General features: G+C 68.0%; 47 protein-coding genes and 1 pseudogene (2 of these 48 only partly in view). 23 read left to right on the top strand and 25 right to left on the bottom strand.

The features are described 5' to 3' along the window. On the top strand, nt 1-408 hold the 3' portion of the coding sequence (locus BS329_RS09430; RefSeq protein ID WP_076158060.1) for an ATP-grasp domain-containing protein. 891 nt of this gene lie to the left of the window's left edge; 408 of the gene's 1,299 nt are visible here — the last part of the coding sequence; the start codon falls outside the window, past its left edge; it ends in the stop codon at nt 406-408. 3 nt (nt 409-411) lie between these two features. Then, a complete protein-coding gene (locus BS329_RS09425; RefSeq protein ID WP_076158058.1) occupies nt 412-2,436 on the top strand; it encodes a CocE/NonD family hydrolase in 2,025 nt (674 codons plus the stop codon). Nucleotides 2,437-2,719: 283 nt separating this feature from the next. Here BS329_RS09425 and BS329_RS09420 read toward each other — a convergent pair whose 3' ends face one another. Next, nucleotides 2,720-3,190: a DUF6292 family protein gene (locus tag BS329_RS09420; RefSeq protein ID WP_143252935.1), complete on the bottom strand. Its 471-nt coding sequence runs from the start codon at nt 3,188-3,190 to the stop codon at nt 2,720-2,722. 209 nt (nt 3,191-3,399) lie between these two features. Between BS329_RS09420 and BS329_RS09415 the strand changes: the two genes are divergently transcribed. Then, on the top strand, nt 3,400-7,755 hold the full coding sequence (locus BS329_RS09415; protein ID WP_076158052.1) for a cation-translocating P-type ATPase: 4,356 nt from the start codon (nt 3,400-3,402) through the stop codon (nt 7,753-7,755). Between the two features lie 366 nt (nt 7,756-8,121). After that, nucleotides 8,122-8,426: pseudogene (locus tag BS329_RS09410) on the top strand (hypothetical protein). Between the two features lie 668 nt (nt 8,427-9,094). Here the strand turns inward: BS329_RS09410 and BS329_RS09405 are convergent. Then, entirely contained in the window at nt 9,095-10,063 is a 969-nt protein-coding gene (locus BS329_RS09405; protein WP_244197081.1) for a lysyl oxidase family protein, read from the bottom strand. A gap of 140 nt (nt 10,064-10,203) precedes the next feature. Here BS329_RS09405 and wecB point away from each other — a divergent pair, with 140 nt between their 5' ends. Beyond that, nucleotides 10,204-11,358, top strand: a complete 1,155-nt coding sequence (gene wecB, locus BS329_RS09400) for a non-hydrolyzing UDP-N-acetylglucosamine 2-epimerase (RefSeq protein WP_084749513.1) — start codon at nt 10,204-10,206, stop codon at nt 11,356-11,358. 434 nt (nt 11,359-11,792) lie between these two features. Here the strand turns inward: wecB and BS329_RS09395 are convergent, their stop codons facing one another. Both BS329_RS09395 and BS329_RS09390 read right to left on the bottom strand, forming a co-directional pair. Next, complete coding sequence (locus BS329_RS09395) at nt 11,793-13,115, bottom strand: NAD(P)/FAD-dependent oxidoreductase (protein ID WP_076158247.1); 1,323 nt, start codon at nt 13,113-13,115, stop codon at nt 11,793-11,795. A 5-nt stretch (nt 13,116-13,120) separates the two neighbouring features. Continuing rightward, nucleotides 13,121-13,933: a glycosyltransferase gene (locus BS329_RS09390; RefSeq protein ID WP_076158047.1), complete on the bottom strand. Its 813-nt coding sequence runs from the start codon at nt 13,931-13,933 to the stop codon at nt 13,121-13,123. Between the two features lie 348 nt (nt 13,934-14,281). Between BS329_RS09390 and BS329_RS09385 the strand changes: the two genes are divergently transcribed. Both BS329_RS09385 and BS329_RS09380 read left to right on the top strand, forming a co-directional pair. Continuing rightward, nucleotides 14,282-15,697: an exopolysaccharide biosynthesis polyprenyl glycosylphosphotransferase gene (locus tag BS329_RS09385; protein WP_076158242.1), complete on the top strand. Its 1,416-nt coding sequence runs from the start codon at nt 14,282-14,284 to the stop codon at nt 15,695-15,697. Beyond that, nucleotides 15,679-17,010, top strand: a complete 1,332-nt coding sequence (locus tag BS329_RS09380) for a putative glycoside hydrolase family 15 protein (protein ID WP_076158244.1) — start codon at nt 15,679-15,681, stop codon at nt 17,008-17,010. Before BS329_RS09385 ends, BS329_RS09380 begins: the two co-directional genes overlap by 19 nt. Here BS329_RS09380 and BS329_RS09375 read toward each other — a convergent pair. From BS329_RS09375 to BS329_RS09335, 9 genes are read right to left on the bottom strand one after another with little or no spacing between them, the layout of a single operon-like run. Continuing rightward, nucleotides 16,939-18,090, bottom strand: coding sequence for a glycosyltransferase family 4 protein (locus tag BS329_RS09375; protein WP_076158044.1), 1,152 nt, complete (start codon nt 18,088-18,090; stop codon nt 16,939-16,941). The genes BS329_RS09380 and BS329_RS09375 overlap by 72 nt on opposite strands. Then, complete coding sequence (locus tag BS329_RS09370) at nt 18,087-19,196, bottom strand: glycosyltransferase (RefSeq protein WP_076158042.1); 1,110 nt, start codon at nt 19,194-19,196, stop codon at nt 18,087-18,089. The genes BS329_RS09375 and BS329_RS09370 overlap by 4 nt, the downstream gene beginning before the upstream one ends. Further along, nucleotides 19,193-20,629 carry an oligosaccharide flippase family protein gene (locus BS329_RS09365; RefSeq protein ID WP_076158039.1) on the bottom strand — a complete coding sequence of 479 codons (1,437 nt, stop codon included), beginning with the start codon at nt 20,627-20,629 and terminating at the stop codon, nt 19,193-19,195. The genes BS329_RS09370 and BS329_RS09365 overlap by 4 nt, the downstream gene beginning before the upstream one ends. After that, a complete protein-coding gene (locus BS329_RS09360; RefSeq protein ID WP_167479995.1) occupies nt 20,626-21,894 on the bottom strand; it encodes a glycosyltransferase 87 family protein in 1,269 nt (422 codons plus the stop codon). The genes BS329_RS09365 and BS329_RS09360 overlap by 4 nt, the downstream gene beginning before the upstream one ends. After that, entirely contained in the window at nt 21,891-22,766 is an 876-nt protein-coding gene (locus BS329_RS09355; protein ID WP_076158036.1) for a YveK family protein, read from the bottom strand. The genes BS329_RS09360 and BS329_RS09355 overlap by 4 nt, the downstream gene beginning before the upstream one ends. Then, the gene (locus tag BS329_RS09350) at nt 22,763-23,833 is read right to left on the bottom strand and encodes a glycosyltransferase (protein ID WP_076158033.1); all 1,071 of its coding nucleotides are present in this window, start codon (nt 23,831-23,833) and stop codon (nt 22,763-22,765) included. Before BS329_RS09350 ends, BS329_RS09355 begins: the two co-directional genes overlap by 4 nt. Continuing rightward, nucleotides 23,815-25,008: an O-antigen ligase family protein gene (locus tag BS329_RS09345; protein WP_244197080.1), complete on the bottom strand. Its 1,194-nt coding sequence runs from the start codon at nt 25,006-25,008 to the stop codon at nt 23,815-23,817. The genes BS329_RS09350 and BS329_RS09345 overlap by 19 nt, the downstream gene beginning before the upstream one ends. After that, nucleotides 25,005-25,973 carry a polysaccharide deacetylase family protein gene (locus tag BS329_RS09340; RefSeq protein WP_076158030.1) on the bottom strand — a complete coding sequence of 323 codons (969 nt, stop codon included), beginning with the start codon at nt 25,971-25,973 and terminating at the stop codon, nt 25,005-25,007. The genes BS329_RS09345 and BS329_RS09340 overlap by 4 nt, the downstream gene beginning before the upstream one ends. Further along, nucleotides 25,970-26,809, bottom strand: a complete 840-nt coding sequence (locus BS329_RS09335; RefSeq protein ID WP_076158027.1) for a hypothetical protein — start codon at nt 26,807-26,809, stop codon at nt 25,970-25,972. Before BS329_RS09335 ends, BS329_RS09340 begins: the two co-directional genes overlap by 4 nt. A gap of 441 nt (nt 26,810-27,250) precedes the next feature. Here BS329_RS09335 and BS329_RS09330 point away from each other — a divergent pair, with 441 nt between their 5' ends. Then, nucleotides 27,251-27,610, top strand: a complete 360-nt coding sequence (locus BS329_RS09330; protein WP_076158024.1) for a hypothetical protein — start codon at nt 27,251-27,253, stop codon at nt 27,608-27,610. A gap of 156 nt (nt 27,611-27,766) precedes the next feature. Beyond that, nucleotides 27,767-28,120 carry a hypothetical protein gene (locus BS329_RS09325; protein ID WP_076158021.1) on the top strand — a complete coding sequence of 118 codons (354 nt, stop codon included), beginning with the start codon at nt 27,767-27,769 and terminating at the stop codon, nt 28,118-28,120. 271 nt (nt 28,121-28,391) lie between these two features. On the opposite strand, the gene BS329_RS09320 is transcribed toward BS329_RS09325, so the two are convergent. After that, nucleotides 28,392-29,153, bottom strand: a complete 762-nt coding sequence (locus tag BS329_RS09320) for a hypothetical protein (RefSeq protein ID WP_076158018.1) — start codon at nt 29,151-29,153, stop codon at nt 28,392-28,394. A 985-nt stretch (nt 29,154-30,138) separates the two neighbouring features. On the opposite strand from BS329_RS09320, the gene BS329_RS09315 reads away from it, so the two are divergent. Further along, nucleotides 30,139-30,609: a hypothetical protein gene (locus BS329_RS09315; RefSeq protein WP_076158015.1), complete on the top strand. Its 471-nt coding sequence runs from the start codon at nt 30,139-30,141 to the stop codon at nt 30,607-30,609. 88 nt (nt 30,610-30,697) lie between these two features. On the opposite strand, the gene BS329_RS09310 is transcribed toward BS329_RS09315, so the two are convergent. The 3 genes from BS329_RS09310 to BS329_RS09300 all read right to left on the bottom strand — a co-directional run bounded on the left by BS329_RS09310 (nt 30,698) and on the right by BS329_RS09300 (nt 33,072). After that, complete coding sequence (locus tag BS329_RS09310; RefSeq protein WP_076158012.1) at nt 30,698-31,639, bottom strand: glycoside hydrolase family 43 protein; 942 nt, start codon at nt 31,637-31,639, stop codon at nt 30,698-30,700. A gap of 453 nt (nt 31,640-32,092) precedes the next feature. Then, on the bottom strand, nt 32,093-32,446 hold the full coding sequence (locus tag BS329_RS09305; RefSeq protein WP_076158010.1) for a hypothetical protein: 354 nt from the start codon (nt 32,444-32,446) through the stop codon (nt 32,093-32,095). Between the two features lie 299 nt (nt 32,447-32,745). Then, complete coding sequence (locus BS329_RS09300) at nt 32,746-33,072, bottom strand: hypothetical protein (RefSeq protein ID WP_244197079.1); 327 nt, start codon at nt 33,070-33,072, stop codon at nt 32,746-32,748. A 297-nt stretch (nt 33,073-33,369) separates the two neighbouring features. Between BS329_RS09300 and BS329_RS09295 the strand changes: the two genes are divergently transcribed. Further along, nucleotides 33,370-33,717, top strand: coding sequence for a WGxxGxxG family protein (locus BS329_RS09295; RefSeq protein WP_076158004.1), 348 nt, complete (start codon nt 33,370-33,372; stop codon nt 33,715-33,717). A 453-nt stretch (nt 33,718-34,170) separates the two neighbouring features. Here the strand turns inward: BS329_RS09295 and BS329_RS09290 are convergent, their stop codons facing one another. Continuing rightward, the gene (locus tag BS329_RS09290) at nt 34,171-35,088 is read right to left on the bottom strand and encodes a hypothetical protein (protein WP_076158001.1); all 918 of its coding nucleotides are present in this window, start codon (nt 35,086-35,088) and stop codon (nt 34,171-34,173) included. Between the two features lie 232 nt (nt 35,089-35,320). Here BS329_RS09290 and BS329_RS09285 point away from each other — a divergent pair, with 232 nt between their 5' ends. From BS329_RS09285 to BS329_RS09275, 3 genes are all read left to right on the top strand, one after another. Beyond that, the gene (locus BS329_RS09285) at nt 35,321-36,319 is read left to right on the top strand and encodes a polysaccharide deacetylase family protein (protein ID WP_076157998.1); all 999 of its coding nucleotides are present in this window, start codon (nt 35,321-35,323) and stop codon (nt 36,317-36,319) included. Nucleotides 36,320-36,536: 217 nt separating this feature from the next. Beyond that, complete coding sequence (locus tag BS329_RS09280; RefSeq protein WP_279628135.1) at nt 36,537-37,325, top strand: DUF3152 domain-containing protein; 789 nt, start codon at nt 36,537-36,539, stop codon at nt 37,323-37,325. Continuing rightward, nucleotides 37,322-37,660: an ANTAR domain-containing protein gene (locus BS329_RS09275; protein ID WP_076157995.1), complete on the top strand. Its 339-nt coding sequence runs from the start codon at nt 37,322-37,324 to the stop codon at nt 37,658-37,660. Before BS329_RS09280 ends, BS329_RS09275 begins: the two co-directional genes overlap by 4 nt. Here the strand turns inward: BS329_RS09275 and BS329_RS09270 are convergent. Together BS329_RS09270 and BS329_RS09265 are read right to left on the bottom strand one after the other, a co-directional pair. Further along, on the bottom strand, nt 37,644-40,016 hold the full coding sequence (locus BS329_RS09270) for a SpoIIE family protein phosphatase (protein ID WP_076157992.1): 2,373 nt from the start codon (nt 40,014-40,016) through the stop codon (nt 37,644-37,646). The genes BS329_RS09275 and BS329_RS09270 overlap by 17 nt on opposite strands. 13 nt (nt 40,017-40,029) lie before the next feature. Continuing rightward, nucleotides 40,030-44,526 (bottom strand): HAMP domain-containing protein, encoded by a 4,497-nt coding sequence (locus BS329_RS09265; RefSeq protein WP_208619182.1) that lies wholly within the window; start codon nt 44,524-44,526, stop codon nt 40,030-40,032. Nucleotides 44,527-44,997: 471 nt separating this feature from the next. Between BS329_RS09265 and BS329_RS09260 the strand changes: the two genes are divergently transcribed. Next, entirely contained in the window at nt 44,998-45,780 is a 783-nt protein-coding gene (locus BS329_RS09260) for a SigB/SigF/SigG family RNA polymerase sigma factor (RefSeq protein ID WP_208619189.1), read from the top strand. A gap of 156 nt (nt 45,781-45,936) precedes the next feature. Here the strand turns inward: BS329_RS09260 and BS329_RS42415 are convergent, their stop codons facing one another. Then, nucleotides 45,937-46,479 (bottom strand): hypothetical protein, encoded by a 543-nt coding sequence (locus BS329_RS42415; protein ID WP_143252933.1) that lies wholly within the window; start codon nt 46,477-46,479, stop codon nt 45,937-45,939. A gap of 476 nt (nt 46,480-46,955) precedes the next feature. Between BS329_RS42415 and BS329_RS09250 the strand changes: the two genes are divergently transcribed. Together BS329_RS09250 and BS329_RS09245 are read left to right on the top strand one after the other, a co-directional pair. Next, entirely contained in the window at nt 46,956-47,552 is a 597-nt protein-coding gene (locus BS329_RS09250) for a hypothetical protein (protein ID WP_143252932.1), read from the top strand. 99 nt (nt 47,553-47,651) lie between these two features. Continuing rightward, nucleotides 47,652-48,248: a response regulator transcription factor gene (locus BS329_RS09245; RefSeq protein ID WP_076157980.1), complete on the top strand. Its 597-nt coding sequence runs from the start codon at nt 47,652-47,654 to the stop codon at nt 48,246-48,248. Between the two features lie 416 nt (nt 48,249-48,664). On the opposite strand, the gene BS329_RS09240 is transcribed toward BS329_RS09245, so the two are convergent. The 3 genes from BS329_RS09240 to BS329_RS09230 all read right to left on the bottom strand — a co-directional run bounded on the left by BS329_RS09240 (nt 48,665) and on the right by BS329_RS09230 (nt 52,201). Continuing rightward, nucleotides 48,665-49,006 carry a PIG-L deacetylase family protein gene (locus BS329_RS09240; RefSeq protein ID WP_244197078.1) on the bottom strand — a complete coding sequence of 114 codons (342 nt, stop codon included), beginning with the start codon at nt 49,004-49,006 and terminating at the stop codon, nt 48,665-48,667. Between the two features lie 109 nt (nt 49,007-49,115). Continuing rightward, a complete protein-coding gene (locus tag BS329_RS09235; protein ID WP_244197077.1) occupies nt 49,116-50,114 on the bottom strand; it encodes an acyl-CoA dehydrogenase family protein in 999 nt (332 codons plus the stop codon). A gap of 11 nt (nt 50,115-50,125) precedes the next feature. After that, the gene (locus BS329_RS09230; protein WP_143252931.1) at nt 50,126-52,201 is read right to left on the bottom strand and encodes a catalase; all 2,076 of its coding nucleotides are present in this window, start codon (nt 52,199-52,201) and stop codon (nt 50,126-50,128) included. 174 nt (nt 52,202-52,375) lie between these two features. On the opposite strand from BS329_RS09230, the gene BS329_RS09225 reads away from it, so the two are divergent. Genes BS329_RS09225 through BS329_RS09215 form a run of 3 tightly spaced genes read left to right on the top strand, consistent with a single transcriptional unit; the run spans nt 52,376 to nt 54,748 of the window. Then, nucleotides 52,376-52,585 (top strand): hypothetical protein, encoded by a 210-nt coding sequence (locus tag BS329_RS09225; protein ID WP_076158230.1) that lies wholly within the window; start codon nt 52,376-52,378, stop codon nt 52,583-52,585. Further along, complete coding sequence (locus BS329_RS09220; RefSeq protein WP_084749506.1) at nt 52,572-53,852, top strand: cupin domain-containing protein; 1,281 nt, start codon at nt 52,572-52,574, stop codon at nt 53,850-53,852. The genes BS329_RS09225 and BS329_RS09220 overlap by 14 nt, the downstream gene beginning before the upstream one ends. Next, nucleotides 53,849-54,748: a sucrase ferredoxin gene (locus BS329_RS09215; protein WP_076157973.1), complete on the top strand. Its 900-nt coding sequence runs from the start codon at nt 53,849-53,851 to the stop codon at nt 54,746-54,748. Before BS329_RS09220 ends, BS329_RS09215 begins: the two co-directional genes overlap by 4 nt. A gap of 170 nt (nt 54,749-54,918) precedes the next feature. On the opposite strand, the gene BS329_RS09210 is transcribed toward BS329_RS09215, so the two are convergent. Continuing rightward, on the bottom strand, nt 54,919-55,176 hold the full coding sequence (locus tag BS329_RS09210; RefSeq protein ID WP_076157971.1) for a hypothetical protein: 258 nt from the start codon (nt 55,174-55,176) through the stop codon (nt 54,919-54,921). 456 nt (nt 55,177-55,632) lie between these two features. Between BS329_RS09210 and BS329_RS09205 the strand changes: the two genes are divergently transcribed. The 3 genes in view from BS329_RS09205 to BS329_RS09195 are tightly spaced (at most 23 nt apart) and all read left to right on the top strand, a layout consistent with a single transcriptional unit that may run on beyond the window. Further along, nucleotides 55,633-56,295 (top strand): ATP-binding cassette domain-containing protein, encoded by a 663-nt coding sequence (locus BS329_RS09205; RefSeq protein WP_076157968.1) that lies wholly within the window; start codon nt 55,633-55,635, stop codon nt 56,293-56,295. Then, nucleotides 56,292-57,338 carry an ABC transporter permease gene (locus BS329_RS09200; protein WP_076157965.1) on the top strand — a complete coding sequence of 349 codons (1,047 nt, stop codon included), beginning with the start codon at nt 56,292-56,294 and terminating at the stop codon, nt 57,336-57,338. The genes BS329_RS09205 and BS329_RS09200 overlap by 4 nt, the downstream gene beginning before the upstream one ends. A 23-nt stretch (nt 57,339-57,361) precedes the next feature. Beyond that, nucleotides 57,362-57,671: the beginning of a geranylgeranyl reductase family protein gene (locus BS329_RS09195; protein WP_208619181.1), read on the top strand. The gene runs 860 nt beyond the window's last position; 310 of the gene's 1,170 nt are visible here — the first part of the coding sequence; its start codon is at nt 57,362-57,364; its stop codon lies off the right edge, out of view.

The following is a 57,671-nucleotide window of genomic DNA, read 5'->3' as shown; positions in this document are numbered from 1 at the left end:
GAGATCAACCCGCGGCATTCGCAGTCCCACGCCGAACTGTTCGAGTACGTCGACGGGGTGGCGAACCATCACATCATGGTCCAGCTGGGACTCGGCCGGGATCCCGCCGGACGGCGCCACCAGGGTGACTATCGGATCGCGGGCAAGTGGTACCACCGGCGGTTCCGTGACGGCCTGGTCACCCGCGTGCCCACCCGTGGCGAGATCGCGGACCTGGAGGCGGAGATCCCCGGGGTGAAGATCGAAGTGATCCCGGAGAAGGGAATGCGGCTCTCGGACATGCCGGCGCAGGACAGCTACAGCTACGAACTCGCGCATGTCTTCGTCGCCGCGCAGACCCAGCGGGAGATGGAGAACAAATACCGCCGGTGCACCGAAGCGCTGCGGTTCGACTTCGAGGAGGGATAGCCCATGCGGACGGTGGCTTCGCTGCCGTACGGGATCACGGAGTCCGACCACGTCTGGATCCCGGTCTCCGACGGGGTCCGCCTGTCGGCCAGGATCTGGCGGCCGGTCGCTTCGGACGACACGCCGGTCCCGGCGATCCTGGAGTACATCCCGTACCGGCACCGCGACCTCACCTCGGTGCGGGACTCCGTGCACCACCCCTACCTCGCGGGGCACGGCTACGCCTGTGTCCGGGTGGACATCCGCGGCTCGGGAGAGTCGGAGGGCGTACTGGCGGACGAGTACCTGGAACGAGAACAACAGGACGCGGAAGAGGTGCTCGAGTGGATCGCGGCGCAGCCGTGGTGCACCGGCCGCACGGGGATGATGGGGATCTCCTGGGGCGGGTTCGCCGCCTTGCAGGTGGCCGCGCGCAAACCACCGAGCCTGACCGCGATCGCGATCTCCTCGTTCACCGACGACCGGTACGCCGACGACATGCACTACATGGGCGGCTGCCTGCTTTCGGACAACGTCGCCGAGGCGTCCACGATGTTCGCCTACGCCACGTTGCCGCCCGATCCGGCGCTGGCGGGGGAGCAGTGGCGCGACCGGTGGTTCGAACGGCTGGAGAACTGCGGCCTCTGGATCGGCGAATGGCTGGGGCACCAGCGCCGCGACGACTACTGGCGGCACGCGTCGGTCTGCGAGAACTACACCGACATCCAGGTGCCCGTCCTCGCCTCCAGCGGGTGGGCGGACGGCTATTCGAACGCCGTCTCCCGGCTGCTGGCCCATCTCGACGTGCCGCGCCGGGGGCTGATCGGGCCGTGGTCGCACAAGTATCCGCATCTGGGGCAGCCCGGCCCGGCTATCGGCTACTTGCAGGAGCTGGTCCGCTGGTGGGACCACTGGCTGAAGGACGCCGAGAACGGGGTCATGGACGGGCCGATGCTGCGGACGTGGATGCAGGACAGCGTGCCACCGTCGACGTCGTACGAGGACCGGCCCGGCCGCTGGGTCGGCGAGCCGTCCTGGCCGTCGCCGCACGTCCATCCTTCGGTGCACCGGCTCGCGCGGCACCGGATCGCCAGGCCGGACGAGGAGGTCCGGGAAGAGCGGCTTTCGGTGGAGTCACCGCTTTCGGTCGGCCAGTTCGCGGGCAAGTGGGCCTCCTACAGCGCACCGCCCGACCTGCCGTACGACCAGCGGGAGGAGGACGGCGGGTCACTCGTCTTCGACACCGACGAACTCACCGAGCCGTGCGAGATCCTCGGTTCGCCGGTGGTGGATCTGGAGGTTTCGGCGGACAAGCCGGTGGCGCAGGTCGCCGTCCGGCTGTCCGATGTCGCCCCGGACGGCCGGGCGACGCGGGTGACCTACGGACTGCTGAACCTGACCCACCGGGACGGGCACGACGAACCGGAGCCGCTGGAACCGGGCAAGCCGTATCGGGTGCGCGTCGAACTCAACGCCGTCGCGCAGGCCTTCCCCGCCGGGCACCGGATCCGTTTGTCGATCTCGTCGTCGTACTGGCCGCTGGCATGGCCGCCGCCGGAACCGGCGATGGTGACCATCCACACTGGACAGAGCACGCTCACGCTGCCGGTGCGCCCGATGGCGGAGGCGGACGAGGTGCCCGCCCGGCCGTTCGACGAACCCGAGGGTACGGAACCCTTGCCCGCCACTCAGATCGAACCCGGCGAGCAGCGCTGGACGGTCTCGCGTGACCTGATCGACTACCGCTCCGCGCTCGAGATCGTGAAGAACGCAGGCAAGGTCCGGTTCGAAGACATCGCACTCGACGTCACCAGGAACGTGTTCGAGCGCTATTCGTGGGTGGCGGACGACTTCTGTTCCCCAGTGGCGGAAACCGCGTGGTCGATGACGTTCGCCCGGGAAGGCTGGGAAGCCAGGAGCGAGACCCGCACCCGGGTGTCGTGCACGTCCACGGAATTCGTCATCGACGCCCGATTGGATGGCTACGAAGGCGAGCGACGGGTCTTCTCCCGAAACTGGCATCGGAGGATCCCCCGTGATCAGGTTTAGGACCAGCCTCCGTGCCAAGGCGCTGCTCGCTGAGCCCGATCACCGGTGACCTCTCCGGCGCCGGAAGACTGAGCGCCTTCGGCGGAACCCGTGACGTCCTGCTCGCCGACGCGCGGCGGCTGCACACGGCTCTGCGCCGAACAAGGTGTGCCGCTCGGATACCGGCAATTCCACGGCATCGAACGGCCGTGACCACGCGGCTCACCGCGAACGGGGCGGGACCCGGGTAGGGTGCCCGCCCCGTTCGGGGTTCGTCCACGGTGTGCATTCAGGATGCCGGGTGTCACGCCGAAGGTGAACGCGAACCACGCGGTCCAGCGGCCTCGTGCGGGCTTATGACCATGACCGGCCGTAAGTACCCGGTCAGGCGTTCAGCGAGAGTCACGTCGTTTTCCCTGATCCCGGCCGGAGCCGCGCTGGAGCGGCTGGCGTTCTCAGTCGCCCATACCTCACGCGTGAAAGCGGCGACCGCCGCCGGCGAGGGAAGAATTTCAAGCCCGTGGTAGGCCACCATGACCAGATCTTCGCTGCTGTTCGTCTCAAGTGCCACGGACCAGCCATACCGCTCGTCCCAGACCAGCGCGACATCTTGGTCGGGATGATCAGGCAGTCTCCGGTCAAGGGCGATGTACGCACCGGCCGTCGGTTCGAGTTGAGCGTAGAAGGCGTCACCGCGTATCCCGAGCTCGTTGATCACCGACCGCACGTAACGATGAAGTCCACGGATGACCGCTTCGCCGAATCCCGATTCCATCGTGAAAGCCACCTCGCAAATAAGCACTCTGCGGGCGCCGGCTGCTTGACGCGGAACGCGGGGAAGTCCCCTCGACGCACAGAATGACCATTGGGTGACCACTTCAAACCTCCTGGGGCACGCCTCTTCCGGGTACCCCGCGATTCGATGCCGAAATACGCGGGTACCCGCGAAGATCTTCCAGCTACCCGACACGAGGAGTGGACCGCATGGGGCGGACTGGCCAGAAGACCGTCGAAGTGCTCGGTGTCCCTTTTCCGGAGCCGGTGCGGGCGCTGGGGAGGGTCGCCCGTGGCTTGGCGGGGCTGGCACTCGTGCCATGGGAAGGAATGCCAGGTCGAGGACCTCGGCGCGCGGTCTGGTCGTGTCCCGGCAGGCTGTACATCGAGACGCACGGGGTCAAAGGGCCGGACGGCGCGCGCGTGGCCCGGCGCGTCGAACAGGCGCTGAAAGGCATTCCGGGAGTCCAGTGGGCGGAGGTGAACGCCCCGACGTCCCGGGTGGTCGTCGCCGTCGGGGATCCGGCGCCGCTGCGGCTGGATCTGGTTCGCGCGGTCGAACGGGCCGAGTCGGAGCCGTCCTGCGAGGCCGAACGGATCGAGGAGGACGAACTCCACCATCCCGCCGACGGTGCGGCGGCGACCAGGCTTCCGTCCACGTTGGCCGCCGACGCCGCTGGTCTGGCCCTGTCGGTCGCTTCGAAACTCCTGCCTTGGGCGCCCTTGCCGACCGAGATCGCCGCGCTGGCGTCCCTGGTCGACCTGCATCCGCGGTTGCGCGCGGTGGCGAACCGGAAGCTTCGCGGGCACGAGCGGGCGGATTCGGCCACGTCGATCGGAGCGGCACTGGCCCACGGACTGGCGGCCCGGAGTGAAGGCACCGTGCTCGACATCATGGTGCGCGGCACGCAGTGGCGAGAGGCCAAAGCCCACAAACGGGCGTGGTGCGAGGCCGAGTCCCGGCTGGTCCGACAGCGTGATCACGCCGGTGCGGAGTCGGTGGTGAGCGAACGTCCTCGGGCACTGCCCGAAGGCGCCGCGGATCGGCACGCACGGCGTTCCCTCACGGTCGGGGCCGCGGCAGCGGCGGCGGCGCTGCCGTTCGCCGGGCCGAGACGTGCCGCCGCTGTCGGGATTTCCGCGCTGCCCAAGGCGCCGTCGAACGGCGTTGCCGCCTTTTCCGCACAGCTGGGCCAGGTACTCGCGAGGCGCGGCGCGCTGGTGATGGACCGGGCCGTGCTGCGGAAGCTGGACCTTGTCGACACGCTCGTCATCGACACGTCCGCACTGGGCGCGGGGGCCCACGTGCTCAGTGATCTGGTCCCTCTGCCGGGTGGCGATGCGGCGAGCATGGCCGCGGTCGCCTTCGACTTGTTCGATCCGGACGAACCCACGGCGGTCCGGCGCGACGGCGACTGGATGCTCGGGCCCGTGGACGATCTCGACCTCAGCGACGGTAAGGGAGCGCACGAACGGAAACGGCTCGTGGACCGCGGCGCGTACGTCGTCCTCGGTCTGGCGCACGCGGGGCATCTGGAAGGTCTGCTCGCCATCTCGGAGGAGCTTTCCCCCGATGTCGACGCTCTTTCCTCCGCGGCCGTGTCGGCCGGGGTGCGCGTGGTGCGGTCCGACAGTGACGCCGGAGCACTCGATCTCGTCCGCGAACTCCAAGGCGACGGCAAGGTCGTCATGCTCGTCTCCGGGGACCGTCGAGCGCTGGGAGCCGCTGACTGCGGAATCGGGGTGCATGACGAGGGTGCCCCGCCGCCGTGGGGAGCGCATCTGCTGATCGAACGCGATATCGACACGGCCGTCCTGCTCGTCGAGGCGATCACCGCCGCCAGGACCGTCGTGCGCGACTCCACCATGTTCGCGACGGTGGCCAGCGGAGTCGGCGGCGTGACCGCGCTCAGCGCCCGGCGCAGGCCCGCCGCGAGCAGCCTCCGAGCGGTGAACGCCGGTGCGCTCATGGCCTTCAGCGACGGGATCTGGCGGGCCCGCACGCTCTCCAGCACGCGGAAAACCGCTCCTGTGGGCCGCGTCGCACCCCCGTGGCATCTGATGCCCGCGGAACTCGTTCTGGACCGCCTTGACTCGAACCCGCGTGGACTGGATGACGCGGAGGCACGGCGGCGTGCTTCCCACGGCCACGCCGGCGGAGCGGGCGGCGCTGGTACGAGTTTCGCGAAGGCGTTCCTTTCCGAACTGGCCAATCCGTTGACTCCGGTCCTGGCGGGTGGGGCGGCGGTCTCGGCCGCGGTGGGCTCCCCGGTCGACGCCGTGCTGGTCGCCGGGATCGTCGGGGTGTCGGCGTTGATCGGCAGCGCGCAGCAGGTGCATACCGAACGCGCCCTGGCCGGACTCCTCGAGCGGTCGGCGACGGTGACCACCGTCGTGCGGGGCGGCAAGGAGCAGCAGGTCGTGGCCGACGCGCTGGTCCGCGGAGACATCGTTTCGTTGCGCTCCGGCGACGTCGTCCCCGCGGACTGCCGGGTGCTCGACGCGACCGGTGCGGAACTCGACGAATCGTCGCTGACCGGTGAGTCGCTGCCGGTGGCCAAGGGGCAGGCGCCGGTGGTGGCCGCGGACCTCGCCGAGCGGGCCTCGATGCTGTACGAGGGCACCACGGTCGCCGCCGGGAAGGTGACGGCGGTGGTGGTCGCGACCGGCGATCAAACCGAGGTCGGACGGGGGATGGCGGCGGCACGGGGCGCCGCTCCCGAGACCGGCGTCGAAGCACGGCTCGCGTCGCTCACCAAACAAGCCCTGCCCCTCGCGGCCGGTTCGGCCGCGGCCGTCACGGGTGCGGGACTGCTCCGAGGGGTTCCGTTGCGGCAGAGCCTGGGCGCTGCGGTGAATCTCGCCGTGGCGTCGGTGCCGGAAGGCCTGCCGTTCCTGGTCAACGCCGCACAGCTGGCCGCCGCTCGCCGGCTCGCCGACCACGGAGCGCTCGTCCGCAATCCACGCACGATCGAGGCGCTCGGCCGGGTGGACGTCCTCTGTTTCGACAAGACCGGCACGCTCACCGAAGGCAGGCTCACCGTCACCCGGATCGACGACGGGCACAGCAGTTCCGCCGTCTCGCAGATGCGGAAGAGTCATCGTGCCGTGCTGACCGCCGCCACCCGGGCGACGCCTCGCGCGGAGAAACCGGAAGAACTCCCGCATCACACGGATCAGGCGGTCCTCGAGGGCAGCCGCGCGGTGGGCGTGGGCGCCGACGGCTGGGAGAAGACCGGGGCCGTGCCGTTCGAGCCGTCGAGGGGTTTCCACGCCACCAACGGGAAGCTCGGCGAGCGAAACCTCATGTGCGTCAAGGGAGCGCCGGAGACCGTGCTGCCCCGCTGCACCAGCCATGGTGACCGGCCTCTCGGCACCGGTACTCGCAAACGGTTGCAAAAACGGATGGAACGGCTGGCCGCCTCCGGCCACCGCGTACTTGCCGTCGCCGAGCGTCCAGTGTCCACAAAGGACATTTGCGAGGACGACGTCACCGATCTCCACTTGCTCGGATTCGTGGCACTGGCGGATCCCGTGCGCGACAGCGCCGCGCCCGCCGCGGAAAGACTGCGCGAGGCAGGGGTGCGCACGGTGATGATCACCGGCGATCACCCCGCCACCGGCGAAGCGGTGTCGGAGGAGATCACCGGCCGCAACGGTGACACGAAGGTGCTCACCGGCGCCAGGATCGACGAACTCGGCGACGAGGAACTCGCCCGCGAACTCGCCGACGTCGATGTGATCGCCCGGTGCAGTCCGGCACAGAAGGTCCGGATCATCCAGGCGTACCAGCGCGACGGCCGCGTCGTCGCGATGACCGGTGACGGCGCGAACGACGCGCCCGCGATCCGGCTGGCCGACGTGGGGATCGCACTCGGGCAACGGGGAACGCCTGCGGCGAAAGCGGCCGCGGACCTTGTCGTGACCGACGATCGGCTGGAGACGATCGTCGCCGCCTTGGTCGAAGGGCGGGCGATGTGGGCATCGGTCCGGGAAGCACTCGGCATCCTGCTCGGCGGGAACCTCGGGGAGATCGCCTTCACCGTGCTCGGTTCCGCTGTCACCGGGCGGTCACCTCTCACCGCCAGGCAGCTGCTGCTGATGAACCTGCTCACGGATCTGGCGCCCGCCCTCGCGATCGCGTTGAGCAGGCCGGACAGCCAGGCTGTGCCGGACCTGCTCCGTGAGGGGCCGAGCGCCTCGCTCGGCGGCGCTTTGCGGCGTGACGTCACCACTCGTGCGGTGACGACGACACTCGGGGCCTCCACCGCCTGGACCCTCGCTCGCCTGACCGGTAGGCAACGGCGAGCGAGCACTGTCGCGCTCGCTTCCCTGATCGGAACACAACTCGGGCAGACAATCCTCGTGGGCCGACGTGACGCCACCGTGCTGGCGGCGGGCCTGGGCTCCGCCGCCCTCCTGGCGGTGGTGATCCAGACGCCCGGGGTCAGCCAGTTCTTCGGCTGCACACCACTCGGTCCCATCGGGTGGGGGATCGCACTCGGCAGCGCCGGCACTGCCAGCGTCGGCGGCTTGCTGCTCGGACGGCGAGGAGTGGCCGAGTAGCGAGTTCGACGCGGCATCTCCGGCAAAGCGGTACGCGATGGAGTGCGGGCCGAGTGCTATCCGGAGCGTGACGCCTTTGGCGGCAGCTTGATCGACGGCGCACCCGATGTCAGTCTCTTGGGTGTCCGGCGATCCTTGTGCCACAAGAAAGAGCCATGCTCGTGCTCGCGGCGAAGTCCTCTGGCGGGCGGGGGAAGGCGTAACCCGATTGGACCACCGGTTGCGCGGTCAGGGGGCCGCTGTGCCCACACGATAGTGGATCGGCGTGGAAAAGAGTGGTTGGCCTCAGTACGTTTCCGTGACACAGGACGAAAACACACTTTCATCGCCGTCCTGTTCGATGCAATCGCCTTTCAAGGAGAATCCATGCTGAAGAAGATCGGCTTCGTCGCGGCCGCCATGGCCGCCGGCGCCTTCGTCGGCGGTGGAGTCGCGTCCGCCGACACCACCGACGACTACTACGACTACGGCCACGACGTGAGCGACCAGGTCGGTCTGGTCAACCTGCAGAACCTCGACTTGCTGCACAACGTCAACGCCGTGGTCGGTGTGTGCGACAACAACNNGGCGTGCCGATCCTGTCGCCGGGCGAGCACGAGGCCAGCGGCGAGTCCCCGGACAACTGCGCCGCCGGTGGTGTCACCGACGGCGGAACGTCCCAAGGTAACTAGTAGCCCCTCTGCCGAGGCTGCCCGTTGTGTGTGCGGAAGCCGGCCGAGGCAGGGGATCCGGCGAGGCGCATCGGAGTCGTAAGACGTGCCCGGAACACGGAGAAGAGATGCACTCTCCGCTGCGTGTGCCGGGCCCGTCGCGACGCGAAGCGACGCCGGCACGGATGGGGCCGGTTCATCCTGCCCAGGAGTCGACCGGCCCCATCCAGCGTGAAAAGCACGATAGTCGATATCCCAGGGTGCGGCGAATCGAAGTTCGCCGCCCGGGTTCCCTCTCCCCGGGTTTGTCCGGTGGGTTTCTTTAGGAGTTTTTTGTGATCAAGCAGCTTGGGTTTGTGGCTACCGCTTTGGCGNNGGTGCCAACCCGGACAACTGTGCCGGTGGTGGCATCGTCGACGGTGGGACCATTCAGGAAAACTGACCGATCCCGCGAAACAGCCGCCGCACGGACGCCCCTCCGCGCGGCGGCTTTCTCGTGCGGTGGAAACCGGCTGCCCGTGCGGTGTACCGCGGATGAGGTCAGGCTCCCGGCACGGCCCGGGCCGCCTGACCTCACCGCTTCCGCCGCCCCGAACAGCGACTGAGCGAAATTCTGCCCAGAGGTCACCGTCGTCGCGACTCGAGTCATCCGATCCGGGACGGCGTCGTTCCCCGAGTTGCCGAACGGGTCAGCCGCAGCGTTTCCGACCAGGGCAACCGCGTAGGAACTTGACGACAGGGCCTCGCGGGAGGACCTCGTGCAGACCCGGTGCCCCGTCCGGCCATTCGATGGACAGGGCGATGGACGAGGAGTTGTTGTCGTAGTTCGTCTCCGCCAGGGTCCGGTCGTCGTTCACCGTGTTCACCAGGTCGTAGGTTCCCGACGGCACATCGGTGATGTCCAGCCACTGGAAGTCGACGTCGTACTTGTAGTCGTCACCGGATCCGACGGAGATTCCTTCGACCACGTCGAGCGCGTCCGGTTCGTGATGGCGGCATTTGTTCGCTCGCAGCCGTTGGGCGAGTTCCGCGTCAGGGCCGAATTCGCCTGGGACCCGGCCGAGCTTGTCGATGTCCGCGACACGAAAGCGATCGCCGAGGCAGAAGCCGTTCTTGCGGTCGGTGACGACGGTTTTCCCCTGCTTCGAGACGAGTGAGAAACGCTCGAAGTTCATCAGGTGCCAATGCTGGTGGTCCATGGCCGGTTCGTAGTAGGTGAAGGTGCGGGTGGGGCGTTGCGCTTCGTCGTAATTCGGCGGTATCGACCCGTCCGCGGCGTTGCGCAGTGCTTGCCGGACGGACATGCGGTTCTGCGCCGTGTCACCGCGGCGACCATAGAGCAGCAGGGGTCCGTCACCGATGTTCTCTTCTGAGCTGGTGAATCTCAGTCTGACGGCTCGCGCTGCGGCGGGGAGGACGCAGCGGCCGTTCGGAGCCGCCGGGTCGATCACCATGCACACGTCCCAGTCGACGCATTTCAGGACGTCCCCGGAGAACCCTCCGGCGCAGCCCGGGAGAGCCTGGCGGAGATCGGGCAGCAGGACTTGCGGTGACGCGTCAGAGCTGGGAACGGTGGTCGTGACGGCCGTCATGAGTATCACCGCGGCGAGTGAGATGTATTTCTTGAGCAAAGGGATGGACCCGTTCTGTGCTGACATGTTCGACAGGTTGACCCTATTCGAGTAATCACTTTTCTGGTGAAACGCGCAACCGGATCACACCATTGACTGATTTTGTCACCATGGCCGCGGATCCGGTGAGTAGCGTGCGTGCAAACCCGCTCCGAAAGGACGTACGAATGTCGATTGCCGCCGACCTCCGCGCACCGAAGACGGATCACCGAGGTGCGTCGCGCTCCCAAACGGCCGGCGGTGTGGTACTGGTCTGCGGGACCCGGCCGGAACTCATCAAGCTGGCGCCACTGATGCGTCACTTCGGGGAGAATGGTGCGATCGTCTACACAGGACAGCACTATGACGACTCACTGTACTCGCGTATCCGGGCGGACTTGCCACCCTCGAAGCAGTTCCACGAACTGGGGGTGACCGCCGCCGGCCGTGGCGCGCAACTCGGCGAGGCGATCAGTGCTGTCGACGAGGTCTTGAAAGCCTACCCGCACCCGGTCGTGCTGGTGCAGGGCGACACGACGTCCGCGCTCGCCGGTGCGCTGGCCGCCAACGCGCGCGCACTTCCGCTGGTGCACGTCGAGGCCGGGCTACGCAGTCACGACCGTGCGATGCCGGAGGAACACAACCGGGTCCTGATCGACCATGTCGCCGATCTCTGCTGCGCCCCGACCGCTCTCAACCGGCTGAACCTCTTGGCCGAAAACATTCCGTCCGAACGGATCGCCGTCACGGGCAACACCGTCGTGGAGGCATTGCGGGCGGCGCTCCCATCCGCTGGGGATCGTGCCGACGTCTTGGCCGCTCGCGGACTCCATCGGGACGAGTACATCCTCGCCACCATCCACCGGCCGGAGAACGTCGACGATCCCGAGCGACTGGCGGAGATCCTGCGCGAGCTCGGTGAGCTGCCGCTCCCGGTCGTGTTCCCGCTGCACCCCCGGACCGGCAAGAGCGTGGAACGGTTCGGGCTGACCGGGCTTCTGAAGCCGCTTCTGGTTCTCGAACCCCAGGCTTATCCGGCATTCCTCGCCCTGGCCGCCGAAGCCGCCGTGATCGTCTCGGATTCCGGGGGCATCCAAGAAGAGGTGAGCGTGCTGAAACGACCGGTCGTCGTGGTGCGGCGGAGTACCGAGCGCCCCGAAATCTCCGGCCTGTTCGGGGTTCTGGTACCGCCCGGGCCGCTTATCGGGGTGGAGACCGCGGTGTGGCTGAACGACGTCGCGGGGCACCGCGAGCGGCTCAGCCGTCTTCCCTCGCCGTACGGGGACGGGGCGGCCTGCCGCCGGATCGCCGACGCGATCGAGGCGAGGTTCCCGCTGGCATGAGTGACTGAGGTAGGCAATCCCAGGCGACACCCGCTCCTGGCCGGAGTGGGCCGGGTTGGTCGTGAATGGCGTTTCGGGTTCCGACCCGAACGCCACTCACGACTGAGGAGTCGCTGATCCGGGCGACTGTGGGCCACGCCAGCCGGTTCGGGTGTCGCAAAAGCCACTTTCGCGACGTCTGATGTCCCGAAAGTGGCTTTCGCGACACAGCCTCTGATCGGCTGTCCGACAGCCAAGCCGGCGCGAGAGCACGTTCGGCTCCCGCCGGCGACCCGTCCGTCAGAAATGCGCCCGCGCCATCACCTTGAGTTCCTGGCATTGACCTTCAGGGTAGGCAAGGAGGCCTGCGCGGACCGCGATCACCCGCACCCAGAACCCAGTAGATACCCAAGGCACTCCTGGCTTCACCACGAATCGTTACTCACGACCACCGGTCACGGTACCCGTGCTCCGACCTCTCGCCGTCCGAGGTCGTCGAGGAGCCGATCGGTCACGTCGTTCACGAGTTTGACGCTCGAGTTCCAGCTCGTCACGTCCGGGTAGACGTGTGCGGTGGTGGCCAGCCGCAGGCTCGTTCCGTCCACAGTGGTGGGTGGTCGCTGCGCGAGATAGCCCAGTGGATGGATCGGTTCGACGAAGGGCGCCTTGAACACCCGCACGTCTTCGACGTCCTCCGGGGTGAGTTCGGGGAAGAGGTCGATGAGCTGGGCCGTCCACTGTGCGGCGATCCCGGCCGCGTCACGGGCGAAGAGCCGTGAAGTACGGTCGGTGTAGCGCATGACATAGACGAGATGTGAGCCCCCGTGGGCTTCCGGGCCGGTGAGCGCGGACATCTCGACCACGCCGTCGAACCCGGTGCCCGAGCGCAGCACGGGTGTCCAGTAGTGCCCCGTCAACGGGCGGCGGAGGAAGAACGCGGCGGTGACCACCCCCTGGTAGGCGAGTTCGGTCCGCGGAAGGCAGGCGGCGAGTTCCTCGTCGGCGAGTCCGCGTAGTACCGGCAGGGGCACCGTCGAAAGCACCTGGTCGACGGCGAGTACCTCTCCGTCGTTCAGGGTCAGGGAGCTGCCGCCGGCGGTGCTGTGCAACCGATGGACCGGCACAGAAGTGCGGACGGTTCCGCCGGCGCCCTCGATGGCCGAGCGCAACGCGTCGATGATCGCCTTGTACCCGCCGCCGGGGTATCCCCGCGTCGCGACGTTCCGTTCGCGTCCCAGCCGTTGCCACAGATACAGGGCGGGAACATCGCCGAAAGAGGAGCCGAACTTCGAACCGAACATCGGGGCGAAGAACTCCTCCCACACGCGACGGCCGTAGAGTCCGCGCAACCAGTCCTCGGTGCGAAGGGTGTCGAGGTCTCGTCCCCGCCCCGAGCGCCGCAACAACAGCGACACGACGCCGAACCGCACCCTCTCGTGGAGCCGGAGCGGCGTGAAGCGAAGCAGGTCGAGTGCTGAGTTGAACCGGTGCCGACGGCCGTCGACGATCATGCCCATGGTCGTTTTGCGCCAGCGGACCGAGTCTTTCAGGCCCAGCTCCTCCAGCAGGCCAAGGAGATCGTCGTCGGTCGGCATGACGCAGTGGTAGAACCGCTCCACCCACTGGTCCTGATACGCGAAGAAACTTCCGAGGCCGCCGAGCTGGTCACTGGCTTCCAACAGCGTCACACGGACACCGTGGCGGGCGAGCCGGTGGGCGGCGGCCAGGCCGCAGATGCCGCCGCCGATCACCGCGACGTGTGAGGAAGAGGTCGTCACCGGGTTCACAGCTTCCGGAAGGGCGCCGGGCTGAGCCGATCGCGGGCGAGCAATCTCACGTACTGCAGGATCGTCCGGCGGAGCTTCAGCTTGCTCGGCCCCTGTTTCCGGTCGTAGCGCAGCGCCAGCGGGATCTCCGTGATCACCGGGCGGCAGTGGCGGAGTTTGAGCAGCAGTTCCACCATGCAGGCGAAACCCTGTTCTTCGATGAGCCGCTCTCCCCAGTGATCGGAAGCCCTCTTCAGGAGGGTGGCACGGTAAGCGCGGTAGCCACTGGTGAAGTCGCGGACGCCCTCGACGGCGAGCGCGTGCTGGAAGAGCTGTCCCGCCCCGCGGGAGAGTAGCCGCCTGCCGAACGGAGCGGTCCGATCGTCGCCGCCCGGGACGAAACGCGAGCAGATGGCGACGTCCGAACCGGTCGCGATCTCCGCCTGCAGCAAGCTGATCAGCCCGGGATCGTGGGTGTCGTCGGCGTCCATGACCACGACGATGTCGTCGGGACCCGACTCTCCCAGCGCCGCGCGGAGTCCGGACAGCACGGCGCGACCCAATCCGAGATTGACCGTGTGCCGCACGACGCGTACGTCGAGCCCGCCGAAACCGGACTCCGCCACCGCCGCGGAACGGTCGGACGAACCGTCGTCGACGACCCAGACGGTGAGCTGTTCGGTGAGCGCCACGTCGGCGAGTCGCCGGAGCAGCGCGGGTAGTGCCGCTTCTTCATTGAACGCGGGCAGGACCACGTGCGCGCGTCCGCCCGTCCTCGCGTCTCGTTCTGGTTCCGCTCTGGTGGCCAGAGCGGCCTTCTCCACTGCCACGGGTCCCCTTCAGTGACTCGATATGGTCTTCGGCCGTGAACCTCAATTCGGCCGACAGCTCATATTCGGCTATGTTGAGCCCTTTCTTTAGGGCCTCCCGAGGTCCCCCGAAAGGAGGGTCAAACGTGCGACTACGTGGCGTTCACCTGCGTAGCTCAATGGGGTTCACCGCGTCCCCCGATCGTGCCTTTGCCTTGCAACAGAAGGTAAGCGCTCGTCGGCGGAACCGCAACAACCCCGAATGGATGAGCTTTGCCGGAGGCGGGGAATGACCATAGCGGAAGAAGTCATGAGATGTGGGACGTGCGACACGCGGCGATTCCGCGTACTCCGGAAAGGGTGGCGGCGGTGACCGAATTGAGAGTGCCCGCCTCCGCCGGGCTACTGCCGGGTCAGCGACGGCGCAAGCCTGCCGTGACACGGAAGCGGCCGTTGCTGGCCAGGATTAACGCCGTGGCGTTTCTGCTGCTGGCGGTCGATCTCGGTGCCTGGCTGGCGGCGACCGTGCTGACCGGCGCGGACCTGCTCGAAGCGGTCGTCGCCGGTGTGGCACTGGGGATCGCGCGGGTCGCCGGAAGAGTTCATCGACGTCGCCTGTGGCTTTCCTGGTTGCAGGACCTGCCGCGCTCGGTGGCCACGACCGGGGTCGCGTTCACCTTGGTGGCCTGCGTGGCGCTGGTGGCCGAACCGCGGGCGCACGGGATGTCCGCGGCGCAGGAACTCGTGGTGGTGTTCGCCCTGTTCAGTGAATGCGCCCGGCCGTGGGTTTTCGCGTTCGGCCGGTGGGGACGCCGACGGCTCCGGAGGTGTGACCGCGCCATCGTCGTGGGGGCGGGGGAGAGCGGCGGCGAACTGATCCGGACCATGTTGCGGCACCCGGAATTCGGGCTGCTGCCGGTCGGTTTCGTTCCCTCCGACGAGGATCCGCGGAACGACCACCTGCCGGTGGAGGTGATCCACGAAGGCCTGGCCGAAGCCATCACCCGGCACAGCGCCGGTACGGTCGTGTTCGCCCACTCAAGTGACAGCGACAGCGCGGTCGTCGACGCGGCGGTCACGGCGCATCGGTTCGGTTGCGTCACACTGGTGGTGCCTCGTCTGTCGGCGCTTTATCCGGACAGGTCAGGGGTCGACCGGCTACGCAGTCATCCGTTGGTGTGGCTGGCCGGCGCGCCGACCCGTCGGCCCAGTTGGCGAATCAAGCGTGTGCTCGAAGCCGCCTTGGCGGCCGCGGCGCTCGGTGTCCTGGCGCCGGTCATCGCGGTATGCGCGCTCGCTGTCGTGGTGGAGAGCGGGCTTCCGGTGATCTTCCGCCAGGTGCGGGTCGGGGTGGACGGCCGGACCTTCCTGCTCTACAAGATCCGCAGCGTGCGACAGGACACTGTGGACGATTCGCAGACACGCTGGTCAGTGGCGGGGGATCACCGGGTCGGCCCGGTCGGCCGGTTTCTTCGAAAGTCCTCTTTGGACGAAATACCGCAGTTGTGGAACGTCGTACGCGGGGACATGGCGCTCGTCGGCCCGCGCCCGGAGCGACCGGTGTTCGTCGAAGAGTTCTCCGCCGTCCATGATCTGTACTGGGCCAGGCACAGGGTTCCCGCCGGTTTGACCGGTCTCGCGCAGGTACACGGCCTCCGCGGGGACACCTCGATCGCGGACCGGGCACGCTACGACAACTATTACATCGCCAACTGGTCGCTCTGGCTGGACCTGAAGATCATCATCCTCACGGTGGGAGAACTGTGGTGCCGAAGGCAACGCTGAGGCGCGATCACCCGACGGCGACCAGGCTTTTCGCCGGCTGCGCCGCGCTCGTGCTGGCGGCGGGATGCGTGGCCGGGTGCACTTCGAGTTCGGCCGGCGAGGTGTCGGCGCCGCCGCCGAAACCCTTGGCGCCGTGTGCCTGGTGGTACGGGATCGGACAGCCACCGACGGCAGGCGACCTCGAAGTGGCCGCGCGGCGCTATGACGTGGTGGTCCTCAACGCCGACCAGGCCCCGGCGATGCGGAAACTACGCGAGCTCAACCCGCGGATCAAAATACTGGTGTACAAGGACTTGTCCAGCACCCGCAACTACGCGGGCGCGGTGAACGGTGGCGAAGACGCGGAGTTCCTGCCCAGCGGCATCGGCTACGTCGCCGCACAGCGCGCGCACCCCGAATGGTTCGCGACCGATACCCGCGGCGGCCGCATCGAGTGGCAGGGATACCCGAAACACTGGCAGATGACGGTGTGGGACCCGGCTTACCAACAGGCCTGGAAGTCGGCCGTCGTAGCGGAAGTGACCCGCGAGGGCTGGGACGGAATCCTCGCCGACAACGACTTCAACTCGTTGAGCCACTACTCGTCGGCAATCCTCACCGGCACCGCGACCGCGGCCGAGACCGACCGGAAACTGCGTGACGGTCTCGACGCCTTCCTGTCACTGGTGGGCGACGCCCTCCAGAAGGCGGGCAAGTTGTTCGTGCCGAACGTGTCCGAAACCCACCTGCTGCCGGGACGCTGGACGGCACATTCGAGGTTCGGCGGTGCCATGGAGGAGAATTTCGGCTTCCGCGAGAACGGGGGGAGCGGTGGCCTGCTCACCTTCCGGGGCAACGAGTTCCAGGAGCTACGAGCCCAGGCCGCGCTCGGTGAGTCGCTGTTGCTGCTGGTCACCCGGACGAGGTCGGCTCAGCAGGATCGGGCGGGATACGCCAGCGCGGCGCTGCTGGCGGGTCCCCGGACGTGCTGGACGCCGGCCACCACGGACGACTACCGCGATCCCGAATGGTCGAAACTGCAGGGCAGCGGTCTCGGGGAAGCGGTGGACGCCGCGGGCCGCCAGCCGAACGGGGTCTGGACCCGGACGTTCACCAGCGGCTGGGTCGCGGTGAACCCGACGTCGTCGACTCAGACCGTCACACCTCCCGAAGGCCTGGTGCCCGTGGGTAGTCCGCCCGCCCGGACCATGACTTCTTCGCCCGCATCGGAGACCTCATCCGTGACGTCGGCGCCACCGTCATCACCGCCACCGCCTGCCACCATCGAGTTGGCGGCGGCCGATGCGGTGGTGATGGTCAAACCGAAGGAGTGACGCGTAGAGATCGAGATGACGCCGCGCGCACACCTCCGGAGCGAACCGCTGCCGGGCTCGCGCGGCGAGCAGGACGCCGGTCCGGTTCGGAGCCGGATCGGCGAACAGCGCGCGCAAACGTGCGGTCAGTGCACGAACATCGCCCGGTGGCACCACGTGGCCCCGTCCCAGCATGTCGGCGACACCGCCGGTGTCGGTGGCGATGACGGGCTTTCCGGCCGCCATCGCTTCCGCCACGACAAGGGGCTGTTGTTCCATGGTGGACGGCAGCACCAAGGCATCCGCGTTCGCCAGCAGCGCGGGAACGTCCGGCCGGAAGCCCAAGAACGTGACGCGCCCGCGCAAGGGGGGTTCCTGCGCGGCCTGTTCGGCTTCGGCCCGTTGCGGGCCGTCACCCACGACGGTCAGCCTGGCATCGCGGGGAAAGACACCGAGCGACGCGAGTGCGGCAAGCAGGTCGAGGATTCCTTTGCGTTCCACCAGCAGTCCGACGAAGATCAGGTGACGGACCTGCCCTTTCGGTGGACTCGGCTCCGCCAGTTCGACACAGTTGTCGATCCGCGTCAGGCGTCCTGAAGGCACCCGGAGCCGTCGGCGCAGGAACTGGCCCATCGCTTCGGCGGGCACGATCGTGTGGTCCAGGATCCGGGAGACCGCGGCGTCCCCGGTCAGGACCGCTCGCGTGTAAGCGGACGGCCCGGCAGCGCTCGGTGCGTCACGGAACCACGGTTCGGTCACGTCGTCCGGGACGCCGTGGTAGGTCTGGACGAGTGCGGGCCGGACACCGAGCCCGGCGCGCAGGCCGGCGATCACGAGCCCCGCCCGCCGGTCCTGGGCATGTACGACGTCCGGTCGCCAGGCCCGGATCGCCGCCCGCGCGCGACCGGCCGCGGACAGGTTCTGTTTGCCCGCCACGAGAAGGTGCTCGTGATGCCCCTCGATCAACTCGGCTCCCCGGGCGGGGACAGGACCGAAGACACGGACGTCGACACCCTCGCCGAGCAGGGTCGCGGCGAGGCGCACGGTGACGTCCACCGGACCGCCCCGGTCCTGGGTCAGCAGATAAGCGATGCGTTTCACCGGATTCGCTCCGTGGAGGTGAGTTTGTCGACGAGGACGGCGAGCTGGTCGGTCATCCGGCTCCGGTCGAAGGACAGTTCCGCGCGGCGGCGTCCCCGTTCGCCTTCGCACCGGGCCAGTTCGGGGTCGGCGAGCCGGGCCGCCACCGCGTCGGCCAGCAGGCCGAGATCACCCGGTGGCAGTACGGCTCCCGCGTCGGCGATGCTCTGACGTATCCCGCCGACGTCGAACGCGACCACCGACCGGGCGCACGCCATGGCCTCCAGCGGCACGAGCGCCATGCCTTCGGCCCGCGACGGGAGCACCACGACGTCCGCGGCCGTGTAGAACGCCGCGGAGTCGTCGGCATGGCCGGACCACCGCACCGAAGAATGCGTCGCGACGGGATGACGTTCCCGCCACACGGCGCCCATCGGCCCGTCACCGGCGAGGACGAGCTTCGCGTCCGGCAGGCGCCGCAGGATATCCGGCCAAGCGGACAAGAGCTGGTCCTGTCCTTTGAGTTCGGCCAGCCTGCCGAGGCAGACGGCGATCGGTGCCTGTTCGGGCAAGCCAAGGTGTCGCCGCGCGGCCGCCCGGTCTCCCGGCGAGAACTTCGTCGTGTCGACACCGTTGCAGACGACCTCCGCGGCGGCGGTGATGCCCGCCTCCTGACCGGCGGCGAGTTCGTCGTCACTCACGCAGACGACGAGGTCGGTCCACCGGGAGGCGACCCGTTCCCACGCGGCCGACGCCCAGCGCAGTGGCCCGCGCGCGGTTTCGAAGGACCACAGGTGCGGCTGGAACACCGTCGGACGGCTACCGCGCAAGGCCACGCGCCCGGCCAGGCCGGCCTTCGAACTGTGCAGGTGCACGACTTCCGGTCGCAGGTCCGCCAAGAGCCGGTGCAGGCGCACCGTTTCCGCGATCGCACCGGGGCCGGGGGAGCGGGTCGCCCGCCAGCCGCGCACATCGATGCCGAGACCACGGGCGCTCGTGGCCAGCCAGCCGGAAGGCGGGCACACCACGGTCACCGACCAGCCCCGATCCCGCTGTGCCACCGCGAGGTCAAGGACGACGGCGGCCACTCCCGCCGTCACCGGCTGGGAAACGTGCACGATCTTCACCGCGGCCCGCCTCGCCGCAGCGCGGACAACTCGCCGCGCTGGAGCACGAGCGTCGCCCCGGCGTATCCGGCGAGAAGGACAACGCCTTCACCGAGAGCGCCCGGAACCGAATCCGCGGGCCCGAACAATCCTGAGCCGTCCAGGAGAACGGCGGGCACCATGCCCACCGCGCACGCGCCGAGAATCCGGGCCGAGAGCCCGGCCAATTCGCGCGCCGGTGGCGCGACGCGGAGTCCCGCCAGTACCCGCCAAGCGATCGGCACCATCAGCCAGGCGGCACCGAACTGGACGGCGGCGACGGCCGTGATCCCGAGCTGGGTCATCAGCACCAACCCCGCCGCGAGCAGCAGGAGATGAGCGCATTCCAGCGCCAGGTACCGCCGTGCGTGCCCGGTCGCTTTCACCGCCTGGTACCAGATCTGCAGCAGACCGATCCCCAGGCCGTATCCCGCCAGCAGCGTCAGCGGGCTCGCCGCGTCCGCCCAGCGCGCGCCCAGCAGGACGACGCGATCGGCGAGAACGGCCAGTACGAGGTACAGGCCACCGGTGATCACGAGCACGGCGCGGGTGAATCGGGCGACGGCCTCCGTCAGCGAATCGCGTTCGCGACGCAACCGCGTGAACACCGGGAAGGCCACCGCGCCCAGTACGACCGCCACCATGATGTACGGCACCCAGGCCAGCCGATAGGCCAGCGAGTAGACGCCGACCGCGTCCGGTCCGAGCACGTGCCCGACCGTCAAGTAGTCGAGGTTGACCAGCAGCGCTCCCACCACGGCGGCCGGTCCCACGACCGCGGCCCAGCGCAGCGCTTCGCTCGCCGCGGCGGTGTCCCAGTGAGGCCGCACTCCGCCGCCTGCCAGCGCACCGAACAGCGGTTGAGCGACGGCCGTGCACACGAGACCGATCACCAGCGAGGGAGGTCCGGCACCACCGGTAGCGAGCACGACCGTCACGACGGCACCGAGGATCGCGCTGCCGCCGTCGGGCAGCAGACGGCGGCGGAAGTCCAGCTCCCGGTGCATCAAACCCATCTGCACCCCGCCCGCGGCCGAGAACGGCAGGCCGAGCGCGGCCAGCTGGACCAGCCCGGCGGCGTCCGGGGCACCGAGCGACGCGGCGATCGGCCCGGCCGCGGCGACGAGGACGACGGTCAGGGCCAGCCCGGCCCCCACGCTCATCGTCAGCACGGTCCCCGCCATGCGGCGCGGATCCCGTTCGGTGCGGCCGATCACATCGTAGACACCGACCGACTGCACCACCTGACCGAGGTTGACCAGCGACACCGCGAGTGCGACGACGCCAAGCTGGCCCTCGGTCAGCAGCGCGGCCAGCACCAGGGTGACCAGCATCTGGCTGCTCTTGCTGACCAGGTTGACGGCGCCGAGCCACAGCGAACCCCGTACCGCCCGGGTGCCGAGGTCGCCGGTCATCCGCCGCTCCTGGCCGCGACCGGCGGGGTGGCGGGCACTCTGGTCAGCCGCACGGCGGCGACGGCGAGCAGGCACCACGCGGCGACGACGGCGACCCCGTCGACCGTGACGGCCGCCCGCGTGCCGAGCACCGAAACCACTGTCGAGTCCACTATGTACAGATGCGCGAACGGCACCGCCAGCGCGAGTACCGCGAACCCGACCGCGCCCCACCCCGGCTCGGACCGGTTGCGCCACCACAGCGCGGCCACCGCTGCCAGCGCGGGCACGGTGATCAGCACGTCACCTGGCTGATGCACCACGCAGACCACCACGGCGAGACAGGTGAGCAGATCCGCGACGGCCGTCGACCCCGCACCGTCCAGCCGCCGCACGAGCGGGACAGTCGCGGCGAGCACGCCGGCCAGGACAATCGGTTCTATGCCGGACGGAGCCCAGCCGGTGACCCTGAACACCACGGCCGCGATGTCGATCCGTTGCGCTGTCGGCGAATCGACAGCGCCGTAATCGGTACCGGCGGCATGGGCGAGATTCGCGACGACGACGTCGAGAAACGCCCCGATCCCGCCTCCACGGATCACCAGCAGCACCACGACCGGCAGGCTCGCGGCCGCCGCCACGGCGGTCCCGGCCAGCGCCACCCGCCGTGAACCCCTGGCGTACAAAAGGATCGCCAGCGGAAAGCCGTACTGAGGTTTCAGCCACGCGAGAGCGAGGGCCGGCGCCGCCCAGGCCGGGCGCTCCCGCCGGACGAGCAGTGCCCCCGCCGCGCCGACCGCGATCAGGGGATTGACCTGGCCGACGTAAAGCTGGGCCTTGCCGACCTGGCTCGTCAGCAGCAGCGCCGCGACCACCGCGGTGGTGACCATGACCGGGACGGGAAGCAGCCGCCGGACCGCGTGCGCGGCCATCACCGCGAGCGCCACCAGCAGCAGCGCGCCGAACACCGTGAAAGCCACCGCGCCCACCCGGTAGCCGGGCAGCGCGAACGGCAGCTGCGTCAGCAGGTGGTACGGCTGGTAGAGGTTGAAGTCCTGCCGCACCGGCCAGTGGGCGAACATCGTGGCCGGGTCGTACGGGTTGCCGCCCGCGAGGAACTCCCGGATCGGAAAGTACAGCGCGTCACGGAAATCCTGCAGCCGTTCCTCGGCGGGGTTCGCCGCATTCGGCAACGGCACCTGCCAGGACGGCGCGAGGGCGTGCCAGGCGCTGAGTAAGCCGACGACGGCCGCGACCAGCACGACCACGCGGTGTCTCGGGCTCACGCCAGCACCACCGCCATGAGGACGGCGCCGGGCGGAAGCAGGCAGGCGATCGCGGTCAACTCGTCGTACCGCCGTCCGGCTACCGCCACTACGGCGTCGCCGGTTCCGTTGCCGTCGACCGAAAGCGAGGCAGCCAGCTTCGCGGCCGCCTCGCTGAATTCCGGCGCGACAGGCACCACTCGCAGCGGTGAACCGGCCGCGAGGCCGAGAACGGCCAGCCGGTCGGTGGTTTCCGGGTCATCGGTCCGCAGCACCGTCACCGGACGGTGGATTCCCGCCGCGGCCAGTGATCGGCGCACTGAACCCACCTCACCGAGTAGCCTCCCCGCCGACAGTCGTCGGATCGCCGCCGCCGCGAGCCCCGCGGCCACCGCGGCGACCAAGGACAGCCCTGCCACCAAGGGCACGTCCGGCGCGATCACGGCCACGTCGGGCCGGGAGTCCAGCGGCCGCAGCCGCCCCACCGGAGCCAGCAGGTTCGCGTCGATCATCGCCTTGCCCAGTGCCGACGCGGTCGCTTCGGCTTGCCCCGCCGACGATGCCCGCACGGAGAGACGCGCCAGTCCGGACGCCGGAACCAGCTCCACCGACACCTGACGTCCGAGTTCTTCCGGTGAGAAGCCGGAAACAGGCGCCGCCGCCCGCAGAACCGAGGGGCTGCGGGCGAGTTCGACCAATGCGGGTAGAGCAAGGGAGACGACCTCGCCGTACTGTGCGGCCGCGCCGTCTCCTTGGCCGGAGGGTTCGGCCAGCAAGCTCACCCGGCCCTGATACTGCTCGCCCCGGGTCAAGCCCACGGTCAGGACGAGGACGCCGATCGCGAGCGCCGCCGCACAGCTGATGAAGGCGGTCCGCGTCGCCGCGTTCTTCACCGGCCACCTTCGATCGTGGTCCGGAGCAGTTCGTCGTAGGCCTTCATCACCGTGTGCGCGTCGTACTCCCGTTGGACGGTGCGCAGCCCCTCGGCGGCGACGTGCTCCCGGGCGGCTCGATCGTCCAGCAGCAAGCCCAGCGCTTTCGCGACGGCCGCGGGGTCACCGGGCGGTACCACCAGCCCGGCCCCGCCTGAGAGCACGTCACGGACGCCGCCGACATCGGTCGCGACGACCGGTCGCCCGGCCGCCATCGCTTCGAGCACGGCCAGCGGGAGCCCTTCCCAATCACTGGTCAGCACCATCACGTCGGCCGCCGCGAGCAGATCGGGCACATCTTTGCGAACGCCGAGGAACCGGACGCGCCCGCCCAGCGGCGCGCCGAGTGCCTCGAGTTCTTCACGAAGGCTCCCGTCGCCGGCCAGCCACAACACCGGCGCACCTTCGAGCCGGGCCCAGGCGTCCAGGAGTACGTCGTGGCGCTTCTGCGGCTCCAGCCGGGCGAGGCAGAGCGCGACCGGTGTGTCGTCCGCGACTCCGAGGGCCGCGCGGACCCTCGCGCGGCCGAACACCGGCCGCTGAGCGAACACGGCGTTGCGGATCACGGTCAAGTCGCTCAAGCCCGCTTCGGCCAGCTGGTCGGCGGTGGCGGCGGAGACCGCGACGACGCGGTCCGACGTGCGCCGCACGATCCGCGCGGCCGTGGGGAAGTCGTGGTCGGCGACGCCGTGGAAGACGGTCACCAACGGCGGTCGTCGTCCGGGAATCAGCGCGAGCCGGGAGACCAGGCTCGCACCGACGTTGTGGGACAGCACGGCGTCCGGGCGGAACTCGGCGATCGCCCGGCGCACCGCCCACGCGGACCGCAGCGCGCCCGTCCTGCTGCGGAGGGCGAGCGGTACGGGGAAGGTCCGCACGCCGTCGTCGGCCAGCGTGTCGGCGCGGAATCCACCATTGCTGGCGACAGCGGACGTCCAGCCGTACTCCTCACCGCGAGCCACCATCCCCGCCACGAGGGTTTCGGCCCCGCCGGCGCCCATCTCACTGATCACGTGCAGGACACGCATCCGCACCACTCCTCTCCACGATCTTCTCGGCGAGCTCGGATTTCGGCCGCGACGGCGAGCGCGGCCAACGACCACAACGGCAGGTAGTACTGCTCGGACAGGAACGTCGAGGCGACCAGCACGGCCAGCAACGACGCCTGGATCGCGACGGCCTCGATGCGTCCGGGGCTCGACGAGGCCACCAGCCGGATCGTCCGTTCGCTCGCCACTCCGGCGATGCTGATCACCGCCGCGAACAGCGCGAACCCCGGAAGACCCAGTTCCGCGGCGACCTCGAGATACATGTTGTGCGCCACCGGTGTCTGTTCGTCGATCTCCGCGTTGTGCGACTCGGCGGCGTACGCCTCACGGAAGCCGCCGGGACCCACGCCCAGGACCGGTTGTTCCGTGACCATCCGGGCCGCGGCCTGCCAGCGTAGTTCCCGGGTGTCCACATTGGACGCGGCGATGAAACTCTTCTCCTGTACCGCTCGCTCGATCTGCGGCCCGGCGAAATGGACGGCCCCGAGCCCCAATAGCGCGACCGCCGAGGCGGTGACGGCGAGGGCGCGCCACGGCAGTACCCGGCGCGAGGCCAGCCAGCCGACCGCCGCGGTCAGCCCCAGTGCGCCGCCACGGGAAAACGTGGCCATCGCGCCCGCCACCAGCACGGCACCGCCGAACGCCGCGATGACCCGCTGGTACAACGCCTTACCCGCCAGGGGAAGGAGGGGAATCGCGGCGACGAGAAAGTAGGCAAGGTCGTTCGGATCCGCCTGCGGGCCGCTGGCCCTGGCCTCACCGTCGACGATCAAGCTGTACAGCGCGCCGAGCCCGGCAACGGTGGCCCCCGTGGCCATGGCCAGCAGCAGTCCCCGGATCGGGGCCTCGCGGCTGGCCACGTCCGCGAGAACCGCGGTGACGATGAGGAAAGGCAGCCAGCGCAGCGTGTATTCGGCGGTGAACTCGCCGGGCGAATGGATCGCGGCCGTCGTCGCCACGGTCATGGCGAGAAGTGCCAGCACCGCGTGCAAGGGCGTCGGCCGGGGGAGTCGGCGTTCCCGGAGGCGGACGACGAGCCAAACGACGATCAGCAGTGCGGGTGCGACTTTGCCCAGGTGGGCGTTCACCGCCGTCAGGTAACCCTCGACCGGCGCCAGCCCCACCGTGGCGTACGCGAGAACCCGCAGGGTCATCTCAAGGGCTCCAGTCGCGTCACCGCGCGCTCCCGCCGCAACTCCGTCCGGCGGACGTACTCGCCGGTGCCGACGACGTCGAAGTGCTCGCGCAAGGTCTTCAGCACCCAGCCCAGCCAAGCGACTTTCCGGCTCCCCTGAATGGCCATGCCGGGGAAGAACTCCATCCCGGAAGCTTCGGCGCCACCGAGGACGTCGGTCGGGTGCAGGAGCAGGGACGGCGCGACGCCTCGGACGAGGCAGAGCCGTAGCGCCGTCTTGAAATACGCGCGCGCCAGCCGAGGGGAGACTCCGTGAAGCTGGAGGAGATAGGAACCGTGGATGGGGGTGCGCAGCAAAGGCATCGTCGTCACCGGCAGTTCCACGAGAGCGCTGCCCGCGGCCGTCCGCCAGCGGTAGGCGTGAACCGGTGCCAGCACCCGGGAGAACCCACCGAACAGCTCGCCACGCCCGTCGTCGACCGACGGGGGCGCGGTGCGGTTGTGGTAGGCGCGGGCGAGCGGGCCGATCCAGGTCGGCAGAGTGCTGGCATCGTAGGCGTAGCCCCGTTCTTCCAGGACTTCGATGAGCTCGCGCGTGACACTGAAGCCGGGACCGCGAAAGCCGACGGGAGGCGGCGCGCCTGCCGTGACGATCGCGTCTTCTGTCCGCCGCAACTCTTCTTCGAGGCGGTCACGCGAATACCGGTGCAGCCAGGGCTCGTGGCCGAAGGAGTGGTTGCCGATTTCGTGGCCCGCGGCGGAGATCTCGTTGACAGCCTTGGCACCGTCTTCACGGACGACGTCGGCGCCGACCGCGAACACGGTCGTCGTCAGCCGCTGGTCACCGAGAACCTCCAGCAGCCGGGGCACGGCCGCGGGAAGGAAACTGGGGTACCGGCGCCAGCCGGGATCGCCATGTGTCTTGAGATAGGCCCAGAGGTTGTCGAGATCGATCGATACGCTCGCCGGCGGTCGCGCGGTCATGCCGGGGTCCCCACCGCTTCGACCGAGGCCGTGGTCCGAGATCGCGAACCGAGCACCAGCACTCCGACCACCACCGCGGCGAGCCCGAGGGCGACCCAGGTTTCGGTTCCGTCGGCGACTCGGTCGCCGAGCACGGTGATGCCGGTGACGGAGGACAACACGATCGTCGTGGCGTCGGCCGTGGCCACGACCGCGGTCGCCAGGCCGCGCTGCAGGGCGACGGCCATCGAGGCCTGCCCGAGTACCGCGGCGGTCAGCATCAACCAGGTCAGCGGGTTTCCCGGCAGTGTCGTCAAATCCAGATGCGCCAAGGTGCGGCTCGTGATCGCCACGACGGCGAACGCCACACCGGAGAGGACCGCGGGGAGAAGGAACGTGGTGGTCCGGTTCACCTGGGTCATGGCGACACCGATCCCGAGCAGGGCGCTCGTCAGGATCAGAGCCGTGGCAGGCGACAGATCCGCGGCGACCGACGGTTCCGAAGAACCGGCGAGGACGACGAGGCCGACCGCCATCAGCACCAGCATCACCGTCTCGGTGGTCCGCAATCGCCACCGCAGCACCAGGATTCCGAACACGGTGGCCAGGCCGATCGCCGAGGACGACGCGGTCTGGACCAGATACAGCGGCAACGATTCGCGAGCGAAGAAAGCGAGTGCGAAACCACCCACCTGCCCGCCGAATCCCAGCAGGTACAAGGGATCGGAGGCGAGGCGGGCGAGGAGTCCCAGCCCCGTGCCCGGCCGGTGTCCGGCCCGCCGGGCGGCGACGCTCTGGGCGACGATCCCCATCGCGTACAACGCGGCAGAAGCGATGAGTATCCCGTAAGCGACCACGAACGGCTCCTATACCCACGACGCGGACCGGACCGGAACACGGCCTCGTCACGCTGGTTTTCGGAAAGCGTAGAGGCGGCGCGGAAACATCACTTTCGAAGGGCGGGTCAACGTTTTCGTCACGCAGAGAAAGAATTCCTGCCGCGACGACGACACAGAAGTGTGTCGCGGCGGCACTTGATCTTCAGTCAAATACTGGGCGTGACCGACACTCGTCGCAGATCGCGGCCGCGGTCGATTCCCGGGCAGGCTAGCCCGCGACGGCGAACGCGGGCGATACCCTTTCGGACTACAAGAACCTCGGTCAGCAGCCGTTCAGCACCACCCGATGATGCGAACGACGGCGAACAGGTGCCTTCGCCTCTGTACGTTTGCCCCCGCGGCACGGAGGCGTACTTTCCCCGGCGCCTCGCCGACACCATTCCGATTCGAGAGGTACTCATGCTGAAGAAGATCGGCTTCGTCACCGCCGCGGTGGCGGCCGGAGCGTTCCTGACCGGCGGCATCGCGTCCGCCGGGACCCCGGAAGAGGAGGGGCACGGCCACCCCACGCACGACGTGAGCGAGCAGGTCGGCCTGGCCAACCTGAACAACCTCGACGTGCTGCACAACGTCAACGCCGTGGTCGGTGTGTGCGACAACAACGTGAACGTGCTCGGGGTCCAGGTCCCGATCCAGGACTCGCTCAACGGCATCGGCGTGCCGATCCTGTCGCCGGGCGAGCACGAGGCCAGCGGCGATTCCCCGTCCAACTGCGCCGCGGGTAGCGTGCTGGACGGCGGTACGGCCCAGCACAACTGAGTCCGAGTACCCGTCGGGTGCACGGGTAACGGTGACTCTCGGGTGAAGTGCCCGGTACCGAGTGAGCGATCTCTCCGTACCGGGCACTTCACCTTTCTCGTGCTCCAAAGACTGATCTGACTTTTCCGGGGAAGCCTGCCTGTCGATAGGACAGAGGTGAGCGAATCCCGAGAACAACGGCGTGCCCGTGAAATCGCTACTCTGCGAGCCGCGCACCGGCCGGTTCCGCGCGCGACGCCGAAACTCGAGCGTGTCATCGACATCAAATTGCGTCGCGACACGAACGATGGTCGCGCCCGTCCTTTGTGGAGTGCCGAATGGAGTCTCCGGGGGGCGAACCTGGGTATCGAGCGCAGCGACGAGGACATCGCGGCTCTCGTCGAGAATGTCCTCGAGGACGCTCGGCTCCTGGCCGAACACTATGCCGTGCGACTCGAATGGACCCTCGCCGGTGAAATCATCGAAGGCGGGATCGTCGTCGGCATCACTTTGCCGGACTTCGTTTCTTGACCCTTGGCCAGAACCGGTCGACTGCCTGACCGAGTGGTTTCCTGTAGTGGTGAGCGGGTAAATCCCGAGTGACCCCGGCTGGTGTTCCCGGGTCGGTGGTGAGTCGTGGCCCGACGTTCGTGCGGCCCACCAGACGTGGCCGGTTTCCCCGCTGTGCGCGCACGGGGAAGCCGGCCACTTCCACGCTTGCGCACCTTCTCATCGTGAAGGCCCCCTTCCTTGGGCCTAGCAAGGAAGGGGGCCTTCACGTGTTTCTAGTGACTTACACCGCTCAACGACGGTCGAACGTGTCGTGATCTTCGGTCCAGTCGTCCACGTCGGCGACCGCGCTCACCTCATGGGTGTAGGCACCGTCCTCGTCCGCCGCGACGTTCCACTTGTGGTAGCTGGTGTACTGGGGCTTGGCGACAGCCTTGACACCTTCGGATTCGGCTCCATCGGGACCCGCCGAGAGATCACTGGCTTCGTACACCGCGTGATTGTTGCCGGCGTGGCTGGCGACATGCGACGAGGTCGCACCGTCCTCGTCCGCCGTCTTGGTGGACTCGGCGTACGCCACGTGACCGTGGTGAGTCTTCCGGACAGGGTGCGTGTCCCGGACGGGGTGGACTTCACGGACGGGGCGGGCTTCCCGGACCGGGAGGGTTTTCACGGGACGGGTGGACGAGACTTCGCCGCCGTCGGTATGGGCGACCGGGCGCTTCCCGTGGGAGTGGCTCGGGCGACCGGGTTTGTCGTCGACGTTCCAGTCGTCGTCCGTGTTGAAGTCGGACTCCTCGTTGTGCCACACGACAGCACCCATGGGGCCCGCCAGCACCGCGCTTTCCTCCGTCCACCGATTTCCGTGGTGGTCGTAGCCCGAATCGCTGTGGATCGTCCCGGCGCCACCGATACCGGCGTAGGACGCGGACATCTCGGTGGTCCCGGCTGTCCAGGGGCGATCGCCCAGGTCGGCTGACGCGATGCCGGCGGAGGCGAGGGACAGCGGGATGGCGGCCGCTGCGGCGAGCGCCAAGCGGCGCAGTTCAGTCATGATTATTGTGATCCTTTCCGGGTTGGTGATACCTAACACGAAATTGAGTCACTAGAATCGACTCCGGGCAGGAAGTCCGCCCGCTCTTGGACATTACCCGGATCCAACATGGGCAAAAGTACGGGCGAGCCATCGCACCCGTTCGGTACCTTCGTCAGGTGGATCTTCCAGGGTGATCCGACCCGACGGCGGTACCGTCGCTCTTCGTCTCGTTGTCCTTGTACGACAACAATGTCCTGTGCCGTCGCCCGGACACACCCCTTGTCGGCGGGCGCGTGGGGCGCCGCTGAACAGCGCGATTCTTGTTGGCCTTACGGCAAGAAACTACTTCTCAGTCGTGAGTGGCGTTTCGGGGTGGAACCCGAAACGCCACTCACGACTGAGTGAGGGTGCGAGCACGGGGTTCGATGGCTCAAGGCGCTGTCGAACCGGGCTCGAGTGGGTGACGCCGTTAGTGAAGTAGCGTCCCGGCGCTGCTTGCGCCGGGACGCTCCCCCCGCTGAACTCCGCTCGGCCGACGCGTCGTGTCGGATCCCAGCGCCAGGATGTCGGCTTTCCAGCTGGCTTCGACGTCGGTCACCTGGTTTCCGTAGACGAAGTGGTTCGCGCTCACGGCATTCTTATGAGTGTCTTTCCGGCGACAGGCAAATTGACTGATTACCCCCGTATCCGGCTGGGCAAACGGCGCTGATGGGATGAAGCCGAGTTGGGGCTGGTACCGCTTCCTGTATTGGACTGTAAGTAAAAAGTCAGCCAGGTTGCTGATCTTGTGGTCTCGACCGGGTGTTCCGGACACGCAGGGTGTTCATCCGCGCCCAGGGGCGGCGGAGAGTTTCACGCGAACTTCACGTTTGTTTTGCGAAGTCGCTCTCCGCGTGCACGCTACGGAATTGCTCCGATGGTAGGGGAACGATGTCCGTTCGCGGTATTCAGGTAGAGGGTTCACGATGATTCAAGTCACAGCAGGAATCCGAAGGAGCGCGACATGAGAAATCAACTGACGAGGGCTTTCACCTTTCTCGTCGTCGCCGCGTCCGTGACGCTGGCAGGTGCGGGCGTCGCAGCGGCGGGCGGGCCCGGTGGTAACGGGTCGTCCAGTACCACCAGCGTGGCCGCGGAAGTGCAGACCATGCGCGACGCGCTGGTCTCGCGTGCGGACAGCGGCGACGTGCCGGGGACGCAGGCCACCCTCGCCCGGCTCGCCCCCGTGCTCACCGACTTGGCGCAGGGTGAGCGGTACATGATCCAGGCAGAGGCGAAAGACAGCGCGGCCACGGCCCGGCAGGAGAACGCCACGGCGAAACAGGGCGTCGACGAACTGGCGGCGGACGTGGAATCCCGGGTGGGGCTGCCGCCGGTGTCGGCCTTGCTCAACGCGCTGGTGCAACGACTCCTGATCAGTTTGTCGTCACTGGTGAACGACCTCCTTGGTGGGCTGACCGTCCCGGTCGCTTAGCGCGACCGGACCCCGGACGGGGTGCCCCGGCGAAAGGCCCGGTGCGGGACTTCCTCCGCGCCGGGCCTTCGTTGTGCGAGGGGGCTGGTCACCCGAGCTGGGGGACGTCGTTGAGGAAACTGAGGGGAAGTTCGTACATACCTCGGGCCGTGCGACCACCACCGAGCCAGCCGTGGAAGAAGATGTGCCCGTCCACCACGTCGGCACCGCCGGGTCCGTCGACCTTCCCGCCGAGAAGATCGGTCGAGAGGAGCGGGGTATCGGCCTTCACGAACGGCCCGTTCAGTGCGGGCGCGGAGGCGTAACCCGTGTGATACCCGGAACTTCGAAAGGTGTCGGCCGAGTAGAAGAGCACGTAGCGGTTGAGTGTCTTCACCACCGACGGAGCCTCGACGATCGCCTTCTCGGAAGTAAGGTCGGCACGCAGGAGCTCGATTCGCGGGCCGACCGGTGTCCGACCGTCGGGAAGCAGTTTCTGAGACCAGATCGCGGCGGGTGGACCAGTGGCCGCGCCATCGCTCTTGTACAGCAGGTATCGCGTGCCGTCCGTGTCCACAAAGGCCTGCGGGTCGATGTCGCCGCTGTCGCCCGGCACGCAGACGAGAGGCGCGTCGCCGACAGGGGTGTACGGACCTTCGGCCTTGGCCGCGGAGGCGGTACCTATGCACATTTCCCCACCGGGAGCGACGGCTGCCGAGAAGTAGAGCAGAAAGGTGCCGTCCGGGAGCCGGGTCACGTCGGGCGCCCAGAATCCGCTGTCGGGTTTGGCCCACTTCGGCACGGCCGCGAGAGCGTCACCGATGACACGCCAAGGACCCTTCGGTGCCGGAGCGACGGCAAGGGGCACTTTGACCGCGCCGGTGCTGGTGGAGAACGCGATGTAGCCGGTGTCGACCTTGACGATGTCGGGATCGGGGAAGTCCTGGCCGAGCAGGAGCAGAGGTGCGCCGGCGGCCGACGCGGCAGGGCAGGTCGCGAAGGTCAGGAGGCCGACGGCGGCGACAGTCAGGAGACGAATCTTGTTTCTCATAACCGACTCTCTCGGACGACGCGCGAAAGCCGCCGCACGGAGGGGGCGTCCGTGCGGCGGCTGTTTCGCGGGATCGGTCAGTTTTCCTGAATGGTCCCGCCGTCGACGATGCCACCACCGGCACAGTTGTCCGGGTTGGCACCNNCGCCAAAGCGGTAGCCACAAACCCAAGCTGCTTGATCACAAAAACTCCTAAAGAAACCCACCGGACAAGCCCGGCGGGAGTGATGGTCATGGTGCTTTCCAAGCCGGGTGAGGCCGGTCAACTCCTGGGCAGGATGAACCGGCCCCACCCGTGTCGACGTCACAACCGCATCGCGGTGGCGGCGGAACACGCAGCGGAGTGTGCATCTCTTCTTCGTGTTCCAGCACTTCGCGAATGCGGTGCGAACCGCCGGACCCCATGCCTCGGCCGTATCCGCACACCACCGCGGATGGCTTCGGCTGGGAGAATCAGTTGTGCTGGGCCGTACCGCCGTCCAGCACGCCGCCCGCGGCGCAGTTGGACGGGGAATCGCCGCTGGCCTCGTGCTCGCCCGGCGACAGGATCGGCACGCCGATGCCGTTGAGCGAGTCCTGGATCGGGACCTGGACCCCGAGCACGTTCACGTTGTTGTCACACGCACCGACCACGGCGTTGACGTTGTGCAGCAAGTCGAAGTTGTTGACATTGACCAAACCCACCTGGCCGCTGTAGTCGTATCCACCGTCGTGGTCCCCGTCCGGGGTGTCGGCGGAGGCGACGCCGCCGCTCAGGATCGCACCTGCGGCCATGGTGGCCGCGGCGAAACCGATTTTCTTCAGCATGGATTCTCCTCGATTCGACGATTGCGTCGTGCGGGACGGCAATAAAGGTGTGTTCCCGTCCGGTGTGGGGAAACGTACTGATCATCGGTTGGCTCTTCCAACCCGATCCACCATCGTGTGGGTACGGCGATCCGTTGACCGCGTGAACGGTGGTCCAATCGGGTTAAGATCATTCTGCTGTTGCCAACCGGTCAGCGAGACGGGTCACAGCGCGCGAGAAGAGAGAGCCCGGATACGACAAGTAGCCCTGCTTCGCTGTGAAGTGAGCGTAGCAAGGCTGCTTGTGTTCGTCTTTTGTTTTAGACGGGCCAGGCCTCCGCTTCCGCGGTGAGCGCCGTCGTGACGTCGATCTCTCTCGAACGCACGCGCCACGCGAGCGAATCCGGCTGGGGCTGCAGGAGTAGCCAGCCGATGACGTCCTTGTCCTTGTAGCAAGGGTTTTCGTCATCGCCGATGCCCAGTGAGGTGAAGTACTGGCGCGCGGGCCAGGTCTCGGGAACCCAAGTGCGCGCCCAGCGCACGACAATGCGAGCGAGGTCGTTGTTGCTGTCCGACGGATGTATCAGGCGGTCGCCGGCCGTGCAGATCAGGCGTGGCGTGAAGGCGGCGCCCAAAGGCGCGATCACATGACGGTCGTTCAATTCTCCCCCGATCCACGGATGTGGACCATGTTGATCTCCGGCAGATGCGCTAACCGCGCGAACAAGGAAGGCCGACCATGGAGGATTCGAAGGCACGGTCCGTACTTCCACGGCTCTTGTTTGAACCGGTCGCCATACTAGTGAAAGGCGAATCCGGGTGGAACACGGGGTCGTACGAGTGAAAGAGAGACACGTTCCCGTGAAGGCGGGTGTGAACGCGCGGGTCGCGGGTATGACCTGACTGATCGACCCTCCATCGACGAATTCGAAAGAAGGATCGAAATGAAGCGGGCATTGCAGAAGACGACCTGTGCGTGCGTGGCGGCCGCGGCGGTCATGCTGACCGGAGCGGTCCCGGCTTCCGCGACCGGCGAGTCCGCGCCGACGGTACCGGCGTCGCAAGAGGTGGACGACGGAAACGGACGCATGCGTGAGGAGCGGGCCGACGCCGACGGAGACAACGGACTATGGGGTCTGCTCGGTCTGGTGGGCCTGCTCGGGCTCGCCGGTCTTGCCCGGCGAGGTCCGAAGGCCGGTGCGATGGCCGGGTATCCGGCTGCGGGTGCGGATGCTCCCCCCGTGAACACTTACCCGCCCGCGGAGCCGCGACGCCAACCTCCGGGCGCCTGACCACGATCTCGGCGGGGCTGGAACCGCTCAGTTCTTGTCTCCTTCGGCGGACGTCCGGCGGGATTCGCGTCGGACGTCCGCCGATGGGATTCGCACCTTGTTGCTGCTTGCCAATGCTTTGGGGCCGTGTTTTCGACCGGTGTCGATGACAGCGACGCGGTGCCAGGAAGAGGAGAGAGTCAGGGGATCTCTCCTGGCGGGTTTATTTCTGGACGCATCGATATCAACGATATTACCCACCGAAATCGTGAGTGTAAACAACACGAAAGGGTGAACCCTAAGCTTTTGCGAAGTTAGGGCGCACCGTTTTTCGGAGAGAACAAAAAGAGCGCCACTCGAAAGGGTGGACAGGACGAGCGAAGTCATGGCGCAGGGTGATCGCCGGTGGGAAGACGTGGCTTGGGGGCGAGTCAAGGCCCGGCGGGGCGACGGAGCGCTAACCTCGATCGCCGACTATTCGTAGAGGACATAAGCGGGAGTGGGCGCCAGTGCGAGGACCTCCGCCGGGGTCATCAAGGCCGCCCCTCGTCGGGTGTCCTCGTCGAAGAAGAGTTTGAAGCCCGCTCGCACGTGGTCGGGCTTGCTCGGCATGAGCGTTTTCCAGGTCGCCTTCTTGGCGGCGGCGGAACCTATCCCGTCCACGACCTTCACCACGGAGACCCCGGGGTGGGGTTTCAGCAGTTCCTCCTCGCGCACCACCGACGAAGCCACCTGGTGGTAGATCATGACCTTGGCGGGCAACCGGTGAAGCCGCGCCAGTTCGCCGAGGTAGTGGGCGACCCCGTCGAGTTCGGCGCCGGTGGTGCGCCCGAACTTCTTCCCCGGGACGACGCCCGGTTCGACAGCCCATTCTGGATCGAGTGCGACCCCGACATCGGGCTCCTTCAGCCAGTGCTCGAAGGCCCGCACTTCAGGCAGGAAGTCCGCGCGACCGGGTTGGATGTCGAGTAGCAGCAGGCCGTTCAGCGCGCGAGCCGCGTCGAGGTACTCCCGCACGGTTTCGTCACTGCACCGGCTGCGATACATACCGTCCGCGCCGGGCGAGCGGTGCACGGTGGTCGCGATCAACTCCACGACGGGTGTGATCGGCCGCACCGGCGGAAAGCCGTCGATATGTTTACGCAGCTCGCGACTCGCGGCAGCGAGGTCTCCGGTCATCCGGCCGAGTGCTTTCGCGCCTGGTGCTCCGCAGAAGCCGACCAGCAGGTTCGTCGCGAGTGGATCGGCAGGCGGCTGGATGACCGCCGCCGCGGCTGGGGCGGACGTCATCGGCGCCGCGGCCGCGTTGCCCCGACGGGGGGTGCCGCACGCGCTCGCCGCGAGTCCCGCCAGCCCGACGGTGAGGACGAAGCGGCGACTGTGGTCGGTCATCCGGTCTCCTTCAGCTGTGCTCAGGTTTTCGTTGCCAGTCCAGGAAAATACCCGTGTTGATCTTCCCGTAAACCCAGCCGCCGACGATCACCGGATCGTGCCGGGCCCGATTCCGGGCCGGATGCCCCGAGCTGCGGATACTTGGGTTTGCGCGCGAGGACGCCAAAATTCGCGCTCACCCGAATCGGTGCATCCGTGTGCCCGCGCCCGGCTCCGGCAGCACACTTTCAGAATGTCTTTTCTTTTCCGGTTCGGCGCAGGTGCTGCCGTCCTCCTCGTGGCGGCATGCGGGGCGCCGGGGCCGGCGGTCTCCCCGTCGCCGGAGCTGGGAACTGTTTCCGCAGCCGCGCCTACCCGCGTCACACCGGCGTTCGCGCGGCAGGTGGCCGCCGACGAACTCGGCCGGGTTCCGATCCTGATGTACCACCGAATCGTCGAGAAGCCGCGATCGGCCTACGACCGCACGCCCGCCGATTTCGCGGCGGAGCTGGAACGGCTCGCCGCCGAGGACTACGTCCCGGTCACGACGGCCGAACTGCTGGGCCGACGGCTCGATCTGCCCGCGGGCGCGCATCCGGTCGTACTGACCTTCGACGACGGCGATCCGAGCGTGTTCGCGCTCACGCCGGAGGGACACCCGGCGCCGGGGACCGCCGTACGGATCTTGCTGGACGTCGCGGCCGCGCACCCCCGGTTCCGCCCGGTCGCCAGCCTGTATGTCAACGAGCACCCCTTCGGCGGTGACGACCGCGCGTTGCGCTGGTTGTCCGACCACCACTTCGAGATCGGCAACCACACCGCACGGCACACGAACCTGCGCCGCGCGGACGAAGCCGCGGCGTCGGCGGCGATCGCCGAGGGAGACGTCCTGATCAAACAGGCGTTGCCCGGTTACGAACCCAGCACACTCGCGCTGCCGTACGGCGCGCAGCCCCGGCGAGCAGGACTGGCGCTGCAAGGACCGGGCTACACCTATCGCGGAGCGTTGCTCGTCGGGGCCGGGCCCGCGCCGTCTCCGTGTTCCCGCGCGTTCGAACCCGCGGCGATCCCCCGGATCCGGTCACAGTCGACCGGCCCGGAGGCGGAATACGGCTCCGCCCACTGGCTCGACCAGCTCGGTTCGCCCACCGGGCATCGGTACACCTCGGACGGCGATCCGCAGACGGTGTCGTACCCGCGATCCGACGCCGTCCCCGCCGAGGCTTGTGCGAGTGTGAGTCTTGCCTACTGAGAGTTCCCACGTACGACGCGACGGAAGCCTCGTCGACTGGCTGCCCCAGCCTCGCGCTCCCTTGACCAAGCCACCGGTTCCCGCGGGCGCCAAACCGGCTCCGCCTCCTCGGCACCGGTTGCCCACGCGTCGTCGCGAGACGATCGCGATCCCGCCCGAGAAGCCCGCGCCCCGCCGGCCACGGAAGGCTTCGGAGGCGGATCGGACGTGGTGGCCGTTGATCGTCATCTTGCTCGCCCTGGTGCTTTCGATCGCGCTCTTCGTGGCGCCCTTCGCCCTCGAGACGCCAGTCGCCCCAGGCCCGCCGGCGCCGCAACCTTCGCCGGCACCGGCGAGCAGTCAGCCGATCGCGCCGACGCCGGAGCCCGCCGCGTTGCCGGACGGTGCTCCTTTCACGCCGACCGGTGCGGGAGCTTGGCACGTCGTACCCGGCGTGAGTGGTTCGGCGGCGGGCACCGGAACTCGGCAACTGACCTACACCGTCGAGATCGAGGACGGAGTGGACTTCCCCTCGTTCGCACCGGAAGTGGAGACCATCCTCGCGGACCCGCGCGGATGGATCGGGTCCGACGATGTGTCGCTCCGGCGGATCGATGACCCGGGCGCCTCGCCGTCGTTCCGGATCAGTCTCACCAGCCCCGCCACGAGCCGCCGCCCCGACCTTTGCGGATTCGAGATTCCCTACGACTCGTCGTGCTATCTCACCCGTGATCACCGGGTCGTCGTCAATCTCGCGCGTTGGGTCCGTGGTGCCCATTCGTTCGAGGGCGATCTTCTCGCCTACCACCGGTACGCGGTCAACCACGAGGTCGGCCACGCCCTCGGTCACGGGCATGTCGGCTGTCCCGCGGCGGGGGCCGTGGCTCCAGTGATGATGCAGCAGACCTTCGGATTGTCCAACAGCTACGTCGTGGACCTCAACCGTGCCGAGCCGGGCGCCGCGGTGAACGTCCGGCCGGATGGAGCGGTCTGCCGTCCCAATCCTTGGGTGACGATGACGCGATGAGCGTCCGGCAGGGCTGGGAGCCGCGACCGGACCAGCCGGTGGCTCCCGCTGACGAAGTGGAGCAGCTGCGACGGGCGTTGGCCACGCAGCCGGCCATCGAACAGGCGAAGGGGATGTTGATGCTGGTGCGGCAGTGGACACCCGATGAGGCCTTCGCCGCGCTGAGGGCGATCTCCCAGCACAACAACGTCAAACTGCACGACGTGGCCACCGTGGTCGTCGCCGTGGGCAGCGAAGGCGCGTCCGGGTCGATCGACGGGGTGATCGGTGCCGTGGTGCTGGCCGAAGTCCGACGGCTCGTACAGGACCGGACACGGATCAGAACTCCGCGGTGACTTCGATGGCCACGACACAGGTGTCGTCGTCGGTGTCGGCGGTGCTGTAGGTGAGCAAGGCATCGAGCTGCTGGTCCAGGTCGCCGTCGTGCTCGTCCACGAGGCCGACCAGATGGGTGATCGAATCCTGCACCGGCCGGTCGCGGCGCTCGATCAGGCCGTCGGTGTAGAGGAGCAGGACGTCGCCGTTGTCGAGGTGCAGCTGTCCTTCCTGGTAGGTCACCTCTGGCACGGCTCCGAGCAAGGTGCCTTGAATGAGCGGGAGCGTCGTGGTCTGTCCCTGGTGCCGGAGGATCGGCGGGAGATGGCCTGCCCGCGCCCAGCGCAAGATCCTGGTCGAGGGGTTGTAGAGGGCCGCGACGGCGGTGGCCGTGACGTGATTGGTGAGGTTGTAGGCAACCAGGTTGAGCCAGGTGAGCAGCTGAGCTGGCCCGGCGCCGGTGGCGGCGAGGCCACGCAGGGCGTTGCGAAGGTTGACCATCCCGGTGGCCGCGTCGATGCCGTGCCCCGCGATGTCGCCGACGCAGAGCAGGATTTCGCCGCTGGGCAGGGCGACGGCGTCGTACCAGTCGCCGCCGACGAGGTTCTCCTTTTCCGCGGGCCGGTACCGGACGGCGGTCCGGATACCGGCGACGTCCAGTGGGTCCCGTGCGGGCGGCATGATCGCGTGCTGCAGTTGGAGGGTCAGGCGGTTGCGTTCGATCGCTTGTTGTTCGGTGGCGGCCAGCCGGTCACGGGTGGCCGAGAGGGCGACTTCGGCCCAGTGCTGGGCGGAGACGTCCTGATAGGCACCGCGGATGCTGAGAAGATCGCCCCGGCTGTCGACGACGGGCTCGGCGACGACCCGGATGTACCGGGAGACGCCATCGGAGCGCTGAAGCCGGAACGCGGTCGACGCGGATCGCCGGTGGTGCAACAGGGTCCTGAGGAACCGGCCGATCGAGGGCGAATCGTCAGGGTGTGCGTAGTCGGCCAGCCGGGCCAGTGGCAGAGGGGATGCCGTGGAAGGCAGTCCGTAGAGGGCGAACAGCTCCGAGTTCCACAGCACGGCTCCGGTCACCGGGTTCTCCTCGAAACCGCCGATCCGGCCGAGCCGCTGGGCGTGCTGCAGCAGCGTGGTCAGCTTCGCGGCGTCGTCCTGCAGGCGCACGCCGAGCAAGACCGTGTCGGCGAGCCTGCTGATACTGACGTCGGCCAGTACCGGCAGCGGAACCTGATCCACGGAGGTGGTGATCGTCGTGTTCTGGTCGCGGAACGGCTCTCCCGTCGCGTACACCCGGTGAATCTTGTCCAGCAGGCCGTCTTCCTCCGCCGCGAGCGGATACATCTCGAGCAACCGGGCTCCGATGAGCCGAGCAGGCGGCCGTCCACCCGGATCGACGAAGCGTGGGTTGGCGTGATGGATCCGAAAGTCGCCGAACCGGTCGTCATCGTCGAGGCACGGCGAAAGCAGGAGGGCCGGGTCGGGCAAGCCGTCGACCAAATCGGCCAACTCGCTGAGCAGGCCCGAGGCGGGGTGGGCGGACGAGGCCGCGACGCTTCCCTCCGCGTTCTCCAGGGTGTGCGCACACAGCTCGGCCAGTGCCTCCAGTTGCCGTCGCATCCGGCCCGCTTCGAGGTTCACCTGGTCCGGCCAGCAGATTTCCGCGACGCCGATGATCCTTCCGCCGGTTCCGGTCGGGATGGCGATCCGGGTGCCGACGGCCATGGCGTGCTGTCCGATCGAAGGCAGGCCGGAAGAGGACAGCGCCGGAAACCACACCGAGTCGCGTTCGGCCAGCGCGGCCTGCGCGGGAGTCGACACTCCGGGAGGTACGTACCGCCAGCGGGAGGCCTCCGCGGCGGAGAACCCGGCGGCCCCCGCCAGGGTGAGCGATCCGTCGGGACCCGCGAGCCAGACCGCGACCGCGGTCGCGCCGAGGGGGCGCAGGGCGTGCTCGAGGATCGCTTCGGCGGCCCGCTGGGTGTCGTCCGCCGCCAGTACACCGCTTTCCGCTGCCCGCAGACGGACGATGACCGAGGCGTCTTCGCCGGATTCGTCCGTACGAGCCACGAACTCCGCCGCTACTTCGCTCAGCCGGTCCTTGGCGGCGTCACCGACGACGTCGGCGGCGAATTCCAGGCGAGTCATCCCGGCGCGTTCGGCGAGGGTCGCGAGTTGTCGCGCGGCATCGCCAGGGCCGCAGCCCAAGCGCTCCATCAACACGCCTTTGGCGAGTTCGATCAGGGCACGCCCGTCGGCGACGGCATGGGCGTGATCGACCTCGTCGCGGAGGCGGGCGACCGTGGCGGCCAGACGCGCCAGATTCGGGGAAAGGCCGGGTGAAGGCACCGAGCCGGTTTCGTCGACCGACATTCCATTTCCCCGCTCAGACCGTCAGATGCCGTTTGAGGCAGGCGATAAGCTCGTCCGTGTCGACAGGTTTGGTGACGTAGTCGTTCGCGCCCGAGGCGATGCTCTTTTCGCGATCACCGGGCATCGCCTTCGCCGTGACGGCCACGATCGGCAGCCGGGCGTGCTCGGGCATGGCCCGGATCGTCGCGGTCGCGGTGTAGCCGTCCATCTCGGGCATCATGATGTCCATCAGGACCAGGTCGATGCCCGGATGAGTGGTCACTCGCTCGACGCCCTTGCGGCCGTCTTCGGCGTGTAGCACCCGCAGGCCGTGTAGTTCCAGGATTCCGGTGAGCGCGTAGACATTGCGCGGGTCGTCATCGACGATCAGCACGGTGCGACCGTGCAGAGTGTTGTCGACGTCTGGTGAGTGAACCGTCGCGGGCTTCTCTCCCGGGTGGACCAGTGGCAGCACCGCCCCCGGCTCGTCCGCCGAAAGGTGCAGGGCGATCCGTTCCCGCAGTTCGTCCAGACCGGACAGCACCTCGAGCGAGAGCGTCTCGGCTCTCGTCCGCAGTAGCTGTTCCTGTTCGTGGTCGAGGCGTCTGCTGTTGTGGACCAGGATCGGGACCGTCCGCAGGGCGTTGTCACCCTGCATGGCGTCGAGGAAGGCGAACGAGGTCCCTTCCCGCAGATCGAGGTCGAGCACGACACAGTGATACGCGTCGGTGGCGAGGGCGGCCGCCGCTTCCTCCGTGCCCGCCGCTGTCACCACTTCGACGTCGGCGGTGATGACCCCGAAGTCCCTGCTGTCGGCCAGATCGCCGGCGGCGCTCTCGGCGACGAGCGTCAGCAGACCGCGTTGCCGCCCTTCGACCACGAGCAGGCGACGATGCGTGCGGCGCGGGGACTCCCGCACCGGTTCGGCGCCCGGCGTGGCGGCCGATTCCGTACCGACGGCGGGCCGCACCGTGAAGTCCGGTCGTGCGACCGGCAGGTAGAAGGTGAACGTACTGCCCTCACCGAGAGTGCTCTCCGCGGTGAGGTGTCCTCCCAGCAACTGCGCGATCTCCCGGCTGATCGACAATCCGAGACCGGTTCCGCCGTACTTGCGGCTGGTCGTGCCGTCCGCTTGCTGGAACGCGCCGAAGATCGATTCGAGCTGGTGTTCCGCGATCCCGATTCCCGTGTCGATGACCCGGAAGGCGACGGCGGGCCCGTTCGTGCGAACGGACGGAGGCAGCTCTTCGACCCCGACCGGCTCGATGTGCAGCTCGATTCCGCCCGTGCTGGTGAACTTCACCGCGTTGGAGAGGAGGTTGCGCAGCACCTGCCGCAGCCGCGAGTCGTCGGTCAGCACCTGCGCGGGGGCGTCCTGGCCGACGCGGATCCGGAAGTCGAGCTGCCGCTGCGAGGTCATCGGCCGGAAGGTCGCTTCGACGTAGTCCAGCAGCTGCCGCAAGGGGACCTGTTCCGGGGTGACGTCCATCTTCCCCGCCTCGACCTTGGACAGGTCGAGGATGTCGTTGATCAACTGCAGGAGATCCGAACCCGCCGAGTGGATGATGCCCGCGTACTCCACTTGCTTGGAGGTGAGGTTGCGAGTGGGGTTCTGGGCCAGCAGTTGCGCGAGGATCAACAGACTGTTGAGCGGGGTCCGCAGTTCGTGGCTCATGTTGGCCAGGAACTCCGACTTGTACTTCGACGCCAGTGTCAGCTGGTGGGCACGGGTTTCGAGTTCTTGGCGCGCTTGCTCGATTTCGAGGTTCTTCGTCTCGATGTCACGGTTCTGGGTCGCCAGCAGCGCGGCCTTCTCTTCCAGCTCGGCGTTGGAACGCTGCAGTTCTTCCTGCTGTGACTGCAGTTCCTCCGAACGAGTCTGGAGCTCGGCGGTCAGTCGCTGCGACTCGTCGAGCAGCTCGTCCGTACGTGCGTTGGCGACGATGCTGTTGACGTTGACGCCGATCTGTTCCATCAGCAGTTCGAGGAAGGCCCGGTGCACTTCGGTGAAACCGTGGATCGAGGCCAGCTCGATCACGCCGAGAACCTGATCTTCCACCACGATCGGGAGCACGATCAGGTTCGCCGGTCTCGTCTTCCCCAGGCCGGACGAGATGGCCACATAGTCCTCCGGGACTTCGTCGACCATGATCGGGCGACGACTGCGTGCCGCCTGTCCGACCAGTGATTGGCCGATCCGGAAGCGCGCCACCGGACCCTCGCCGGCGTCGGGATGCCCGTAAGCGCCGACAAGCCGCAGCTCCGGCCTCTCCGCCGTCTCGTCGGCGAGGTAGAACGCGCCGTACTGCGCGGCGACCAACGGGACCAGCTCGTCCATCACCGCCGCCGCGACCACGGCGAGGTCGCGGCGTCCCTGCATCAGGCCGGTGATGGTGGCCAGGTTCGACTTCAGCCAGTCTTGCTCGTGGTTGGCCCGCGTGGTCTCGCGCAGGGATTCCACCATCGAGTTGATGTTGTCCTTGAGCTCGGCGACCTCGCCGGAGGCGTCCACGGTGATCGAGCGGGTGAGGTCGCCTTCCGCGACCGCGCTGGTGACCTTGGCGATCGCCCGGACCTGGCGGGTGAGGTTCCCGGCCAGTTCGTTGACGTTCTCCGTCAGCCGTTTCCAGGTGCCCGAGACGCCTTCGACCTCGGCCTGGCCACCGAGCCGCCCCTCACTGCCGACCTCGCGCGCGACCCGGGTGACCTCCGCGGCGAACGCCGACAGCTGGTCGACCATCGTGTTGATGGTGGTCTTGAGTTCCAGGATCTCGCCACGCGCGTCCACGTCGATCTTGCGGGACAGGTCGCCCTGCGCGACCGCGGTGGTCACCTGGGCGATGTTGCGGACCTGCCCGGTGAGGTTGTTCGCCATCGAGTTGACGTTGTCGGTGAGGTCCTTCCAGGTTCCGGCGACGTTCGGCACCCTGGCCTGCCCGCCGAGGATCCCTTCGGTGCCCACCTCACGCGCCACCCGCGTGACCTCGTCCGCGAACGCCGACAGCGTGTCGACCATCGTGTTGATGACGTCGGCCAGCGCCGCGACCTCGCCCTTGGCCTCGACGGTGATCTTGCGGGACAGGTCACCTCGCGCGACCGCCGTGGCGACCTGCGCGATCGAGCGCACCTGACCGGTGAGGTTGGACGCCATCACGTTGACGTTGTCGGTGAGGTCCTTCCAGGTCCCCGAGACACCCCGGACCGTCGCCTGCCCGCCGAGGTTGCCCTCGGTGCCGACCTCGCGGGCGACGCGGGTGACTTCGTCGGCGAAGGCGGACAGCTGGTCGACCATCGTGTTGATGGTGTCCTTGAGTTCCAGGATCTCGCCGCGCGCGTCGACCCGGATCTTCTGCGACAGGTCACCGCGGGCCACCGCGGTGGTGACCTCGGCGATCGAGCGGACCTGCGCCGTCAGGTTGTCCGCCATGAAGTTCACGGAGTCGGTGAGGTCGCGCCAGGTGCCGGAGACGCCCTTGACGTCGGCCTGTCCGCCGAGCCGTCCTTCGGTGCCGACTTCGCGGGCGACGCGGGTGACCTCGTCGGCGAAGGCGGAGAGCTGCCCCACCATGGTGTTCAGCGTGTTCTTCAGCTCCAGGACCTCGCCGCGCGCCGTCACGTTGATCTTCTGGGACAGGTCGCCGCGGGCCACCGCGGTGGCGACCTGGGCGATGTTGCGGACCTGGTCGGTGAGGTTGCCCGCCATGAAGTTCACGGAGTCGGTGAGGTCGCGCCAGGTGCCGGAGACGCCCTTGACGTCGGCCTGTCCGCCGAGCCGCCCTTCGGTGCCGACTTCACGGGCGACGCGAGTGACCTCGTCGGCGAACGAGGACAGCTGGTCGACCATCGTGTTGATCGTGTTCTTCAGTTCGAGGATTTCGCCGCGGGCGTCCACGGTGATCTTCTGCGACAGATCGCCCTTCGCGACCGCCGTGGTCACTTGAGCGACGTTGCGGACCTGGTCGGTGAGGTTGCCCGCCATGAAGTTCACCGAGTCGGTGAGATCGCGCCAGACGCCGCCGACGCCCGGCACCTCCGCCTGGCCGCCCAGCCGTCCCTCGCTACCGACCTCTCGTGCGACGCGGGTGACCTCGTCCGCGAACGAGGACAGCTGGTCCACCATCGTGTTCACGGTGTCCTTGAGTTCGAGGATCTCGCCTCTCGCGTCGACGTCGATCTTCTGGGACAGATCGCCCCGCGCCACCGCGGTCGCCACCTGGGCGATGTCACGCACCTGGGTGGTGAGGTTGCCCGCCATCGCGTTCACCGAGTCGGTGAGGTCTTTCCAGGTGCCGGAGACACCGGGCACCTTCGCCTGGCCGCCCAGCTGACCTTCGCTGCCGACCTCGCGTGCGACCCGGGTGACCTCCGAGGTGAACAAGGACAGCTGGTCCGCCATCCCGTTGAACACGGTGGCGATGTCGCCCAGCAACCCGTCGGCGCCGTCGGGCAGCCTGATGCCGAAGTCCCCGTCCCGTACCGCCGTCAGCCCGGCCAGAAGCTGGCGCAGTTCTTCTTCTCCGGCACGACTCATCGTCGCAGTTGCCGACCCGCTCATCCGTCACCACGTCTCTTCGTTTGCAGCGTCGAGGAAAGAACCGACAACCAACCGAGGAAGTGCACGGGCGGCGAGGAGCGGCCCGGGCGGTTCCCGAGCATAGCGAAGGTGTTAGGCTACGCCGCAACGGTTGAGCAGCCAGCCGCATCCCGCCGAGCGAGACGCCGCATTGCTCCCGTCAGCCACATCGCTCACGTCCGGAGCCCGCGCGCTGTTGTCGCCGCAGGGCTGTTTCGGCGTGTCCATTTCCGGAAACGAATGCGGTTTCCGGCCGTCGCCGGTCAGTGTGATTTTTTCGCGTTTGCCGCCTTTTTCGTCCGGGTATTTCCGCGGTGACGACGAAAGCATGAGCCCTGGGCGCGGGAGGCGGCGATCAGCACGACGAGCACTGCTGCGTCCATTGTGGAGCCGGACGCCGTGTCCGGCCGGGGTGTGGCAGGCGAAGGCCTGGTTCCCACGCAGCGGCGACGCGCTCGCGACAGCGACGAGTACGCGCATTGCCGGCCGCTGTTCGATCAGCTGGCCGCTCTTCCGGCCGATCATCCGCGCCGCGGAGCGCTGCGTGACCGCTTGATCCTTGAGCTGTTACCACTCGCCGAACACGTCGCCCTGCGCTTCCTCGGCAGGGGGCAGGCGAAAGAAGATCTGGTCCAGGTCGCCCGGGTCGGCCTGGTGAAGGCCGTCGACCGGTTCGAACCGGGCCGTGGTGACTTCCTGTCGTTCGCCGTTCCCACGGTCATGGGTGAGGTTCGCCGTTTCTTTCGTGACACCGGCTGGGCGGTGCACGTACCGCGACGCATGCAAGAACTCAGTTTCCGGCTCAAGCAGGGCGCCGCGGAGCTCGGTCAGGTCCTCGGCCGCGCTCCGACACCGAGCGAGCTGGCCGGACATCTCGGCATCGACGTCGAGACGATTCGTGAAGGTTTGCTGGCCGCGAACGGCTATCAGACTTCGTCGCTGGATCGACCGGCCACCGACGGCGAGGACACGACGGTCTCGGCCGACGTGGTGGGCGAGGTGGACTCGCGTCTGGAACTCATCGAAGATCACGAGGCGGTGGTGCCTCTTCTGCTCCGGTTGCCGGGAAGGGAGCGGGCGATCGTGCTGATGCGGTTCTTCGAAGGCTTGACTCAAGCGCAGATCGCGGCCCGGATCGGGATCTCCCAGATGCACGTCTCCCGGCTTCTCGCGAAGGTGCTTTTGAAGCTACGCGAGCAGCTGGGCACCTGACCGGCGTCGGCCTGACGGCGCGACCCGGGAACGCGTTCCCTCGATCGTGTTACGCGTGGACGTCGTCCCGCCCGGCATGCGGTCACTGATTCGAGTGTATTGGTTTTGCCTGTATTGACTCTGTCGCCGTGCTGATACTTGGTGAATTCCTGCTGGTCAGCTCCGGCTCGGTGGTCGCGGAAGCGAGAAAATGCCGTCATCGGCCGATTTCTTGGCCAGGGGCGCGACGTGCCCGTCGAACGAAACAATTATGATTCGCACCGCTTGAACAAGCCGACCGGAAAGGGAGCCAGACGTGGGAAGCCGGACAATCGACGCGATGCGTGTCGGTCGCCTTCTGGCTCGCCCGCTCGTCTTGGCGGGCGGTGTGGTCGCGGCCACCGCCGTGGCCTGGATCGTGGGAGATGTCTCCGCGAGGGCCGACTCCTTGATCCCTGACGACTTGCCCGGATTGACTGCTCCGGCGGTCGAGGTGGTCCCTGCGACCGCGATGGTGAACCGCGACTCGGCGTCTTCGCTGATACGGAAAGCACTGAGTGCGGAAGTGCTCATCTCGTCGGAACATCTTGACGAGACAGTGAAATCAGCGGTGAGTACGGCAACCGACGCCGCCGGGCCGGTCCGCCACACAGCCACCGCGCTCGATGTTCCTGACCAGCGGCAGCTGGACGAAGCCAGTCGCGAGAGCGTCGTGGTCATGACTTCCGACGATGGTGCTCCCGCATCGGGTCCGGCCATTGTCTCCTCCGCCCGGATCCTGCGGGGTGAAGCGGTCCACGCCGCCACATCGCTCCCGACTTCGCGTGGACACGAGGTCGTCGGCCATCACCCGCACCCCCGCTCGTTCGTTCATGCTGTCGGGAAGCCGATTCCGCCACCGTCGCCGACGGTGACCTGTGGAACATCGACAAGTCTCGCTGTGGCGTGCGGTGGTGACCTCGGTAGTGGCGCCGTCGTGTCGGGACCTGCTGAACGGAACATACGGGTTTCGCCGGGGCACGGCGCTTTCGGGCACCAGGCCGCGCAGGCGGCGGTGATCCGGCCGGGCGTCACGCCCGGCTGACCGGACAGGCGATCGGCTTTCGGACTTGGTCGATCGTCCTGGCCAGGCGTCGCTGTCTTGCGACGTCCGGTCGTCATTGTTTCCTTTTCTCATTCAAGGAGAGTTATTTGTCATGCAAAATTGGGTGAAGTACGCCTTGGGGACCACGCTTGCCGGCGGTGGCCTGGTGATGCTGGGAGCGGGTGTCGCGTCGGCGGCCGGAAATGTCGCTCCCAGCCTGCCTGCGACCCCGGTGGACCAGAACCTCGTCACCTCCGCCGTGAGCGGGCTGACCGAGGCCATGCGGCAGGCGCGGCCGCTGGACCAGCTGGCCGCGGCAGACCAGGATTCCCTGCAGCCGGCTGTCACCACGGCGATGACCGATGTCCCGGCCGCGGTGCCGCCCACCACGACACCGGTCGGGCAGGTCTATCCGGCGCCGATGGGGTCGTTGCCCTCCTTGCCGGTGGTCGGCGACCTGCGGGCACCGGATCTGAACAGCCCGCTGGATGTTCAGCTGGATGAGGCCGATCTGCCTGTCGTGCCGCTTTTCTCGCGGGTGGAGCACGCGCAAGACGCGCTTACGGCTCTGAAGCCGAACACTCCGGTCCACAGCGAATTCGAGTTGCTGCCCGCTCCGGTGGACGGGACCGTCGTCACGGATCCGCTCGACGCCGGTTCGGGCACCCGGGTGACCGTGGCCAACACTGAAACCTTGCTGCGAAAGTAGCGTCGACGTCACGCGGCCGGGGGCTCGAGGAAGTACTCGAGCCCCTGCCCGCCGGTTACGCGCCCACTCGCAGCCAAGAGTAGAAGTAAGGGTAAAGCCGTGACAGCGATCTTGATCTGTGACAGCCGGGGGAGAGTGCGGGAAGCGGTCAGTCGCGCCATGTCCGCGGTTCCCGGCGTAGACCATGTCGACTGCGTGGCGGAGGCCGAGGGGCTGCTGGCCAAGTATTCCCGTCGGCGCGCCGACCTGGTTCTCGTCGGCTTGGAACGCGCCGCACCGAGCGGAGTGGAGGCCGTCCGACGGCTCGTCAAGGCGGACTTCCGGGCCAACATCCTGGTCTTCGGTGCGGCCAACGATCCTGTGGTCGTAGCCAACGCGATCATCGGGGGCGCCCGAGGTTACCTTCGCTGGAACACCTCCTGGCCGGAGGTCGTCTCCGCTCTCGCCGACACTCTCAACAGCATTGCCGTGCCTGTGCCGCGGCAGCCGTCCTCTATCGGCGTGCAGCTGACGAGTCGTGAGCTGCAGGTACTGACCGGGATGAGCCAAGGCAAACGCAATGGGGAAATCGGCCGTGAACTGCACCTGGCCGAAGATACGGTGAAAACCCACGCACAACGGCTTTTCCGCAAGCTCGGGGCACAGGACCGCGCCCAAGCCGTCGCCCACGGTTTCCGCAGAGGTGTTCTGCTCTAGCACGACCCGGCACGGCCTATGCCGAGTCGGGGTGCTGGTGGATGGTGAGCAGGAGGTGGTCGAACTGGGTGCGTTGCCGCAGGGGGCCGCCGCCGAGGCCGGTGAGGGCGTTGGCCGTGAAGTTGCGCGACCCCGTCGGTTCACAGCCAGGGGGCTGGTGACCAGTACGGGAAGGGTCCCTTCACTGCGCCTAGCGCAAGGAAGGGGTCCTTCTCGTACTTCACGCGACCAGGGTGCCGGTACCGAGAGGGTCGGGATTGGGTTAGAACAATGAGCACCCGCCCGATACTGTCCTATATGGACAGTTGGGAGGCGGTCGGTTCTCGTCGGCCGACCCAGATCCGCCCCCGACCGCGAAACAGGACACGGCCGCTCGGCATCGGAGGCGGCGAAGGTACCGGGTGCCCAGGTCACCTTCATGAAGCTCGGGTGAGTGCCCGCAGCAGTGTCGAAAGCCCGTCCGGCGCTCGGCCGTCCAGGCGGGCGCTCGTCAGCACTTTCGCTTGGGTCCGGATGGGGATCGTCCGGCCAAGGCGCCAAGCAGAGTCGCTGTCCGCGGCCACCTCACCGATGACGTCGGTCAGCTCCGCCTCGTGGCCGGCCAGCGCCGAGTCGGGCAGACCTACCCATACCGACTCCACGTCCTCCAATCCTTGGCACCGCAATGCTTCCAGGAGTTCCCGGTGTTCGGCGGCCGACGAGCCGGGGTACGCGGCCTCCCCGTCGGTCGCGACGACCAGCCGAACCTCTGGCTCCACGGGCGTGCAGCCGTTGGATGAGTCCGGAAACGCCCAGAGTCTCGTCGTCCGGGTGCGCGGCGACGACACACACGCGGCGGAAACCCTCCGCCGGGGAAGGGATCCATGGTCACCGCCGCCCCTCCTTCAGCAGCTCGACGCCAAGGGCCGCGAGGTCGCGGGCACCGTGGTGCTGCCGGACGTAGACCATCAGGTCGGACAGCTGCCGGGGAAGTCGGCGGTCGCGGCAGAGCGCTGTCGGCCCGGTGATTTCCGGCGCGACGTCGAGGACCTGCCGGGCCGTGTGCTCGACGGCGGACCGGCAGAATCCGGTCAGCAAAGGCAGATCCTCGTCCGGTTCGGTGTCGACGGCTTCCGCCGTCCGCACGAGCAGCGCGTCGGCCTGGTGGATCGCGGTGTGGAGCGTGCCGAGGTGGGCGTGCTGGTGGTCGTCCGCCGCACCGCGGGCGAGCAGGTGCGTCGTCACCGAGTCCACGACGGCCGCGCAGCCGCCGAGCCACACCGCGGCGACGCCCGCGCCGCCGAGGCTGAATCCCGGCCGGGACACGTACCAGCCCGGCTCGCCGACGATATGGGTCGAGGTCACCGGGACCCCGTCGAACCGGACGTCACCGCTGTCGGAGGCGTCCATCCCGATCGCCTGCCACGTCTCCGGCAGTGCCTGGACGCCCGGCTCGTCCAGGCCGACCTCCAGCAGGATCGGCGGCCCGTCTTCGTAGTCCGCCATCACCAAGGCGCGGTCGAGGACTTGAGCGCCTGAGCAGAACCGGACGGTACCGGTGAGAGCGCCGCCCACGACGGCCGCGCCGGTACCGCCCGAGCGGGCGGCCCAGACGCCGTACAGCGCGCCTGGTACGGGCTCCCGGCCGGCTTCGGCCAGGATCGCGAGGGCGTCGGTATGGCCCTCCGCGAGCCGCCCGAGCACCAGGTCGCGCCGCCCGAGCCCGGCGAGCGTCGTCCAGCGGCCCCACGTGTCGCCCCTACCGGGGAGCGGCAGGTCGAGGACACCGTTCACCATCAACAGCCGCACCATGGCGGTGATGGTCTCGCCGGTTCTCGGCTCCGCCAGGTGCTCCGGTGCGGCCGGTTCGAGCAGGGTCTTCAGCAAGGTCCGATTCCTCAGTCGTTCATCACATGCTCGGCTCGCTCCCACACGCGGTGCAGTCCCACGGACTTCACCAGCTCGGCGGAGAACGGTTTGGCGACCTCGTCGGCGAGCACGATTCCCGGTGCGTCGACGTCGATCCCGGCGTCGGTCAGCACCTGGCGTCCGTCGCCCCAGGCGCCGATGGCCTTGCAGTGGCGGAACATCTCCTGCAGCAGAATGGTCAGCTTGATGTCGTGCAGCCCGGCCGTGCCGTCGGCGACCACCATCGCGTCGAACTCGATGGACCGGGCGGTGAGGAAGGTCCGCGCCACCGGCTGTAGTCCGCGCCCTCGTTTCAGCGTTCCCCCTGCCGGTGCCAGAACCCGCAGGATGGCACCCTGGGCTTCGACGACCCGGCGGAGTTTGCCGATCCCGCCGAGGTCGGCGGCGGACGTCGCCACGACCCCGATGATGCGGCCCGCGATCGGGCCGGGTCCCGGCGGGATCTGGGACAGCGCGGCCGACGGTGTGACGTCTTCGGCCGGGGTGCCCAGCGGAGCGGGCAGCCCGAGTCCTTCGGCGACCGCCGCGCACAGTTCGGCGTCGACCTGGGCGAGAGACTGCAGGACACGGGCCTGGATCGTCTGCGAGAAGCACTTTCCCAGCTCGAACGTGAACGCTTCGATCTCGTGGATCTTCTCGATCCTGGAGAGGCTCTTCCAGAAGAGCGTGGCCTGCGAGAAGTGATCGTCGAACGAAACCGGGTTGGCCCTGATCTTGGGGCCCGAGACCTCGATGGGCCGGTGGACGTAGGCGCCCTCGGCCTCCGTCGCCGTCGTCGGCAGCGCGTCGTCGACGCTGTTGGGCAGATACGGGGCCTGTCCTTGGTGGATGAGGGTTTGGTGCATCCCGTCGCGCAGATTGTCGTTGACGGCCGCGTGCGGGCAGTTGATCGGGAGTTGCGTGAAGTTGGGCCCGCCGAGCCGGGTGAGCTGGGTGTCCAGATAGGAGAACAGCCTCGCCTGCATCAACGGGTCGTCGGTCACCTCGATGCCCGGCACCAGGTTGCCGGTGTGGAAGGCGACCTGCTCGGTTTCGGCGAAGTAGTTGGTCGGGTTCCGGTCCAGCGTGAGCCTGCCGACCAGCTGGACCTCGGCGAGCTCTTCCGGGACGATCTTGGTCGGGTCGAGCAGGTCGATTCCTTCGAACATCTCGTCCTCGGAATCCGGCATGACCTGCATGCCGAGTTCGTATTCCAGCGGTGCCCCGGCGTCGATGCCGTCGGCCATGTCCCGGCGGTGGAAGTCGGGATCGACACCGGCGGCGATCTGGGCTTCTTCCCAGACCAGGGAGTGCACCCCGGCCACCGGCTTCCAGTGGAACTTCACCAGGCTGGTCTCGCCCTCGGCGTTGACCAGCCGGAAGGTGTGCACCCCGAAGCCCTCCATGGTCCGATAAGAGCGAGGGATCCCGCGATCGGACATGGCCCACATGACGTGGTGCGTCGCCTCGGTGTGCAGGGAGACGAAGTCCCAGAAGGTGTCGTGCGCGGTCTGCGCCTGCGGGATCTCCCGGTCCGGATGGGGCTTGCCCGCGTGGATGACGTCGGGGAACTTGATGCCGTCCTGGATGAAGAAGACCGGCATGTTGTTGCCGACCAGGTCGAAGTTCCCTTCGTCCGTATAGAACTTCACCGCGAACCCGCGGACGTCCCGGACGGTGTCCGCGGATCCGCGTGAACCCAGCACCGTCGAGAACCGCACGAAGACGGGAGTCTCCCGGCCCCTCTCCAGAAAACCGGCCTTGGTCACCGAAGACGCGTTGCCATGGGCGCGGAAGGTGCCGTGTGCCGCGGCCCCTCGCGCGTGGACCACCCGCTCCGGGATGCGCTCGTGGTCGAAATGGGTGATCTTCTCGCGGAGGTGGAAATCCTCCATCAAGGACGGTCCTCGCGGGCCTGCCTTCAATGAGTGATCGGTGTCCGGCAGCCGGACCCCCTGAGCCGTCGTCAGGTAGTCCCCCCGCTGCCCCTCACCCGACCGGCCGACCGTGGCGTTCGATGTGGCTTCCGCCGATTCTGGCTGCTCGCGCTGACGTTTCGGGGGCATGATTCTCCTTGCCGAGAGTGGTGGTGTGCCGCGAATACCCCGCTCCTTGCGCGTTTAAGCCATCCGTACGGAAACTCGTTCGGGTGGGCAATCGAGGTGTGCTCGGTGCCGATCGGGGGTAGTCAGGCAGTGATTCATCCGGCGACCGGCCGGATCATCCGAAAGGGAACCGAAGTGAGCCTGAACGACGACGACATTTCCACCACATCGGACAAGGACAAGGAAGGCCCGGCGGACTCCGGCGCCGGCCAGGGGACTCCTGGTGAGCACGACGGCGGAGCCGACGGCGGTGCCGAAGGCCCGGCCGACTCCGGCGCCGGCCAGGGCACTCCCGGCCAGCACGACGGCGGAGCCGACGGCGGCGCGGACAGTGGCGCGAGCTGACCTGAGCGAGCCGTCCGCCGGTATCGGGGATGCCCCGGTATCGGCGGACGGCCGTAAGCCGAAGAGCCCCCTGACGCGGCTGGTCGGATCCGGCGTCGAAGAGTTTTCCACCCGGCACTGGGGCCGGAAGCCGTTGTTGCGGCGGACCGGCGACCGCTTCGGAGATCTGCTCGACTTGGACGGCGTCGATGAACTGCTGTCCCGCCGTGGCCTGCGTACGCCATTCCTGCGCATGGCCCGTAACGGATCGGTGATTGATTCCCGTTCGTTCACCGGTGGTGGTGGTGTCGGCGCCGAAATCGGGGATCAGGTCGCCGACGACCGGGTCGCCGCTCTGTTCGCCGACGGTGGCACCATCGTGCTGCAAGGCCTGCACCGCACGTGGCCGGGCATCATCGACTTCGTCACCGGCCTGACCGACGAACTCGGTCACCCGGCGCAGGTCAACGCCTACATCACTCCGCCGTCTTCACAGGGGTTTTCCGCGCACTACGACGTGCACGACGTCTTCGTCCTCCAGTTCGCCGGTCGCAAACATTGGAAGGTGCACGCGCCAGTCCACACGGCGCCACTTCGCGACCAGCAGTGGAACGAGCACGCCGACGCTGTCGCGGCGCGGGCTCGTGAGGACGCTCCGGTCATCGACGAAGTCCTCGAGCCCGGTGACGTGCTGTACCTCCCGCGCGGCTGGCTGCATTCCGCGACCGCTCTCGGCGATGTTTCCGCCCATCTGACCGTCGGTGTCCACGTCATCACCAGGTTCGCCCTGGTGGAAGCACTCACGGCTCTCGTCGGCGCTGACGACCGGTTGCGCACGTCCCTGCCCTTGGGGATCGACGTCGCCGATCCTGCTCAGCTGGAAGATCATTTCGAGTCGGTCCGGGACGACCTGATCGCCGCGCTGAAGGCCGTGCCTGCCGAAGACATCGCCCGGCACGTCCGTGACAGGGCGTGGAAAGGGAATCGACCGGAGCCAGTGGCCCCGGTCGCGGCCGCCACGTTCGCGCTGAACCTCGGCGACGGTGACTCCGTGCGGCGCCGCGACGGTCTGCGTTTCCGCGTCCGGGACGAGGGAGACGGCCACGTCGTACTCGGCCTCCCGGACCGGCACATCGTGCTTCCCGCTTCCACCGCGACCGCCTTGTCGGCCTTGCTGGACGGAAGTACGTGGCGCGTGGGGGAGGTTCCGGGGATGGATCGAACCGATCAGCTCGTCCTCGTCCGGCGCCTGCTCCGGGAAGGCGTGCTGATGGCCGCGAGCGCATGACCGCGATACCGGTGGAGCGGGGTCGTTGCGCGGACTTGGCCGACGCCGCGGGGGATCCCGGAGAAGGTACGGCCCCGCCCGCGGACCATTGGCTGCTCATCGAGCATCCGGGCCCATGGGGGCGGTTCGCGCTCAAGGAGTCCGGTCTCGACCCGGCCGCGGTGGCTTCGCTGACCACTTGGTCGGCGCGTGTCCACGGCCGGATCGCTTTGGTGCGCCGGGTCGCGCGCCGTTCATCCGCGCGGGAGCGGCTTTCGCGCTGGTTCCGGATCGACGCACGTCCCGGACACGAAGAGATCCGCACCGGGGAATTCACGGACGCGGCCGAACTCTCCCGCGTCCCCTCCGCACCGGGGCGCGTAGTGTCCGGGCCTCTCGCGCTCGTCTGCGTTCACGGCAGGCACGACACGTGTTGCGCGGTCCGTGGCCGGTCACTCGCCGCCGCGGTGGCCGAGGAATTCCCTGAAGCCACTTGGGAATGCAGCCATGTCGGAGGGTGCCGCTTCGCTCCCTCGATGGTGTTGCTACCGCATGGGTTCACCTTCGGCGGCCTGCGGCCGGACGGAGCGAACGACATCGTCCACCGGTATCTGCGCGGCACGCTCGACACCGAGTTCCTCCGCGGCCGGTCCTCGTTCGAGCCCATCGTTCAAGCGGCCCACCATCACGCCCGCGCGGCCACCGGTGCCACCGGAATCGACGCTCTCCGTCTCGTGGAGGAGGTTCGCGAGAGCGGTTCCGATTGGCGGGTCGAGTTCACCGAACCTCGTTGCACGGTGTACTTGCGCGAACGGCATTTCCCGGTGGATCGCCCGCTCACCTGCGCGTCCGAGCCCGCGAAAAGGATCCGTGTTTTCGAGTTGCTGAAGGTCGTTCTGGATATCTACGGTGGGTGAGGCGGCCCCAGTTCATGTAGGCCCCGATTCGGGTGGTGTCGCGAAAGCCACTTTCGCGACGTCTGGTGTCCCGAAAGTGGCTTTCGCGACATGGCCGCCGGGCATCACGGACCGAACCCGCGATCAACCGAACAGGAAAAGTCACTCACGACCGGCCGGATCCGCCGCGGTCAGCCGATGCCCGGGACGGGAGCGAGTTGCCGCACGAAAAGTGTGGACCCTTCACACTTCCACTCGCCTTCTTTCCACAGGCCGAAGAATTCGCCAGTGAGGCCGGCGCTCCGGCAGAGGTAGTGGCTTTGGTAGTCCTGCGACTTCACCCACATTCCCGGCGGTGAAGGCTGTTCCGCGGCCGCGGACGAGGCGAATGTCAACGCCCCAGCGGCGATGACAATGCCGAGCAGCGTGCCGATCATCGTCTTCCTCACGGCGATTTCCTTCCTCCGATGAATGAATTTCAGTGACCGCGCAGCGAACGGCGGCGGACTGCCGCGCGTGGCTGTCTCTCGTGACTGCCGAGAACGATCTTGGCGAAATTCGAATATGCCGCACGGATGCCGGTGTGTACAAGAGGAAACCGTGCTTGTCACGGGAACGAGTGCCGGCGCGAGTCATCCGATGAGTGCTGTCGGAGACTGCGGAATCGTTTCCTGGCCGGGTAATTTGCCGTCGCGCTTACGGTGCACGCCGGTTTCCGGGTGCTTCGGGCCGTTGCGCTGGAAAGGGTGATGTGCCGGTGGAATCCGCTGACCAGGCGTTACCGTGATTCGAGGAGCACGCCGCCGGGCCGCGGGTTTCCGCCCCGTCGCGCCGAAGCAGCGGTCAGCACAGGTCAGTCCGTGCCGCGTGCCCATGGCGATCGTCACCGACATCGAGGAGTCCACTTGTCCCTGCGAGAAAACACCTTGAGCGTCGTCGATCTCCACAAGTCCTACGGGCACCGGCCCGTCCTGCGCGGTGTGGAATTCCAGCTCCGCGAAGGCGAACTGCTCGGCATCATCGGAGAGAACGGTGCGGGCAAGACCACTCTACTCGGCCTGCTGGCCGGAGCGCTCAAGGCCGACCGGGGGAAGATCTCCCGGCGCGGCAGCCTCGGCTACTGTCCACAACGGATCGTCGTGAACGACGACCTCACCGTGACGCAGCATTTGCGGTACTTCCAGTGCGCGTATCACCTCGAAAACCTCGACCGGGCCACGGAACTGACCGAACGGCTCGGGCTGGCGCGATACCGGGACACGAAGGCGGGCGCGCTCAGCGGCGGTACGAAGCAGAAGCTGAACCTCACGCTGGCGCTCATGCACGACCCCCAGGTCGTGCTCATGGACGAGCCGTATCAGGGATTCGACTGGGAGAACTACCTCAACTTCTGGGCGATCACCACGGAATTGCGCGACCGCGGGTCCTCCGTGCTGGTGATCTCGCACATCGCCCACGACACCGAGCGGTTCGACCGGCTCTACCGGCTGGAGTCAGGGGTGGTCGTGGCCGCCGAACCTGTCGGCGGCTCCGCCACGCAGGCGAAGTACCGGCGGGTCGCCTCGTGAAAACGTGGACGAACCTGACCAGCGGCGTCCGGGCCAGGCTCGACGACCTGGCCGTCGCCACCACCTGGCGGGCATCCTTGCTCAAGGCGGTGGGTTTCGAGGTCGCCCAGCACGCACGCAACCGGCTGGCTCTCTTGCTGGTCGTGTTCTTCATCCCGTGCTGGCTCGCGGTGGTGCACCTGGTGCTGCCCGATCGGCCGCTGGAGTTCCACTCGGCGATCATCGACAGGCCCGTCACCGTCGCCGCCGACGAGCTGGTGCTGATCTCCGCCGCGATCAACGCCGTGACGCTCATCGTCGGCTTCATGATGTTCACCGCTGTCCGCCGCTCGAACGACTTCGACCAACGGCTCGTGCTCGCCGGGCATTCCCGGTTGTGCCTGTTGACGGCCAAGCTGGTCGCGCTGTTCCTCGTCGCGGCCGTGGTGTCGGGTTACGCGACCGTCGTGATGACGTTCTTCTGCGATCCGCGCGACACGGGGGCGCTAGGACTCAGCCTGTTCTCCAGCGGCTTGATCTACGGCGGCTTGGGCATCGTGCTCGGCCTCGCCTTGTCGACCGAGCTGGCGGGCATGTTCGTCATCATCATGACCAGCCTGGTGGACGTGATGGTGCAGAACCCCGTCATCAACCCGGCGGAAAGCACCGGCGTGCTGCGGTACCTGCCCACCTACGGCGCGATGCAGAGCGGTGTGGCGGCGACGTTCACCGACAGCGGCTCGCCGGGCCATCTGCTGCTGGGCCCGCTGTGGTTCCTGATCTTCGCGCTGCTCGCGCTGGCCGCTTTCCACCGGCGCACCAGAAGCCGCACCGAGCACACGGAACTCGTGCCCGTCGACACGGAGACGGCCGTGGTCACGGTGAAGAGCCGGCCTGACGGCTCCCTCGTCGTCGAGTCACGCAGTGGCCCGGTCGTGCTCTGTTCACACCTCACCTGCGACAACCCTTGCGCGCCACCACAACGCCCGGCCTCGCCCGCCAAGGCACCTGCCAAGCGTGCGCCTGCCCGCCGGACCGCACCCGCGGCCACCACCACCTCTTGAGACACCGAAGAAAGGAATCCGTGGTGAGCGAGCGAGAAGTGTGGGACGTCGTGGTGGTCGGCGCCGGACCCGCCGGCGCGAGCGCGGCGAGAGTGGCCGCTGAGGCAGGTGGCCGCGTTCTGCTGCTGGAGCGCGCGGGTCTCCCGCGGTACAAGACCTGCGGCGGTGGCCTGATCGGATCCTCGCAGGCCTTTCTGCCCGAGGGGCTGGACGTCGAAATCCACGACGAGATCGACGCGGTCACGTTCGGGCTCGACGGCCGCCGGGTGCGCACCATGGCCTCCACGGGTGACGTGCGATGCAAGATGGTGTTCCGCGACGAGCTGGACGCCG

Source organism: Amycolatopsis coloradensis (genome assembly GCF_001953865.1).
GTDB classification, from domain to species: Bacteria; Actinomycetota; Actinomycetes; order Mycobacteriales; family Pseudonocardiaceae; genus Amycolatopsis; species Amycolatopsis coloradensis.
This window is presented reverse-complemented; position numbering and strand designations above follow the sequence as displayed.

What these genes read in the sequence shown, in the direction of transcription:
- BS329_RS09315 (WP_076158015.1), top strand. Translation starts at nt 30,139, where the DNA reads ATGAGAAATCAACTGACGAGGGCTTTCACCTTTCTCGTCGTCGCCGCG.
- BS329_RS09330 (WP_076158024.1), top strand. Translation starts at nt 27,251, where the DNA reads ATGCTGAAGAAGATCGGCTTCGTCACCGCCGCGGTGGCGGCCGGAGCG.
- BS329_RS09420 (WP_143252935.1), bottom strand. Translation starts at nt 3,190, where the DNA reads ATGGAATCGGGATTCGGCGAAGCGGTCATCCGTGGACTTCATCGTTAC.
- BS329_RS09405 (WP_244197081.1), bottom strand. Translation starts at nt 10,063, where the DNA reads ATGTCAGCACAGAACGGGTCCATCCCTTTGCTCAAGAAATACATCTCA.
- BS329_RS09350 (WP_076158033.1), bottom strand. Translation starts at nt 23,833, where the DNA reads ATGCGTGTCCTGCACGTGATCAGTGAGATGGGCGCCGGCGGGGCCGAA.
- BS329_RS09415 (WP_076158052.1), top strand. Translation starts at nt 3,400, where the DNA reads ATGGGGCGGACTGGCCAGAAGACCGTCGAAGTGCTCGGTGTCCCTTTT.
- BS329_RS09295 (WP_076158004.1), top strand. Translation starts at nt 33,370, where the DNA reads ATGAAGCGGGCATTGCAGAAGACGACCTGTGCGTGCGTGGCGGCCGCG.
- BS329_RS09340 (WP_076158030.1), bottom strand. Translation starts at nt 25,973, where the DNA reads ATGACCGCGCGACCGCCGGCGAGCGTATCGATCGATCTCGACAACCTC.
- BS329_RS09320 (WP_076158018.1), bottom strand. Translation starts at nt 29,153, where the DNA reads ATGACTGAACTGCGCCGCTTGGCGCTCGCCGCAGCGGCCGCCATCCCG.
- wecB (WP_084749513.1), top strand. Translation starts at nt 10,204, where the DNA reads ATGTCGATTGCCGCCGACCTCCGCGCACCGAAGACGGATCACCGAGGT.
- BS329_RS09310 (WP_076158012.1), bottom strand. Translation starts at nt 31,639, where the DNA reads ATGAGAAACAAGATTCGTCTCCTGACTGTCGCCGCCGTCGGCCTCCTG.
- BS329_RS09285 (WP_076157998.1), top strand. Translation starts at nt 35,321, where the DNA reads ATGTCTTTTCTTTTCCGGTTCGGCGCAGGTGCTGCCGTCCTCCTCGTG.
- BS329_RS09265 (WP_208619182.1), bottom strand. Translation starts at nt 44,526, where the DNA reads ATGAGTCGTGCCGGAGAAGAAGAACTGCGCCAGCTTCTGGCCGGGCTG.
- BS329_RS09345 (WP_244197080.1), bottom strand. Translation starts at nt 25,008, where the DNA reads ATGACCCTGCGGGTTCTCGCGTACGCCACGGTGGGGCTGGCGCCGGTC.
- BS329_RS09230 (WP_143252931.1), bottom strand. Translation starts at nt 52,201, where the DNA reads ATGCCCCCGAAACGTCAGCGCGAGCAGCCAGAATCGGCGGAAGCCACA.
- BS329_RS09215 (WP_076157973.1), top strand. Translation starts at nt 53,849, where the DNA reads ATGACCGCGATACCGGTGGAGCGGGGTCGTTGCGCGGACTTGGCCGAC.
- BS329_RS09365 (WP_076158039.1), bottom strand. Translation starts at nt 20,629, where the DNA reads ATGACCGGCGACCTCGGCACCCGGGCGGTACGGGGTTCGCTGTGGCTC.
- BS329_RS42415 (WP_143252933.1), bottom strand. Translation starts at nt 46,479, where the DNA reads ATGACCACGACGCTCTCGCGACTGGCTTCGTCCAGCTGCCGCTGGTCA.
- BS329_RS09250 (WP_143252932.1), top strand. Translation starts at nt 46,956, where the DNA reads ATGCAAAATTGGGTGAAGTACGCCTTGGGGACCACGCTTGCCGGCGGT.
- BS329_RS09425 (WP_076158058.1), top strand. Translation starts at nt 412, where the DNA reads ATGCGGACGGTGGCTTCGCTGCCGTACGGGATCACGGAGTCCGACCAC.
- BS329_RS09275 (WP_076157995.1), top strand. Translation starts at nt 37,322, where the DNA reads ATGAGCGTCCGGCAGGGCTGGGAGCCGCGACCGGACCAGCCGGTGGCT.
- BS329_RS09305 (WP_076158010.1), bottom strand. Translation starts at nt 32,446, where the DNA reads ATGCTGAAGAAAATCGGTTTCGCCGCGGCCACCATGGCCGCAGGTGCG.
- BS329_RS09290 (WP_076158001.1), bottom strand. Translation starts at nt 35,088, where the DNA reads ATGACCGACCACAGTCGCCGCTTCGTCCTCACCGTCGGGCTGGCGGGA.
- BS329_RS09270 (WP_076157992.1), bottom strand. Translation starts at nt 40,016, where the DNA reads ATGTCGGTCGACGAAACCGGCTCGGTGCCTTCACCCGGCCTTTCCCCG.